Raw genomic sequence first — 57,671 nt, forward strand, 5'->3', positions numbered from 1 at the left:
GGGTTTTCTGGCCCGCCCCATTGCGACCTCTGACACCCAATCCACAACGGACCGCCCAAGCCCTTCGACCACATCGCCAAGACTCAAACCTTCTGTCCCAATCACGGATAAAATCTCACGTGCAGGCCGATTGGATTGCGTGATTGAGCCGTCTAACCCAACGCGCAGCAACGCCACGGGCAGCGCATCAAAGGCATCCCAATCGTTCACATTAGGCGTTTTTTCCGGTAAAAAGTAGACTTCTTGACCCTGAGGTGGCGTATCAAACACGGCCACACGGGCATAAATCCGCCCTTCAGCCCCTGCCAACATATGAATGTCGCCAGCGCGCAAGGGCAAATCTGTAATGATACGATCCAACTGACTATCTCGGTGCCCAATAAGACGCCGCAGCGCATCATTGGAAAACAACACCGAGCCGTTTTTTGACAAGGTCAGCATCGGCAAGGCAATGGAATCTATCGTGGATTTTATACTGCGATCAGCCATATCTTCGAGGCGCCACAAAAAACCACCATCACCGATCGAATGGACGGATAGGCGCATGTGGCCTTGGCCCATAACCACATCTTCACGGGCCGCTCCTTTGGCAAGCGCGCAGGCTTGCAAACGCGAAAATGTCGCATTTGGAGCCGCAAACATAGCCTCCAACGCCCCAAACTGCGTCTGCCCACCCCGCTTGCCGAAACGCTGTATGGCGGCAATGTTTTCATAGTCAATCACCCCATCACTATCGGTGGTAAATGACGGCGCGGCATCATGTTCAACAAACGCAGAGATTGAAGCGTGAATGCGATTTCGGGCATTGGTATGTCGCCAAGACACAAAGCGAACGATCAATGCAGACCACAGTAGAACCGCCCCGACAGCTAAAATCAAAAGGCCCAATTTTGATTGAGGAAAAAGCAAAGCAACAGTGCAAAGTACAGCGCCACCTGCCCCAATCTTTAACGCATTGGGCGACAGTTTTTGTGCCAGTTTGGTGAATTTCCCAGATGTCAGTACATTGCCTGTCATCAAGCCCCCTAGCGCATGTCACGCGTCACATTTGTTTGGCCTTACTCTGCAGCATTAAGGTTAATGACACTTTAAGACTCTTTCACAAACGATAGACGCGCAAAATTAATCGGTAAAGTTGTATTCACAACAAAATTAAACGCTTAGGTGGAATAATCAGGAATTTTTGGTGAAAACGGCAACATAAAATCCATCGCCTCCGTCCAGAGGAGTGATGAGGCGATCCATTTTCAACGAAAACTCAGGGTGACGTGTTAAAAACGCTGCAACCTGATCTGTATTTTCAACGGCGAACAGCGAGCATGTCGCATAAACCAACGATCCACCAGAGCGCACACGTGGGACGGATTCATCCAAAATATGTGCTTGAAGCTGCGTTAAATCTTGCAGGCGGGTGTCTTGTAGCAACCATTTTGCCTGAGGCGCACGCGCCCAAGACCCAGACCCTGAACAGGGCGCATCACAAAGGACCAAATCATAGTTGGCCTCAAGATCGTTCATCCGCGCCGTTTTAATCTGCACGCCTGCACGCGAGGCTCGCGGCGCGATATCTTGCATGCGCGCGGGATCAATATCATGGGCTGTGATAGACAAGTCCGCTTTTGCAGCCATTGCCAAAGATTTCCCCCCACCCCCAGCGCAGTAGTCTAAAACATGCATGCCATCTGCAAGAGGCAAGGCATCAATAATCGCCTGCGACCCTGCGTCTTGTAACTCGACCACACCGGTCAAATAGGCTTGCGACCGCGCAACAGCACGAGCGCCTTGGGTCACTTCAAGAGCACAGGGAGACAGGGGATGTGTAATTGCTTCGATCGCATCAACACCAAGCGCGTCTTGCGCCTGCGTCAGCGTGGCTTTGTTTGAATTCACACGTAGAAACACAGGCGCCCGGCGCTGTGTACAGGCCAAAACCGCATCCGTGTCATCGCCCAAGACCGCATCATACAACGGTAAAATCCAATCGGGACAATCCAGTTGCACCGCACGCGGAGCCTGTGCCAAATCGGGCAAATCAAGTTCCTCTGTGCTCAACGGCGCAGGGGCAAATCGATCTTCGTTAAAGACAGTCCCCAAGTCTGTATCGGTGCTGCGCAAAGCGCCAATCATCAACTGACGCCCTGTTGGGGCTGGGCCATCATCGCCATCCGCAATGCGACCACCTGCGCCCCCAAGCCACGCATAGGATCGCAAGCAACGCAACGCATCAAAAACGTGATCGCGAATGGCGGCACGATCTTTGGAACCAGCAAACCGATGACCACGCCCCCAAGAGGTCAAAACCCGCTCGGCGGCTTCACCTGCCATCACTTGGTCAAGAATTTCAATCGCAGCAGAAATGCGGGCAACAGGGGTCATAGTATGGGTCCGTTTGGTTGGGCTGCATAAATGAGAAACGGGGGCCGAAGCCCCCGCAGTCTTTGGTTTTATCCGACGCGGTAATTCGGGCTTTCCCGCGTGATCTGCACATCATGGACATGGCTTTCTTTCAACCCTGCCCCCGTAATTTTCACAAAGCTACAGTCTTTGCGCATCTCGGCAACTGTGGCACAGCCAGTATAGCCCATGGCCGCCCGCAATCCGCCAACAAGTTGGTGGATCACCGCGCCCGCGCCGCCTTTATAAGCGACTTGCCCCTCGATGCCTTCGGGCACGAGTTTGTCTGAAGCTGCGTCTTTTTGGAAATAGCGATCCGCAGAACCACGCGCCATGGCGCCAAGCGATCCCATGCCACGGTAGGCTTTGAACGAACGACCTTGGTACAAGATCACTTCGCCGGGCGACTCGTCTGTGCCCGCAATCATTGATCCGACCATGGCGCACGACGCCCCTGCCGCGATGGCTTTGGCAAAATCACCAGAGAATTTGATGCCGCCATCAGCGATGATCGGAATATCACCCGCCGCTTTGGCGCAGTCCATGATGGCGGTGAGTTGTGGAACACCAACGCCCGCAACCATACGTGTGGTGCAAATGGACCCAGGTCCGATCCCCACTTTGACCGCATCCGCCCCAACGCCGATCAGCGCTTTGGTGGCTTCAGCTGTGGCCACATTGCCCGCAACGATTTGAACGCTATCGCCAAAGGCTTTTTTCGCACGTTCAACAGCGTCCAAAACCCCTTGGGAATGGCCGTGAGCGGTGTCGATCACAAGCATATCAACGCCTGCATCGACCAAAGCCTCTGAGCGCTCAAAACCGCTATCGCCCACAGATGTCGCCGCCGCCACACGCAAACGACCAAGGTCGTCTTTGCAGGCAGATGGATTCAAAACGGTGGTTTCCGTGTCTTTGAGCGTCAAAAGCCCCGTCAATTTGCCTGCATCATCTGTGACAAGCAGCTTTTCAATGCGACGGGCTTTCATCAATGAAATGGCTTCGTCGCGGTCCGCAGGCTCATGCAAGATTGCAAGGTCTTTGGTGGTCATAACCTGTGACACGGGCATTTCTGGTGAGGTTGCAAAACGCATATCACGGTTGGTGACAATACCAACAACACGGCCAGACCCGTCGACAACAGGAAAGCCTGTAAAGCTGTAACGATCACAAAGCTCTTGCGCGTCAGCGATGGTTTGGTCTGCGGTCAGAGTGATTGGATTGTAGACAATCCCACTTTCAAACCGTTTGACACGACGCACTTCAGTGGCCTGTTCCAGAACGTTCAGGTTTTTATGAATAACGCCCATCCCGCCCATTTGCGCAATGGCTATTGCCATGCGGGCTTCGGTGACTGTGTCCATTGCGGACGACAAAAGCGGTATGTTCAGTTTGATCGATTTGGTCACATATGTCGCTGTGTTTGCTGTTGTCGGCATAACGCTGGACGCTGCCGGAACGAGCAAAACATCATCGAATGTGAGGGCCTCACGAATCTCCATCGGGTCTCTCCACGGGTGATACGGTTTGGCACGTTTATTTGTCATGGAATGGACGCAATGCAAAGTGCAAATTGCGGCTCACACCCTGAAAACCGCAATATTTAGCAAAGTACAACCTAGACGGTCGAGGCATTGGTCAGCTTAGACAACGTACCTTTGGTCCAAAGCTGCATGACTTTATAGGCGATGTAGACAACCGCAAGGGTCGCTAAAACCAGCTCAATCCCACCAATGATGCGAAACGGCATTGGCATGATCATAGCCACCATGAACATCAAGTTCGCAAAAGCGGCCATGGGAAAGGTGAAAGCGCCCCACATCGGGGAAAAGCCGCTTTGGGTCAAGTAACGCACGCTGGCGAGAAACATCAAAAGCCCCGTCAAACCAAGCCATCCAAAGGCGAACCCAATAGTGTCATAGCCCAAGAGCACTGACACGATGCCAAACAAAGACACAGGCGCCATATGAATGGCAAGCAAAGGCCGCAGCGGCGCGGGCACACCAGCGCGCATAAATTGCAGCGCTGAGATCAGCCAAATCGCGACAGCAATGGGCAAAGTGGTGGCATAAATCAAAGCGCTCAAGTCATGCCATCCCAACGGTACAGCGGCCACGGGCGCGATGATAAAACCAACGAAACTCAAATGCCACACCGGGGTGACACGACGTTGTTCAGACGGGCCCAAAATCAATGCGCGAATGATCACAAGCGCACCAACTGCATGGGCAAAAAGCCCCGCAATCAACACGATTTTCGCCCCAAGAGACCAATAGGGCACCAAAGTCGCAGCAAACAAAAACATCGAAGCTGTCGCGGCAGATAGCCCAGCACGACCCGGCAAAATTTTGGCATCGTCCAACAAGGCTGACGGCCTGCGGATCACTTTGGCTTTGTAAGCAATGGCGCAAAATATGTAGAGCAGGCTCACCGCGCCAAGGATCATCTCACCGATCCAATCAGGCGCGCCAAAATGCACCGCCGCTGCACGCCAAGCCAAACCGATGCCAAACAAACCTAAAATAGGTGGAAAAATCGCCAACGGCGTCGCACGCCACAAACCTTTAGGGGCTGCATTAAAGGGCTTTGGCGCAAGGCGTTGATTGGGGGGCGTGTTGGGCAATGTCATGGCGTGTCCTACATATTACAAAAAACGAATATCATTTTCCCCTACCCTATACTAGAGCCCGCCTATATCTGGGCCTGCGCTCGGGTGTCGCGGGGGCGCGTTTGGTGCATATCATATGCAGATCAAATACTATCAAAAATGCCGCCCAAACTGGGATCATCCAATTCAGGCGGCATTTGCATTTAAAAAGCGTGCACAGCGTTTTGAGCGCTCTAAGTGCGCATTGTCACGCCATCCGCGAACATATGCACTTTGGCAGGATCGGCGGTGAGGCTGATTTGGCTGCCACGCAACCCTTTGTGAATGCCAAGCAACTTGGCAATGATCGGGTCTTCGCCGCGCTCGCCTTTGAAATACACCAAGGTGACTTCGCCCAAGGCTTCGGTGAAATTCACTGTACCGTTAACGATACCAGTGCCTTTGACCGTGGTAAAATCTTCGGGGCGTACGCCAACGTTGACTTTGCGGCCTTTGTCAGAGGCTTGCGTCGCAATGGCAGAAACAGCCACGCCGCCGCCAACCAATTTTACAGTGGTCTGCGCGCCTGTTTCAGTGATTTCACCTGGGATCAGATTCATTGACGGAGAGCCGATGAACTGTGCCACGAATTCATTGTCAGGGCGTTCATATAGGTCCAGAGGAGAACCGACTTGCGCGATGCCTTTGTTGGCCAAAACCACGATGCGATCGGCCAAAGTCATTGCTTCAACTTGGTCGTGGGTCACGTAAACCATGGTAGAATTGGGCATGGATTCTTTGAGCTGGGCGATCTCGATCCGTGTGGCGACACGCAAGGCGGCATCCAAGTTGGAAAGCGGTTCATCAAACAGATAGACTTTCGGGTCACGCACAATCGCACGCCCAATGGCTACACGTTGACGTTGCCCGCCAGACAGGGCTTTTGGCAGACGATCAAGATAGTCATCAAGCTGCAAAATCTTGGCAGCATTGCCGACGGCTTCGTCGATTTCCGCTTTGGTTTTCTTGGCCAATTTCAATGCGAATGCCATGTTATCGCGCACGGTCATATGCGGGTACAAAGCGTAGGATTGAAACACCATCGCGATGCCACGCTGTGCGGGCGGCACGTCATTCATTTTGACGCCATCAATTTCAAACGTACCGCTTGAGATTTTCTCTAACCCAGCGATCATCCGCAACAAGGTGGATTTACCGCAACCAGATGGGCCAACAAACACGACCAATTCGCCGGTTTTGATATCGAGATTGATGTCCTTTAGAACCTCAACTTTGCCGCCATAGGTTTTTGCAACATCCGTCAGTTTGAGATCTGCCATAGTGGTCGCCTCCCGCTTAAGACACTTTGCGATGCAAAATGCAGGGCGTCCATGGCCCCAAATTCAATTTGCCGTCCACAGAAGAGACGGAGCTCAATGTTTGATCAATCGGCTGCCAATCGCCAACTGGCGCGTCGAGTGTGACAGTGTTGTCTGTCAGATTGAACGCGCAGTAAATTTCTTCTTGATCGTTGGTGCGTGTGAACACCAAACATCCATCCACAACCTGCATCGCGCTGCTCGCGCCTGTTTTCAAGGCGCTGTGAGCATGACGCAGCGCAATGGCTTTGCGGTAGTGATGGATGATCGAATTCGGATTTGTTTCGGACTTGGCCACAGTCAATGCAAGATGATCTGTGCTCACTGGCAACCAAGGTTTAGAGCCACTTGTAAACCCACCGTTTTGATTTGAATCGTCCCAAACCATTGGCGTACGGCAGCCATCGCGACCTTTGAATTCAGGCCAGAATTCAATGCCATAGGGATCTTGCAAATCCTCAAATGCCACGTCGGATTCTGGCAGACCAAGCTCTTCGCCTTGGTAAATACACGCAGAGCCTTTGAGACACATCATCAACGTTGTGAATAAACGCTGTGCTGTATCGTCAAGCTGCCACCGCGTTGTGTGACGCACGACATCGTGGTTGGAATAGGCCCAACAGGCCCAGCCGTCGCTGGCCACATCATCAACTTTGTCCATGACCTCTTTGATGTACTCAGCCGTCGGTTTGTCGCCTGACAACAGCTCAAAAGCATAACACATGTGCATCATATCATCGCCAGCAGTGTACTGGCCAAGGATTTCAAGCCCAAGCTGTTCATCGCCAACTTCGCCCACAGCCGCAGCATTATAGGGCTGCATCACAGCGCGCAATTTGCGCAAAAATGTCAAATTTTCAGGCCGTGATTTGTCGTAGATGTGCTGTTGCCAGTTGTAAGGATTGACAGCAGGCGCGGTTTTTGATGAACGCGCCTCGGCGGGCAAAGCAGGGTTGTCACGCAATTGGGCATCGTGGGTGTAGAAATTGATGGTGTCCAAACGGAACCCATCCACACCACGTTCAAGCCAAAAGCGCCCGACATCCAGCAAAGCGTCTTGCACCTGCGGCTCATGAAAGTTTAAATCAGGCTGTGATGTGAGGAAGTTGTGCAAGAAATATTGCATCCGGCCCGCATCCCACTGCCACGCAGAACCGCCAAAAATTGACAACCAATTGTTAGGTGGCGTGCCATCAGGTTTCGCATCCGACCACACATACCAATTCGACTTGTCATTGTCTTTTGACGCACGGCTCTCGGTAAACCAAGGATGCTGATCAGAGGTGTGCGACAACACCAAATCAATCATGACTTTAACGTTATATTTGTGCGCGGTCTCAATCACTGCATCGAAATCGCTGAGCGCGCCGAACATGGGATCGACATCACAATAGTCAGAGACATCGTACCCGAAGTCTTTCATTGGCGATGTGAAAAACGGTGAAATCCAAATGGCGTCCACGCCCAAAGATGCGATGTACGGCAAGCGTTTCACAATGCCCGCAAGATCGCCAATACCATCGCCAGAGCTGTCTTGGTAAGACCGTGGGTAGATTTGATAGATCACCGCACCACGCCACCAGTCAGCAGAGCGCGAGAAAGTTTCAGAAGTTTGAGCGTTCATATACGAGAGACTTTTCTTATTTAACGGAACCGGCAAGCAGGCCGCGTACCAGATATTTTTGCATTGCGAAGAAGACGAAGAGAGGCACCGAGATCGACACAAAGGCCGCGGTTGCCAGAATTTCCCAATTGCCGCCCTTTGAACCCAAAAGTTCAACGATTTGGCGGGTCATGACGGTGGTATCCCCAGAGCTGTCGATTAAGAACACAAGCGCCACCAAAAGGTCATTCCATGTCCACAGGAACTGGAAGATCGCGAAGGATGCCAAGGCAGGGAAAGACAACGGCAGAATGATTTTCACGAAAATCTGAAACTCTGTCGCGCCGTCCACACGGGCGTTTTCGATGATGTCTTTGGGCAGACCAACCATGTAGTTGCGCAATAGATAGATCGCCAACGGCAAACCAAACCCCGTGTGTGCCATCCAAACCCCAAGATACCCTTTGGCCGATACTGCATCACCCGGATCATAGCCCAAGAGACTGCCGAGCATATTCACGGATGCAAAACGGCGCAAATTCTCTGGCTCAGGGGTTCCAAGGATTGCGATAGTCATCTCGACCACCGCTCCATGAAAGCTGAGCAAAGGGATAAGCGCCAATTGCAAAGGCACAACCAAAAGACCGACAACAAACGCGACCAACAAAGCCCTGCCTGGGAAATCCATCCACGCCAAAGCGTAAGCCGCAAATGCCGCGATCAAGATCGGAATAATGGTGGCCGGAATAGACACAGTCATCGTGTTGAAAAACGCTTTGGCCATCGATGACGTGCCAGAGTTTTTACCCAACACCAACTTGTAGTTGTCGAGCGAAAAGCTTGGCGGGGTTTGTGCCGTCAAAAAGACGCGCTGCCCACGGCTGCCGGTGAATTCAGTATCGTTTTGAAAGCGGTAATCGCCATTGGCTTCAACCGTCAAAAGACCATCTTCGCCTAAATCGGCTGTTTCACCCGCTTTATAGGTGGAAATCTCTCTCGACGATGTCCCCCAAACGGACACCTCGCCTTGCGCTGCGCCATCTAGCGCAAACAGGTTGCCATCGATCACGTAAAGATCATTGATCAGCTGTTGCTGATCAGGTTTTTCTGTACGAATAACAACGTTTTGTTCTTGCGAAAACAAAGACTTCCACCAGCCAGTTTCAGCAATCTGATCCGCAGAACGAAACGACGAAACAAACAATCCAAGTGTTGGTAAAAGCCACAGTGCCACCAAGACAACGACTGAAATGTGGACTGCCCAAGTTAGGGAAGATTTTTGACCTGCAATATTATCCATGTGCCCTCTCCCTTACTTCATTTCTTTGCGCGCATTGCGCACGTTCCAAACCAAGATCGGCGAGACCAGCAACATGATAATCATCGCAGCCGACGATCCCACACCCCAATCAGACGCGCGGAACAGTTTGTCGTACATGTAGTTGGCAAGCACTTGAGTTTCCCACTGTCCATTGGTCATGGCGAACACGATGTCGAACACTTTCAACACGGTGATGGTGATCGTGGTCCAAACCACAACAACAGTGCCCATGATCTGTGGCATCTTGATTTTAAAGAAAATTTGAAACGGGTTGGCCCCATCAACGATAGCGGCCTCAATGGTTTCTTCGGGCACACCACGCAGCGCAGCGGACAAGATCACCATGGCAAAACCGGTTTGAATCCAGATCAAAACGGCCATCAAAAAGAAGTTGTTCCAAAATGGCATTGTCAGCCAAGTTTGCGGAGTGTCACCGCCCAAGAAAATATAGACAGCGTTCAAAATACCGATCTGATCCGCTCCTTCTGGGCGCGCATCGTAGACCAGTTTCCAAATCACGGAGGCACCGACAAACGAGATTGCCATGGGCATAAAAATCACGGATTTGGCAAAAGCGCCCCATCTGATCCGGTCAGTGAGTTGCGCCACCAAAAGCCCAAAGACTGTCGACATCGCCGGCACAACCAAAAGCCAGAGAAAATTGTTTGTCAAAGCTTCCCAGAACTTTTGCTCTGAAAACATTTGTTTGTAGTTGGCAAGCCCGACGAAAGCCCCGTCCAATTTACGATCTGTCAAGGACAGGCGCAGCGTTTCAAACACAGGGTACGCTAGGTACAGCGACAAAGCCGCAAGCGCTGGAAACAAAAACAACCAAGGGCGCACGATGTTAGCGCGATTGATATTGCGACCAGCATGTACACCACGCGCAGGAAAAAGCACCTTATCCAAGAATACATTCGAAAAGTAAAAATAGCCGACACAGCCACTTACCCCGATGATGATGGTCATAAGACCCTGAATGGCCGGATGCATCCTGTCCCTTTCCTACCGCGCTTAAGCGCTTTATTTATTAAACAATATCAACTGATTGATCTTGATAGCTTAACAACACTCTTAACATATCACAGACCAAAACGGCCCGTGATAAAACAGTACAAAAGCAAATGTACTTCAGTAACACACAACGAGCGCTCCAAGCCCAAAAAGCTTAAAGTGATCGATGAACACCACTGGGTGATTTTTAGTTTAGCGTGGATGCGCAAGAAAAAGAAAAATCACCGCAACATCGACAAAAGGGGCAGCCCCAGATCAAACAGGACTGCCCTCAATTTTTATACCTAAATTACTTCAAAGCATCCCATGAAGACTGGATTTCAGTTGCAACTTCGGTGACATCTTTGCCGCCTGCATAGTCAACCATCCCAGTCCAGAAAGACCCTGCACCAACGCCGCCAGGCATCAGATCAGATCCGTCGAAACGGAATGTTGTCGCATTCAAAAGAATGTCGTTCATCGCACGTGCTGTGTCTGTTGAGAACTTGGATGTGTCGACGCCTTTGTGTGGTGTCAAGAAACCGCCAGCTTCCATCCAAACTTCATGTGCCGCTGGGTCACGCAGGAATTCGACCAGAGATTGCGCACCTTTGGATGGGTTTGTGATTGTAACCACTGTGCCCGCACCCAAAACTGGTTTCCCAAGGTCTTTTCCTTCGTAAGCTGGGAAGTAGAAGAAATCAGCATCTTCGCCGACAACAGTACCCTCAGGGAAAAACGCAGGAATAAAGGACGCTTGTTTATGCATGTAGCACTGTGGAGGAGACGCGAACAAACCTTTGGGGCTGTCACGGAAATCGGTAGATGCAACAGCACCTGCCCCGCCAGCAACATAGTCGTCTTTCAACGCAAAGGCGCCGAATTCTTCAATTGCTGCGACAATACGTGGGTCGTCAAAAGAAATCTCGTTGCTCACCCAACCATCGTAAACGTCAGGGGATTGCGTGCGCAAAAGCATGTCTTCGACCCAGTCCGTCGCAGGCCAACCTGTGGCAGCACCCGATCCCAGACCGATACACCAAGGTGTGTCACCATCAGCAACGATTTGATCAGAAAGAGTTTTGAGCTCTTCCATAGACGTTGGAACTTCGTACCCAGCATCTTCAAAGTTTTCAGGTGAGTACCACACGAGTGATTTCAAATCGACGCGAAAGAACATACCAAATAGTTGATCAACACCGTCTTTGTCCGCGAAAGTTCCCAGATCAACCCATGATTGACCCGCCGCGTAATTTTCTTTGATCCAGTCCGCAGAACCATCTTGAAGTGGCGTCAAAAAACCGAGCGCAGCAAGATCAGCCGCAAGACCTGGTTGTGGGAAAATCGCAAGGTTTGGTGCAGAACCAGCTTCGGCATCGATACGGATTTGCTGCTCAAAGCTATCAGAACCTACGTACTTAACAGTTGCGCCGGTGCGCTCTTCGAAAATATCAAAAACAGATTCGATGACTTCAGATTCAGGGCTAAGCCATGCGCCAGCAACCGTGATTGTCTCGCCAGACAAGTCCTGCGCGGACGCAGCACCAGCAAAGAGCGCGGCCATTGCGGCGCCCGTCAAAAGTGTCTTTTTCATATAAAACCTCCCAGTTTCATTGCCCACTTTGGGGCGTAAAGTTACCGACTCGCTTGGCAAGTTGATAAACCTTCAAAGCGCTTTGGTGATGCAAACATTGGTCCAAAGCGCACATCAAGTCAATGAAAAACCCTTTGATAGATACGGAAAGGCGACCCTAAAGCGATTACGAAACAGCACACGTCCGACAAAATAATTTTATTTATCTGGCAAAATAAATTCATTTCACAATTTGCCTAACCCATCATTTACGGCTACTCTTGCGCTCCGCTGCACAGCGTTTTTAAGGATCGTGCCTATGAATCTCAAAGAGCTTTCAACCATTCTGAATCTCTCACAGACCACCGTCAGCCGCGCGCTGAACGGCTACCCTGAGGTATCTGAAGCCACCCGCGAACGTGTGGGGCGGGCCGCGAAAGAGCACAATTACACCCCAAACACACGTGCGCGCAGCCTCGCGACAGGACGCACGCATGTTGTGGGGCATGTCATCCCAAGGTCAACAAAACATGAGGTTGTGAACCCTGTGTTCACCGATTTCATTGCTGGTGCCTCCGAGATTTATTCCCGTGAAGGCTATGATATGCACTTGGCAATCGTGCCTGACACGCACGAAGAATCCGCCTATCGCAAGTTCGCCGCGACCGAAGCAGTCGACGGGGTCATTGTGCATGGTCCAGTTGAAAATGATCAACGTATTAAGCTGTTGCAAAGCATGAACATGCCTTTCGTCGTCCACGGCCGATCCAACGCAGACCTTGAACAAGATTACGCTTGGGTGGATGTGAACAATAAACGCGCCTTTGAACGCGCGACAAAGTTTTTGATCGACCTTGGCCACCAGCGTATCGGATTGCTCAACGGGATTGAAAGCATGGACTTTGCGATGCGCAGACGCGCTGGCTATCAAAGCGCCTTGGACGCCGCTGGCATAACTGCTAATCCTAATTTTTGTTATTCTGACGAAATGACCGAAGACTACGGCTATACTGCAACGATGGAAGTGCTTGCCCTGCCATCCGCGCCGACTGCGCTTTTGGTGTCGTCCATTATTGTCGGAATCGGTGTGCGGCGCGCCTGTAGTGAGATGGGGTTAACGCTCGGAAAAGAAGTGTCTTTGATCATTCACGACGATGAATTGTCGTATTTTCAAAATGGACGGACTGAGCCCGTTTACACGGCAACGCGGTCCTCTGTCCGGACAGCCGGCACCATTTGCGCCGAACTGCTGATCGAACAAATCAATCATCCAGAAAAACCGTTGCGCCATGTATTGCTTGAGGCTGAGTTGATCATCGGCCACACCACAGGCCCTGCCCCCAGATCCGCGAATTAAAGACCGCACAGGATCTTAATTTTAGGTTTAGGCGCTGTACGCGTGTCAGAAATTACTTGCGTCAAAGGCGACATTGTGAAATCCAAAGCGCTATGACAATCAAATAAACGCCCCGATAACGTTATAGATTGCAATTTGACACCTGCAGACCTCGACACTTGATCAAAAGTTTACGCATTTGCCAAACCTCAATCGTTAGCGCTATCACACTTAGCGCCCCACTCAAATTTGCTGCCTCACCATGGAGCCATAATATGACTTTAACCCGCAAAGACTTTCCAAAAGACTTCCTTTTTGGCGCAGCAACCGCAGCCTATCAAATCGAAGGCAGTCAATTTGGTGGCGCAGGTCCCACACATTGGGACACATTCGCAGCAACACCGGGCAACGTTGTTCGTGCGCAAGATGGTGCTATCGCTTGCGATCACTATCATCGCTACCCGCAGGATCTTGATCTGCTCAAAGACGGTAACTTTGACGCCTACCGTTTTTCAACCTCATGGGCGCGGGTTTTGCCCGAAGGGCGGGGTCAAGTGAACCAAGAGGGCCTAGATTTTTACGACCGCCTAACAGATGCGATCTTGGAACGAGGATTGAAGCCATTTCAAACTTTGTACCACTGGGAAATGCCTGCGGCTCTGTCCGATTTGGGCGGCTGGACCAACCCTGATGTGCACAACTGGTTTGGTGATTATGTTGAGATTATCGATGATAAAATCGGTGACAGAATGCAAGGCATCGCCACCATAAACGAGCCATGGTGCACCGCGTTCTTATCACATTTCCATGGCATCCATGCACCGGGCCTGCGCGACATTCGCGCCGCATCCCGCGCTATGCATTTTGTTCTCAAAGCCCACGGCGAAGCCATGAACCGCCTGCGCACCAAAGGGCGTCAAAACCTTGGAATTGCTCTGAATTTTGAATACGCAAATCCGGCTTCCAGCGCCCCCAAAGATATCGCTGCCGCCAAGACTGAAGACGCCATTTATAACCGTTGGTTTATCGAAGCGATGACCAAAGGCACCTACCCCGCCGAAGCGCTTGAGGGGTTGGAACCGCACCTGCCCAAAGGGTGGCAGGACGACATGAAAACCCATATCCATCAGCCGCTCGATTGGCTTGGGGTCAATTACTACACCCGCAAAACACATGCGCATGATCCGCAAGCACACGCTTGGCCGTACACAAAACCTGTGACGGGCCACCGCGCGACAACGCAAATGGGCTGGGAAATCTATCCAGAGGGCCTGCACCACTTTCTTACACGTCTGAAAGATGACTATGTTGGCGGCCTTCCTGTGTACGTCACTGAAAATGGTATGGCTTGGGAAGATAACGTCAAAGACGGCGCAGTTCACGACCCCGAGCGTATTCAATTCATTCAAGATCACCTAGCTGCGATGAAAAAGGCATCTGATGAAGGCGTCAATCTACAAGGCTTCTTTTACTGGTCCCTGTTTGACAATTACGAATGGGCCGAAGGATTTGACAAACGTTTTGGTGTGGTACATGTGGATTTTGAAACCTTAGAGCGCACGCCGAAAGCGTCCTATAACATGCTAAAAGAATCTCAAAAGCGAGTGTAACCAATGACCAAACACCCAGCAAATACACTGTCCCTTGTGGCAGATATCGGCGGCACCAACACACGTGTTGCTTTGGTGAACGGCACCACGCTTTTGCCTGAAACAATCCGTAAATACAGCAATGCGGGGCAACCTGGCTTAGAGCCTGTTTTACGCCGCTATATAGAAGAAGAAGGCGACGTGGATTGTATCGGCGCCTGTGTTGCTGTGGCTGGACCTGTGCGCGATGGTGTTGGCACCATGACCAATCTGGACTGGACCATCGACAAAGACACCCTGCGCCGTGCCACAAAAGCCGAAAACGTCGCAATTTTGAACGACCTGCAAGCCCAAGGACACGCTTTGGGATATGTGGCGGACGATGACATCACCTGCGTGACCGAAGCTCAGGCCGCTGTTGAGCCCTCTCCAAATGCGGTGCGTCTGGTGATTGGTGTCGGAACTGGATTTAATGCAGCGCCTGTTTTTGAAACTCACGCAGGCCGCTTTGTAGCCCCTTCAGAATGTGGTCACGCAAATTTGCCGATCCGCAACGAAGAAGAACTCGAACTGTGCCAATTTGTCGAAAACGCACACGGGTTTCCAGCTGTCGAAGATGTTCTGTCGGGGCGCGGACTTGAACGGGTCTATTTATTTTTAGGCACCAAAGCTGGTGATCCTCGCGAAAAGTCTGCCGCTGACATTATGACCTCTGTTGGGAGTGGCGATGATCCGCGTGCCGATGAAACGGTTCAAGTGTTCATCAAAATTCTTGGAACCGTCGCAGGCAATCTTTCTCTCATTCAATTGCCTTTTGGCGGTGTGTATTTAGTGGGCGGTGTAGCCCGCGCTATGACCCCTTACCTCGAACGATTTGGCTTTACACAAGCCTTTCGAGATAAAGGTCGTTTTGCCGGGTTTATGCAAAACTTTGCTGTTTCCGTGATCGAAGATGATTATGCCGCCCTCACAGGCTGCGCATCTCACCTACACAACCTATCCACCTAAATAACTGATAAAATTACGAATTACTAAATCCCGTCGCATTTGCGGCGGGATTTTTTTGTGTCTCCAATGATTTTTTGCGACACGTAACCTGGTCTTAACGGACTGCCCTTTAAACATGTTCAAACGATTGGCTCTGCAAGGAAATGTAAAAATGACTTTTGATCATCGAAACTACGGGGAAACAAAATGACTGTTCACGTTCAACTTCATGATCGACTTGATTATCAATCTGTGCCCCCCCTCCTCTCAGAATTGCAGGCCATAGATGATGGCGAAATCGTCATCGATGCAGGGCAAGTTCGCCACCTGGGGGCACTATCGCTCCAAGTTCTTTTGTCCGCCATTAAAACACGGCACGAAGCAGGAAAATCCACGCGTCTCGTAAATGCGTCTGATTACTGCATCGATTTGCTGAGCCTTTTTGGCTTTACACCTGAAAACCTAACACAACCGGAGTCCTGGACATGAGCCTTGAAGTCCTAGCTGTCGATGACAGCCGCACCATGCGCGATATGCTAAACCTCGCCCTATCCTCAGCTGGGTTCACAACCCATTTGGCCGAAGACGGTATACATGGTCTGGAAGTACTCGAAGGTATCGAGCCTGACGTTATCATCACCGATATCAATATGCCGCGCATGGATGGCTTTGGTTTCATGGATGCTGTGCGCTCGGAAGATAAATGGAGCCGCATTCCAATCTTGGTGCTCACCACCGAAAGTGCGGATGAACTCAAATCAAAAGCCCGCGCCGCTGGCGCAACCGGTTGGATCGTCAAGCCCTTTGACCCGACGAAACTAGTCAAAGCCCTTCAAATGGTTGCAGGATAAGAGGTTCCCCTATGTCCGATCCAATGGCAGAAATTCGCGCGTCATTCTTTATTGAATGTGAAGAACTCCTAGAAAGCCTTCAAGATGGTCTCAACTTGATGGACAATGGAGACTCGGACTCTGAAACGATTAATGTCGTCTTCAGGGCAGTTCACTCCATCAAGGGCGGTGCCGGTGCTTTTGGGTTGGATGATTTAGTCCACTTTGCGCACCGCTTTGAAACTGCGATGGACGAAGTGCGTGCAGGCCGCTTTGTGCCCGATACAGAAGCTATTCGTGTATTTTTCTCCTGTGCAGATTTGCTCGGTGACCTCATACGCGCTGCCCGTGACGGTCACGTCATTCCACCAGAAAAAACCAGCCCCATTCTTGATTTACTCGACAAACTCGTCGGATGCGAAGAGGAAGAAGATGAGGAAGAACTAGAGTTCACCCCCGCGGCGCTGTCTTTTGACCTCGGTGATACCGCTGGCCTTCCTGATATCCCAGGGTTGCCATCCCTTGAGGGTGTTCCAGACCTCGCAGAAACTGATTTAGATTCCGATCCAAAACTTGTTGCTGCAAAAGGCTTTGATATTACATTCAAACCAGAAACAGCTCTCTATACTTCTGGGAATGAACCTCTCTATCTCTTGCGCGCACTTCGAGATCTTGGAGACCTCGAAGTAGAATGCCTCACCAGTCAGATTCCGGCATTAGATGCCTTAGACCCCGATTTGGGGCACCTGTCATGGAAACTTCGGATAATTACCGAAGAACCTATTGAATCTGTTCGAGAAGTATTCGAATTCGTAGATGGTTTGTGCACACTGGACATTACACCTCTGGCAACACCGGTAGATTTCTCAGCGCCTGATGATGATGGTCCGTCAATAGCTGATCTGCCAAATGAATTTAATACACCGACTTCCCCATCTGAGGTCCCAGCACCCGATAACAGTGCCGTTTCCACAACAGAACCGGGTGAACCTAATAAAGAAATTACAAAAGAATCTCCCAAGCAAACTACAGCCAAAGAGACTCCAAAGCCTGCGTCAAACAAAGCATCGTCAGCACCAACACAACCTCGAGCCACCGTGCGCGTCGATCTGGAACGTATTGATAGACTTGTAAACTTAGTCGGCGAGTTGGTGATCAATCAAGCCATGCTCAGCCAATCAGTAACCGAAGCAGGTATAGCCCCAAATTCACCTGTTTCAACAGGCCTAGAAGAGTTTTTGCAGCTCACACGCGACATTCAAGAATCCGTCATGATGATCCGTGCACAACCCATCAAATCCCTTTTTCAGCGCATGGGGCGCATCGTGCGTGAGTCTTCGTCTTCAGTCGGTAAAGAAGTCCGCCTTCATACGGCAGGCGAAAATACAGAAGTTGATAAAACTGTCATCGAACGCCTAGCTGACCCGCTGACTCATATGATCAGAAATGCCGTTGACCACGGCTTGGAAACTCCTGAAAAGCGTGAAGCGGCTGGAAAACCTCGCGAAGGCCGCGTCACCATGACCGCACAGCATCGTTCAGGTCGAATTCTTATCGAAATTGCCGATGACGGCGCAGGTATCAATCGAGAACGTGTCCGAGAAAAAGCTATTGAAAAAGGGCTGATCACTGCAGAAATGCAGCTCAATGACGCAGACATTGACGGCTTGCTCTTCATGCCAGGCTTCTCAACCGCATCAGAAATATCAAACCTTTCAGGGCGCGGCGTCGGCATGGATGTGGTGAAAAGCTCAATTCAATCTCTCGGTGGTCGTATTACCATTACCTCGGTTGAAGGCGAAGGCACCACATTCTCCATCTCCCTTCCCTTAACTCTTGCAGTTCTCGACGGAATGGTTGTGCGCGTCGGAGGGGAAACATTGGTCGTGCCACTAAATGCAATTTTAGAAACTCTGACATTGACAGATGATGACCTAAAGGCCCTTGGACCCGAAACCCATGTTGTTCAAATTCGCGGAGGTTTTATCCCGTTGTTAGATCTAGGTGCCGAGCTCGGCTATCGCCCACCACAAGATAGTTATGTTGGTGGAATTGTTCTTCTGATTGGACAAGAAGATGGGAACCGCGCCGCCTTGGCTGTGGATGCGATTGAAGACCAGCGACAAGTCGTCATCAAAGGTCTTGAAGGCAGCTATGGTCGTGTGCCCGGCATCGCCGCAGCGACCATCCTCGGTGATGGTCAAATCGCTCTTATTCTCGATCCAACCGATCTCGTGAGTCAGGCCTCAGGAAAAACCAAAAAACGGAACTTACCAGTTCAACTTGCAGGATAAAACCATGACAGACACAGAAAAACAAACGGATACCTCATCCATAGAGTTGCTGTCCTTCCGTGTTGGCGGGCAGGACTATTCAGTCGACATAATGTCAGTTCGAGAAATACGAGGCGCAGCAAAGGCAACATCTCTACCGCACGCTCCCCCTTTTGTTAAAGGCGTCATCAACCTGCGTGGTACAGTGTTGCCCATACTTGATCTCTCAGCTCGACTTGGTCTGAAAACTGGCGATGACACAGAACGTAATGTGATTATTGTGGTTGACATAGGCGGGCGTACTGCTGGCCTTATGGTCGATGCCGTATCTGATATTCTAGCCATTCCCACAGAAGAAATGCAGGCACCGCCAGACCTTGCGGCAGATCACGCCCAAACATTCGTATCCTCGTTGACGATTGTGGATGGTCGGATGATCAGGATTCTAGATTTAGACGCCGTCATGCCCCCACAAGGTGAGGAGGCCGCCTGATCCCTATGTCACATCCAAAACAAAAACTCAAAATTGAGAGCAAGCTCTCGGAAGCTGCGTTCGAGCGCATTGCTGCACTTGCACAAAGTGAAGCTGGAATCGTTTTGTCTAAGTCAAAAGAATCTATGATAAAATCTCGACTGACAAGGCGATTACGTGCACTCAAAATTGAGAGCTTCGACATGTATTTAGACTTTCTCAAAAATGATTCAACAGAAAGTGAAATGGGCCATTTTATTTCGGCGTTGACCACCAATGTTTCACACTTCTTTCGTGAAGAACATCATTTTAAGGCACTCAAAAATGACATCCTCCCGCTGTTGAATAAAAAACTAAGCAACGGACAACGTGTGCGTATTTGGTCGGCAGGCTGCTCAAACGGACAAGAGCCATATTCAATAGCAATGACTTTGTTAGAATTCGATCCAGAGATATATCGCCATGATATCAAAATTCTTGCAACAGATATTGACCCAGAAGTTTTGGGGTGTGCAATGGATGGAAAGTACTCTGGAACTCTAACTTCGGGACTGGAAGAAAGCTACATCAAAAAGTACTTTAGCGTTCAAACAGAAGACAATGACGACATTTTATCGATCAATGCTGACGTCAAAAAGCTAGTTTCATTTAGGCAACTAAACCTCCACTCTAACTGGCCAATGCATGGTTCGTTTGATGTTATTTTTTGCCGAAACGTTGTGATATATTTTGATGATAAAACTCAAGATAAACTTTACAGGCGTTTTGCAGAAGCAATGACAAACGATAGTTGGCTTTTGCTTGGCCATTCTGAACGACTAGGCGAAAAAGTTGCAGACCTATTCCAAAGTGTCGGCGTTACCACATACAAACCCACAAAAATGCAGGTAAAAACACCTGATCAAAAACAATTGGAGAGTGAACAATGGCGCTGAGAGATCAACTTCGCGTTCTAGTTGTAGATGATATGTCGACTAGCCGCGGCCTCATTACAAATGCACTAGATTCATTTGGAATTAGAAATGTTGCAAGTGCGTCTGATGGGCCAACCGCACTACAAAAAATATCTGCGGCTCCCGTACACTTGGTAATCTCAGATTACAACATGCCAGGAATGGATGGTTTGCAACTTTTACATTCGCTTCGATCAAACGGCCCCACACGCGGTGTTGGGTTCTTGCTTATTACAGGTCGTGCAGATCGTGAGATCATCGACTTGGGAAAGAAGCTAGGTATGAATAACTTTCTAAAAAAACCCTTTGATGCACCTAGGTTAAGAGCATCCATTGAGGCAATTGTAGGAAAACTATAATGACTTTCCAAGTAGCACATACTTTGTTAGAGCAAAAAAGCTCGAATGCACTCACAATTTCAAACGAAATTTTGCATAAAAGAATTCAAGACGAAGTAATGGCTCTGGTCGTTTTAGCGGCAGAAGTTCAAATCGCATTGGGGCCAACAATCGCAGATGCGACCTCTCTCTCTCCTTCTGTTCAAAGAAGTCTACAGGCCATTGATCGCCTACATCAAACTTTAGATGATCTTCAAAGGGTTATGGGATATTTATCAAAAGTTGGCCCAAATGAAAGAGTTGCAATTGCACCCCTTAGCAAAACGATCAGACTCAGGCACTTAGTACATAAGCTTTTCGACAATATTGATGCTCCATTTGCACTATCTGAAGACGATTCAGGTGACATTTCTTGGTTCTAACCTGAAGTGGAAAGTGTGACTTAAGTGCTCCGACAAAATAAAACCACTCACCTCGAGACTGCAATTACACACACATGAATGAGCAAATGATGATAAGCAGACCTTTGCAACTTTAGTCGAAAAGGTCTGCAGTCATTCTTCAATTTCAGTTTCCTGGCATGGTAAATGTCCATACCCGCCACCACCTGGTGATTTTAACACAAACACGTCACCTGCATTCATATGCGCAACATCATTTCCCTTAAGCAATTCAATGGTACCATTTGATCGAACAATTGAGTTTTCACCCGCTTGGCCAGCCCCTCCACCTGCGGCGCCGTGGGGCTGAGTTTCGCGATGCGATGACAAAACGGTGGCCGTCATGGGCTGCAAGAACTGCAGCTTGCGAACAATGCCATTGCCACCGTTAAAAGCACCTGTACCACCAGACCCTTGGCGGATCGAAAACTCATCAACTCGCACGGGAAAACGTGTTTCCAAGACCTCCGGATCGGTCATTCGCGTATTCGTCATATGGCTGTGAACGGCGCTGGTGCCGTTGAACCCATTGCCCGCCCCTGTCCCGCCGCAAATGGTTTCATAGTTTTGAAACGTATCATTGCCGTAGACAAAGTTGTTCATCGTTCCTTGACTGCCAGCAATAACGCCCAAAGCACCATAGAGCGCATCACAAATGGCTTGGCTAACCTCGGTATTTCCAGAAATCACGGCAGCAGGCGCATTGGGGTTAATCATACAGCCTTTAGGGACAATGATGTTGAGCGGCTTTAAACATCCTTCGTTCATCGGAATGTTTGACCCAACCAAAGTGCGAAACACATACAACACAACAGCATGGCAAATAGACAAAGGTGCATTGTAATTAAACGGGTCTTGCGCGGAGGTCCCCGTAAAATCAATAGTGGCTTGGCGCGCGGATTTATCAACAATGATTGATACTTTGATCCTTGCGCCACTGTCGAGCGGATAGCTAAAGCAGCAATCATGCAGAACATCCAAAACGCCGCGTACACTTTCTTCGGCATTGTCTTGCACATGGGCCATATAGGCATGCACAACCTTCAAGCCAAACTGACGAGTGATTTTAGTGAGTTCGCTTACACCCGTCGCATTTGCCGCAATCTGCGCGGCAAGATCGGCCATGTTTTGATCTATATTGCGACAAGGGTATAAACCTGACGTCAGCAATTCACGCGCAGCTTTCTCTTGCAAATCGCCCTGTTTCACCAACAAGAAATTGTCGATCAACACGCCTTCTTCCTCAATATGGCGACTGTCAGGCGGCGCGGACCCCGGTGTTGTGCCACCAATATCAGCATGGTGCCCGCGCGAGGCCACAGTGTAGATAATATCGTGGCCAGTATCGTCAAATACCGGCGTGATAACCGTCACATCAGGCAAATGGGTGCCACCATTATAAGGGTTGTTCATCATAAACACATCGCCGGGAGCAATTTTGCCTGCATTTTGCTGCAAGATCGTGCGCACGCTGGTCGACATAGACCCCAAATGCACCGGAACATGCGGCGCATTGGCCACCAAATCGCCGCGGCTGTCAAAAATGGCGCAAGAGAAATCATAGCGTTCTTTGATGTTTACGGAATATGCCGTGTTGGCGAGGGTCGCGCCCATTTGCTCAGCAATGGACATGAACAGATTGTTAAACACCTCAAGCATGACAGGATCCACGGAGGTGCCGATCGCTTCTTGGCGCGTAAGCGGAACGATGCGGCGCAACACTAGATTGCCACCTTTTGCCGCTTCGGCCTGCCAACCATCTTCCAAAATATTGGTGCCTGTAGGTTCAGTCAAAATAGCAGGGCCAGTCACAGTTTGCCCAAAAGTTAGCGCGGCGCGATCCACCAAGGGCACAGTCACCCAAGCGCCACCGCTGAACATTTGCCCCGACAAAGGCGTTACATCGACGGGTGTTTCGGTGGGTATTGTCACAGTTTCACCTGTCGATCCAATGGCCTCGCAGGTCAAAAGGTCGATGATCAATGTTGCGTATTCTGGCACAAAACCAAAGCGTTGGCGATGAACCTTATCGAAACCAGCCTTCATATCTGCAGGTGTTCCAAATGGCACCTCTAGCGTTTGATGCGCACCGTCCGTTCGAATATGAGCAGTGGCCACGCATTGGATATTTTGGGGGTCAATGTCTTGTGCTACAATTTCAGCCGTGGCTTTTACCGCCAGCGTGTCTACCACATTTTGTGCCGTCGCATCGGTAATATCACCTGCGAATTGGTGTTCTTGGATGGTCCGCACATCGGCAAGTCCCATGCCAAAAGCCGACAATACGCCAGCAAACGGATGAATAAAGATGCTTTCCATGCCAAGTGCATCAGCAACAAGACACGCGTGCTGCCCGCCTGCCCCGCCAAAGCAATTCATCGTGTATTTCGTCACATCGTAGCCACGCTGAACACTGATCTTTTTAATCGCGTTGGCCATATTTTCGACAGCAATGCGCAAGAAACCTTCGGCAATCTCTTCGACAGTTTTATTGCCATCGATCTGTGCCGCCAAAGCCTTGAATTTTTCACGAACGACATCAGCATCCAGCGGTAGGTCTGCGTTTGGTCCGAACACCGACGGGAACTGTGAGGGTTGCAATTTTCCCAACAGGACGTTGCAATCTGTGACCGTCAAAGGGCCACCGCGACGATAGGCAGCCGGCCCCGGATTGGCGCCTGCGGACTCTGGTCCAACCTGCATTCGGCCATCTTTGTAAGACAAAATAGACCCGCCCCCTGCCGCAACAGTGTGGATCGACATCATCGGCGCACGCATTCTCACGCCTGCGACTTCGGTCTCAAACGACCGTTCAAATTCGCCAGCGTAGTGACACACATCCGTCGATGTGCCCCCCATGTCGAACCCGATTAAGCGATCAAAATCCAGCTCGGCAGCGGTACGGACCATGCCAACGACGCCCCCTGCGGGGCCAGACAAGATCGCATCTTTGCCTTGGAATAGGTGCGCATCCGTCAAGCCGCCGTTGGATTGCATGAACATAAGACTGTCACAGCCGCCATCAGATGCGTTTAATGCCGTCGCGACTTGTTCAACGTAGCGACGCAAAATGGGCGACAAATATGCATCCACCACAGCCGTATCACCGCGTGACACAAGTTTGATCAACGGGCTGACTTCGTGGCTGAGCGAGATTTGCGTAAAGCCAACATCGCGCGCCAATTGACCCAGACGCGCTTCATGATCAGTGAATTTATACCCATGCATCAAAGCAATTGCGACAGAACGATAGCCGTTGTCATAGGCGTTTTTCAAAGCAGTATGTGCTTGGGCTTCGTCCAAAGCGTGGATGATCTTGCCCTCAGCACTCATACGTTCTTCGACCTCGATAGCCTCATTGTAAAGCAATTCAGGAAGCTTGATCTCAAGGTCAAATAGGTCTGGCCTATTTTGATATCCGATACGCAAAAGGTCTTTTAAGCCTTTGGTAATCAATAATAGTGTCTTTTCGCCTTTGCGCTCAAGCAAGGCATTTGTGGCAACTGTTGTGCCCATTTTAACGGCAGAAATCATGCCTGCAGGCACAACGGCATTCCCTGAGATCCCCAGCAAAGATTTGATCCCATGCACGGCGGCATCCGCGTAGATTTCGGGGTTTTCGGACAACAGCTTGTGGGTTTGCAAGCGTCCATCAGGGCGGCGTGCAACGATGTCGGTAAAGGTGCCCCCACGGTCCACCCAAAACTGCCACTTATTTACGCTGTTCTTTTCCACAGGCAGTTCTCCGAATTCGCTGATTATCGCTTTATGTGTATAACGCTGATAAATTGTCAAATATGGGCACAGCCGGATTATCCACACCTGAGATAACATGAACTCCTCAACATATTACACATCGCAACCGATACTATTTTTCACGAAAACGGAAAAATCGTAGTGAAGTTGACGTAGGTGTGAAATGGAAGGTGATATTCGCACGCTCAAAGCAGGTGGCTAAGTATGACGATCAATGTACAAAACAATCCTGCAAAGGACACAGGCTTGGATAAATTGCGGGGTTATGTGCCTGTGCTTTTGGGGTTCGTCCTTTTTGTGCTGGGCGCATACGCGCTGTATCATCTGCTGAGCACGATTGATTTTGCCGACGTTCGGGCGCAGGCTCGGGCGATCTCATGGCCCCGTATTGCCATGTCTATTATCGCGACAATTTTGGGTTATATCGCCCTTGTCGGCTACGATTGGTCCGCCCTACGCCATTTGGGCAAAACACTCCCCATGCCAGTCATCATGGTCGGTGGTTTTTTAGGCTACAGTTTTGGAAATACTGTCGGGGTCAGCGCTGTATCTGGCGGTGCCGTACGCTATAGGATTTATTCCGCCTTTGGCCTGAACGCATTTGATGTGGCGGCCATTTCCACCTTTGTTTCGCTTGCTTTTGGTTTTGGCATAACATGCGTTGGATTGACCGCATTGGCCATTCACCCCACAGCTTTGGGGGATTTGATCCACTGGCCTGCCGAGACAGTGCGAAGTGTCGCAATCCTTGCCGTTACAGTGCCGAGTGCCGTTTTGATATGGTTGTCGGTGACAGGCAAAGTTGCGCAGTGGCGTCGCATATCCATATCGATCCCGAAACCGACAATCTTATTTGGTCAAATTGGTTTTACCATTATCGACACAGCTATGGCCGCCTTGGCGCTCTACGTGTTGATGCCCATTGGAACACCTGATTTTATTACGTTTTTCGCAATTTTCGCAGCGGCAACAATGGTCGGTGTTTTAAGCCATGTTCCCGGTGGGGTTGGCGTGTTTGAAAGCGTTTTGATTGCCGCACTGCCCGCAACCGTGCCATTGGAGCACGCCGTAGCGGCCTTACTTTTGTTCCGCGTGATTTACTATTTGCTGCCCTTTGCACTGGCGGTTGTTTTTGTGTCAGTCATCGAAGGGCGCCTTGCATCAGGCTTTGTCATAAAACGATTGGGCCCCGTTTCCCAACAAATGCGCCCCGCGTTCAAAGCCATTTCTTCTGTCGCACCAACCACTGCGGGGCTGACAGGGTTTGCCGTAGGACTTTACCTTTTGTTGGCGGCAGTCGTGCCCGCATCTCGGTCCGAAAACATTGATCCACAAGATTTGATGTCCATCATTCTACTCGAAGGCGGTGCCTATCTATATGCTGCCCTTGGGTTGCTGTTGATCGTTCTGGCCCAAGGCCTGTTTCGCCGCATTTCAGGGGCATTTTGGCTCACGCTTGCAGTGCTTGGCATCGGGGCCATTGTCGCTGTCATTTCAGGTGGCGATTGGGACGGGGCTATCCTGCTTTTACTCGCCGCCGCCGTGCTCTGGCCATTGCGCCACGAATTCTTTCGCGCCACCACATTAACCCAAGGTATCTTTACATTACGCTGGGTGACTTTGCTGGCAGCGCTCGTCATCAGTGTTAGCGGCTTCATTTTATTGCTGCACCATGCTGTGCCCTATTCGCATGAACTTTGGGGACAATTTTCCGGTGATGCCCGCGCACCGCGTGCCTTGCGCACAGGACTTGTCACCACAGCCCTTGCAGGTCTTATTTTAGTATATTTGCTCTTGCAGCCTACCCGCGCTCGCGGCGTGGTGGTGGATACTGAGGCGATGAAAACCGCGGAACGGATCGTTGCATTGGCCGGTCAACCCGAAGGCGGACTTGCTTTTACCGGCGACAAGGCGCTGTTCTTTTCCAAAGATATGGATGCGTTTATCATGTACGCAGTGCAAGGCCGATCATGGATCGCTTACGGCGACCCAATCGGGCCTCGTGCTGCCATTCCCGATTTGGCATGGGCCTTTTTTGATGCCGCATATCGCGCAAATTGTCGGCCTGTTTTTTATGAGGTCAGCACCACCTATTTGCCACTGTGGGTCGAAATTGGATTGAGCTTGCACAAGATGGGCGAAGAAGCCGTGGTAGATTTATCGACGTTCTCATTGGCTGGCGGCGATTTCAAAAAAATGCGCGCCGCCCACAACAAAGCAATGAAAAGCGGGTTGGAGTTGCAAATATTGCCCCCACCACACAGCGCCGCGTTGATCGAGACATTAAAAGGCATTTCTGACGCGTGGCTTGGTGAAAAAAGTACCGTAGAAAAAGGTTTTTCCGTTGGCCAGTTTTCAGCCGCGTATTTGGCGCATTTTCCGATTGCAATCGTCCAACGTGAGGATCGCATTTTGGCCTTTGCCAATGTTATGACAACCGACAACCACGGTGCCGTTGGCATTGATTTAATGCGATATTTGCCGCAAGATGCTGATGGCATGATGGAGTTTCTCTTTATCAAGTTGATGGAACATTACCGCGATTTGGGGGCATCGACCTTTAGTCTTGGCATGGCCCCGCTTGCTGGTTTGGAAGCGCGCCACGGGACATCGCTGTGGAACAGATTTGCCACGATTATTTATCGTCATGGCGGGGCGTTTTACAATTTTGAAGGTCTCAGAGGCTTCAAAAAGAAATTCCATCCGCAATGGCAGTCGCGGTATTTGGCGGTGCCTGGAGGCTTACATCCGGTGATCGCTTTGCGCGATGTTACTTTGCTTATTGCAGGTGGAACAAAAGGGCTTTTACGCAAATAAATATAGAAAAGGCAGCTATTTCAAACGACAGCCGCGTTTTCACAGTGGATATTGAACTTTATGATCGCAGATAAAATTACTGAAATAGATCAAACTCTAAGCGCTTTTTTTATGGATCTGCGTGATCCTTTTGCCATCAAGGTTTTCAGCTATATCACGGCCTTTGGGGATGCGACGGTGATCACGGCTTTGCTGATCAGTTTGATCGTAGCATTTGCAACGCTACAGCGTTGGAGCGCCGTTATCGCCATCACTGTTGCAGTACTGGGGAACGTGGCAACAGTGGTCGTACTTAAATCATTTTTTGCCCGCCCGCGCCCGGATTTTGCATATTTCATTGAGACAACCGGCAGTTTTCCAAGCGGGCATGCCGCCATTTCAGTTGCCTTTTATGGCACGCTGGCCTTGACGCTTTGGCGACAAAAAATGATCGGTCTTGTGGTGGCGATAATGGCGGCAGTCATCATGGGATGTGCAATCAGCCTAAGCCGACTTTACCTTGTCGAACATTACCTGAGCGACGTTGTGGCGGGGCTGTTGATTGGAGCAATGTGGGGTTGGATTGGCATCAAAGTTGGCGCAAGACAGCACCGCGACGTCACATCCCAAATGCTATCCTCAAATAGGCGGCGCGTGGCAATTTTGGCGGTGATCATCGCAGTTTTGTTCGCAGGGTACACAATAGCGACATACGCCCCGCCAAAAGCAGACAGCGACCTTGGTGCCAACTGATGTTCAGATGACATGAGGCGTCGCGGCAGTTGGCCCGCAACACATCAGCAGAATGGAGAAGGCCATCAAATTTCGCGCCTGAGTATTGCTTGGTAATGGTTTGCGTCCTAAAGATTGAACAGTACAACATTAAAATTTTCTTTCGACCACTGAGTATTCTGACGATCGTTTGGCGTATTAAGGCCATGAAAATAAAGGCCTTTACGGACCGCATCCGTACGTGTTGCTACTGCGATTTTCTTGATTCTGGACTCTCGTCTAAAAAAGGAAGCGCCAATGTTTATGCACTCAAAATCCGAAGGGTCCTATGTGCCTGCAACGCGCGTTGTTCGGGCTACCAAAACCTCGCCCCTCTGTGAAAACTTGAGCGCTCTGTTCAGAAAATTCCCAGCTGAAAGACATTACCAACCCCAAAATACGATCCTTTTACACGGGGATACCGCGGATGCAGTCTATCGAGTCATCTCAGGCACAGTCCGCTGTTGCACGATTGATGAAGACGGTGGCCGACAAATATTTTCGTTTCAGAAAAAAGGCGATTTCATTGGAATGTCTGACGTCGACGCATGGCATTTCACCGCCGAAGCTGTCGACCATGTTATCGTGCAATCTGTGCCACGCGCCTCACTTGAACAAGAATTGGCCATGAACTTTACTCTACGCATGGAAATGCGATATCTTATCAACAGGTTGCTGATCAAACGTGAACACCAGATTTTGTCTCTCATTTCGCACAAAGCACCGCAGCGGCTTTTGAACTTTCTTCGGGAATTTGCGACAACGCGGTCCAGTTCAGGGTTCACCGTGTTGCCAATGTGCCGCCGAGATATCGCAGATCATCTTGGCATGACGACAGAAACAACCAGCCGAGCCTTTGGTGTGTTGAAAAACAGCGGCGCTATTGAAATGACGACGCCAGATAAATACCGTTTGCTGGACTAAAGGCCTTTATGCGGACGCCATTCACAGACTGTGACCTAAGACGTTTCTTTGGGATTTTCGGCAACGGGTTTTCGTTTTTTCTTTAAGGCTTCAAAGCCGATAATCACATCCAAAAGCTCGGCCGTAATCTCGCTTTGACGAACGGCACGCATTTCCGATTTTAACCCATCCAAACGGTCGTCCACCGATTGCTCTGCTTGGCTCATCAACGCCAATCGCGCCGCGTTTTCGGTCACAAGTGCCTCAGCCGCCGCGCGATACATGCTTGCAAACAGGTGGTTGCGGATGAGGGCCTGAAAAAGCGCGGGCATAGAGAAAGAAGGCACGCTACGCGAGGCCCAAGGCTTGACCTGAAGTTCATGCACCAGATCGCGGTCGAGCGGCAAAAGGGCCTGCACCTCTGGTCGTTGGCCACCGTCCTTGTCCCGCATAAAATAGGCCAATGAAACGGCCATGTCGTCTGTTTTATGGTCGCGTCGCAGATCATCAAGGTGTCGGGTCAACAGGTTGGCCAACCGACCAATCCCGTCCACGGAAGCGGGCGGAAAGAGTGTCGTCTCGGGAGCAAAGCCACAATCTCGCAAAGCGTCCGCCATCTGCGCGCCGACACACACAACGATGGTTTGCCCCAAAGCATCGCCAACCTGTTCTGCGACATGGCTGGCAAGTGTTTCGTTGTAACTGCCGCACAAACCGTGATCCGACCCAAACACGATCAGGACTTTGATCTTAGCCGTCAACGGCGAGGTCTCGAGCGGACTAGTCTGGCTGAGAAAGGCATGCAACCCCATCAGAACAGTGTCGTGATAAGCCTCAATTGCGCGGGCTGCATGTTCGTATGGTGCCGAATTGATGACGGAAAGCGTCTTCATCGTATGCACGATGCTTCGGATACTTTGCATGCTGGCCGTGCGCCGCGACAGGACCTCAAGACTCTGTGCCATTTTCGCCTCCTGTATTTGCACGTGCGGCGCGTCCAAGGGCTATCATCTGGCTTTTATCTTTTTCAGTCAGAGGGGCATTTTCTTTGATGCGCCTTGACAAGTCGTGCAATTCACGCACGGCAGCTTGTCTAATTTCGCCCATCACCCCCTCGGTTTGTGTTTCACTCAAGCCGTCAAACTGACCCTCCATCGCAGCAACGAGAACCGCAAGCTGCTGCACCGCAGGCATCGGGTCCCGCTCGGCCTGCCGCAGAGCTGCACGCACCGCCGCACCACGCGTCAAACGGGCGCGTGTCGCATCATCCAGACGAGTTCCAAAGCGGGCAAAATCTTCCAACTCTTCGAATTGCGACAAGGTCACGCGAAGGTTGCCGGCCACAGATCGGAATGCTTTGGTTTGTGCTTTACCACCCACACGGCTGACCGAGACCCCCAAATCGACCGCAGGGAATTGGTTTTTGCGCACGAGCCGAGGCGATAGGTATATCTGCCCGTCAGTGATCGAAATCAGGTTCGTGGGAATATAGGCTGACAAGTTTTCGGCCTGTGTTTCGACCACGGGAAGCACAGTGATCGACCCACCGCCGGTGAACTGACCCGCCCGTTCCAGCAAACGCGCGTGGATGTAGAAAATATCGCCTGGAAAGGCCTCGCGCCCAGGGGGGCGGCGCAAAAGAAGCGACAATTCTCGGTAAGACCGTGCATGATGGGTCAAATCATCTAAAATGACCAAAACGTCGCGCGCCTGATCTGCAAAGTATTCCGCCATCGTGAGCGCGGCATAGGGTGCCACATAGGCCAGCCCTGCCGCGTCCTCATCCCCCGCAGTCAGAACAATCGTGCGCTTGGACATTCCGCCATCGTTGATCGCGCCAATTACTTTGGCCACAGCATCCCCGCGTTGGCCAATAGCGCAGTAAATGCAGATCACATCGGTGTTTTTTTGGTTCAGGATCGTATCGACCGCGAGGGATGTCTTTCCAGTCTGCCTGTCTCCGATAATCAATTGGCGTTGACCCAGCCCAATCGGTACGGCCGCATCGATGACCTTAATCCCCGTTTCAAGAGGCCGCGAAATAGCGCTGCGGTCCAAGATTTGCGGCGCTTCAGATTCCACTGGGTGAACAATTTGCGCGTGGATTGGCCCTTTGTCGTCACAGGGCGCGCCAAGAGCATTCACAACGCGGCCCAACAGAGCCTCACCAACCTTTGTGCTGACAACTTTGTGGGTCCGCATGACACTTTCACCGATGGTGATACGGTCAGATGATCCCAGCAGAACCACACCAAGCCGCCCCGGCTCAAGGTCCAAAACGATGCCCTGCACGCCGCTGGAAAATTGCAGCAACTCATCTGATAATGCCTGTTCCAAACCAGCAACAATGGCGATCCCATCGCCGACCTCTGCCACAGATCCTATCTCGCTAAGGTGTGGCGTGGGCGACGGCGCGTTTAAAAGAAAATCAAGAACTGTCTGGGGGTCTTGCCCGGTTCGAGTGACGTCATTGCTCATGAGATTTCACTTTCAAATCACCACCCGACGCCAGTTGTTCATCGATCAAGGCAGAAAGCCCGTCGATGTAGGATTCAACAGTCCACGCGAGCTGCGCCCCACCGACCCGTAAAACAAGACCCGGTGCTTGGGTTTCATCCGTTTCAAACCGCACAACACTCTGTGGAAAGGCCTTTTGCAGTTCTGTGGTTAGTTCGTCTTTCACAGCAGCTGGCAGCGCACTTTGCGATATTATGACAGCCTGCGCCGCCTGCCCCGCCGCACGTTTCAAATCGGGCACCATTGGAGTGATTTGTTGGATCAAATGATGCGCCACACGTGTTTCTAACGTCTCATCCGCGAGATCATTGAGCGCTTTGCGGGTCAGCGACAAAAGCGCCTCTGCCCCCGCGCGGTGCATCTTGGCCGTATATTTATGCGTCTCATCATCCAGATGCGCCTTCCACGTTGCATTTTCCTGCTGCAACCGCTTTTGCGTCTCAGCCAGCAAAACGTCGCGCTGCTCTTCGGCCGATCTACGGATCGTTTCCGTCATCTCAGATTGAGCGACATTCAAGGCCTGCACCTTGTCAAGATAGCTCTGTTTTTCTGCCTGCGCCTGTTCCTTGGCGTGAACTGCCTCTTGCATCCGGTCTGAAATCTCGACTTCACGCGCATCGATACCATCCAAAATAGGCCGGTACAAAAACCGCCTTAAGAGCCACATAAGCAATAGGAAGTTGGCGATCTGTGCCGCGACAGTGATCCAATCAATCGACATAAGTCAGCTACCTGCCACCTGCGCCGCTTCTAACGCAGCCGTCCAGAATGGATTTGCAAAGATCAAGATCATGGCGACGACAAAGCAATAGATTGCTGTGGATTCAATCATCGCCAGACTCACGAACAAAGTCCTGGAAATGTTCGAAGACGCATCGGGTTGTTGCGCAATGGCGCTCAACGCCGTTGCTGCGGCGCGCCCTTCGCCTAGGGCCGGACCGATCGCGCCAAACGAGACGGTAAGCCCCGCGGTAAAGATCGAAATTGCAGCGATTATACCAAGGTCAGTCATGGGTTTTCCTTTTCTGTAGTGTTTGGCGTAGCAGTGGCGCTGGAAATGTAGACAGTCGCCAAAATTGCAAAGATGTAAGCTTGGATAAGCCCCGTCAGCAGGCCGAGAACGTCCATAACGACGGGAAAGAAAAACGGCGCAACACCAAGCAGGATTGCCGCGATAACGGCACCACTCATGATGTTCCCGTAAAGGCGAATGGCCAAAGATATCCCGCGTGAAAATTCAGAGATGATGTTGAACGGTAGCATAATGAACGAAGGTTCTAAGTAGGTTTTCAAATATCCGCCCAGACCCCGGCGGGTGATACCGAACAGCGGCACAGCGATCAGAACTGACAGAGCCAGCGCTGTGGTTGTCGATAATGAGGCTGTCGGGGGCTCAAATCCAGGTATGACCAGCAGCAGGTTCGAGACCGCAACAAACAAGAACAGTGTTCCAGCAAAATACAAAAGATGTCGATCGCGGCGACCTGCCACGTCTTCGATCTGGCTTTGGATGCCTTGCACAATCACTTCCAACATGGTCCGCCAACGGTTTGGCGGCACATCTGGACGCAGATTTCGGGTGATCAAAATGGCTGCGCCTGTCAGAAAAGCCATGACCACCCATGTATATAAAATCGTTGCATTTATAGGGATTCCCCATGCCTCGAACATGATGCTTTGATCTGGCGAAAGGTTCATTGCGCCCCCTCAGCCGAGGTGCCGAAACTTGCAATGGTCGTCGTTATGAAACGAACAATTAAGAAAGCAGCTGCGTACCCCAAAAGTGACCAAGGGCCACCCTGCCCCACGACACCCCAACCAATGCCTAAAAGAGCAAAAATCCTGAAGGCGGCGCTGAGCCCCAATACGGCGACGGGTTTGGCAGACCTCAAGGCCAGTCTCATGCCAACCCCAAGCCCTGCAAAGAAAAGTGCACTCATCACAGTGCCTATTGCCAAGCCCAAGACCACCGCGTTCCAATCAAAAGACATCATTTGTCGCTTCCTTCCTTGTTCATCCATGCCGCTGCAATAAATCCGCCAACGACCACGCCCGCGAGGATCAAAGCAAGCGTCCACGAAAACTTTTGCGGCGTGATGCGGTCGAGCCAGAGACCCAAAAACGCCCCGCCAACGGTTGGCACCACAATGGACCACCCGATCATCCCAAACGTCCCGATTCCACGCAAAGGGCTTGGGCCAGGGCTGTCACGGTTTGATTTCATGCGGCCAGCCTGACGCGCGATATCATTGGCTGGTTTGTCAATTTTTTCTGTCATAACAATGGCCTTTGCAATTCAGCGAACCTGCGAACCATGTCAGCCTCAAGGCGCGACAGCGCTGAGCGCGCTTGCCTTTCGTCTTCATCCATCTGGATAAAACTGTCCTTGACGGTGTCTTGTAAAGTTCCAAGATCATTACCGCGCACACCACGAAGGGCGACCACGACAACCTCGTTACCCTTTTTGACCAAAAGTCCCTCATCGAGGCCGAAAATCTCTTCTGATCCGTCGGTTAATTGCAGCGTCAAAACAGAAGGCACAATCGCGGTGACGAAATCAACATGGTTGGGCAAGATACCAAAAGCACCATTCGGGGCCACGGCACCGAGACGGTCGGCCCTTCCTTCGAACAGTGTCTTCGTCGGCAACCGCAAAGTCACGTTCATGTCGGCAGCCATGCTCATGATGACGCTTCCAAATCCTGAAGGCTGCCGATCATGTAATAGGCGCTTTCCGGCAGATCGAATTCGGTTTGGTTCAGGATTGTCTCGCACCCGTCCAGAGTTTGCGCGATAGGCACCATTTTACCTTTGGTTCCGCTAAAGGCTTCAGTGGTCACAAAGGGTTGCGTCAAAAACCGTTCCAAACGTCGCGCCCGAGAGACTGTCGCGCGATCTGCCGAGGACAGCTCTTCCAACCCTAGCATCGCGATGATATCGCGTAATTCTTCGTATTCTGCCAAGGTGCGGCGCACTGCGCGGGCGATGTCGTAATGCCGTTGTCCAACCACTGAAGGCGTTAGCATCACCGATGCAGATGCCAGCGGATCAACCGCCGGATAAAGCCCTTCGCTGGCCCGTTTGCGCGACAAAACAACCGACGCCGACAGATGCGAAAAGATATGCGCAGCTGCAGGGTCAGTGAAATCATCCGCAGGCACGTAAACCGCTTGGATCGAGGTGATCGCACCACGTTTGGTCGAAGTGATACGTTCCTCTAAGCCGGCCAATTCCGTGGCCAGTGTTGGCTGATAGCCAACCCGTGACGGCATCCGTCCCATGAGCCCCGACACTTCAGAGCCCGCCTGTACGAACCGAAATATATTATCGATCAAAAGCAGGACATCCTGTCCTTTGTCATCGCGGAAATATTCAGCCATGGTCAGAGCGGTCTGCCCCACCAGAAACCGCACGCCTGGGGCTTCGTTCATCTGACCGAACAGCATGACAGTCTTGTCGCGCACCCCCGCATCCCCCATTTCGCGGTATAGCTCCTCGGCTTCGCGCGACCGTTCGCCGATCCCGCAAAACAGGCTCACCCCGTTATGATGCTGCACGGTGTTGTTGATGAGTTCTGTGATCAGCACCGTCTTGCCAACGCCCGCGCCGCCAAACAGCCCCGTCTTGCCCCCACGTTCAATGGGTGACAACAGATCAATCGCTTTGATACCAGTTTCAAGGATTTCGGAATGCAGCACGCGGTCGCTTAATTTGGGCGGGCTTTGATGGATCGCACGACGCTCAGCCGTCTTAGGTGCAGGACGGTTATCAATCGGGTCACCAAACACGTTGAGCATCCGGCCAAGCACGGCCTCGCCAACTGGCACCATGATCGGCCCGCCTGTTGCACGCACAACCATGCCAAGGCCAAGACCCCGCACGGGGGCCATCGCCATCGCGCGGACCAACCCGTTCCCGATCAACGATGAAACTTCTAGTGCGACGTCGCCAGCGTATAGCAGATCGTGGATGTGCGGGACCGTCCCCTCGAATTTCACATCAACGACCCCACCGCGAATGGCCGCAATGCGGCCTTGGACCACGGTTTCAGATTTGTGGGTGGCTTCGGTGTTCATGGTTTTTCGCGCCTCTGGCTTGCAACACGGGTACCCGCAGTGCCCTCAAGAATAGCCAGCGCATCAGCAAGGCGGCCTATACCAGCAAACCCGCCCAATTCGGCGAAACCACAGGCAGCGCTAACTTTAGGCCCCATCGACCCTTTGGGCATAGCAAGTGCCCGCCCCTGATCGGGTGTTAGATGAGAAATAGGCATCGCGGCACTTGAGCCAAAATCCTGATAAACAGCATCAACATCCGTCAACAGCAACAAAGCATCCGCACCTATATCTGCAGCCAGCAGGGCACTGGCGGCATCTTTGTCGATCACAGCCTCTACCCCGATCATGCTGCCATCAGCGCGCCGGACAACGGGAATGCCGCCGCCCCCCGCACAGATTACGATCACGCCCTGATCCAGTAACAATCGCAGAACACGCATATCGGGAATTTCAATGGGCGCAGGTGATGGCACAACACGCCGCCAATGATCGCCATCTTGTGCGATGCTCCACCCAGCAGATTTGGCACGCGTTTCGGCCTCAGCCTTTGTATAGACAGGACCAACAAACTTGGTCGGGGTGTGAAAGGCGGGATCGTTGGGATCGACGATGACCTGAGTCAACAACGTGGCAACAGCGTGATCATGACCTAGGGTATTTTCCAGCTCCTGTTCGATCAGATAGCCGATCATCCCTTCGGTTTCGGCCCCCAAAACGTCCAGCGGATAGGCTTCGTCCGGTTTATAAGCCGCACCTTGCAGGGCCAAAAGCCCCACTTGAGGGCCATTCCCGTGCGTGATGATCAACTGATGGCCAGCCCGCACGATTTGAGCCAGCGCCTGTGCCGCTGTCCGGACATTGGCCCGCTGCATTTCGGCTGTCAGGGGCTGGCCGCGCTGCAACAGCGCATTGCCGCCCACGGCTGCGACGACCAACATCTCAAGCCCCCAAGGTGGCGACAAGAACCGCCTTGATCGTGTGCATCCGGTTTTCAGCCTGATCAAAAACGATCGAAGCCGCGCTTTCAAACACCTCTTCGGTGACTTCCATCGCATCAAGGCCGAATTCTGCTTTGATCTCGGCCCCTACGGTCGTCTCGGCGTTATGGAATGCAGGCAGGCAATGCATGAAACACGCTCGCGGATTACCCGTTTTAGCCATCACATCGGCAGTCACTTGATAAGGCATGAGCAGCTTGATCCGCTCAGCCCATTTTTCCTTGGCTTCTCCCATCGACACCCAAACATCCGTGTAGATGAAATCGACACCTTTCACGGCAGCGTCCACGTCTTGGGTGATGGTAATGCGCGCACCGGTTTCTTTGGCAATCGATTTTGCCTCGTCACGGATCGCTTGAACCGGCCAAAGGCTTTCGGGCGCACAAAGCCGAACATCCATCCCCATCTTGGCCCCGCCGATCAGCAGGCTGTCACCCATATTATTGCCCGCATCCCCCAAGAATGCATAAGATACTTGGTGTAACGGCTTATCGACATGCTCTTGCATGGTCAGGAAATCGGCCAAAATCTGGGTGGGATGAAATTCGTTTGTGAGGCCGTTATAAACCGGAACACCTGCAAACGCGGCCAGTTCTTCGACGATCTTTTGCCCAAAGCCACGGTATTCAATCGCATCGTAAATGCGCCCCAAGACACGCGCGGTATCTTTAACGGATTCCTTGTGCCCGATGTGTGATCCGGTAGGGCCGAGATACGTAACACGCGCCCCTTGATCATAGGCCGCCACCTCAAACCCCACACGGGTCCGTGTGCTGTCTTTTTCGAAAATCAGCGCGATATCTTTGCCTTGCAGGGTTGGCACCTCGGTGCCGGTGTATTTTGCCGTCTTCAAATCTGCGGCAAGTTTCAACAAAAATGCAATTTCACGGGGTGAAAAATCCCGCAGGGTCAAAAAGTGACGGTTTTTCAGATTATAAGCCATTTGGGGCCACCTTTCAGATTAAACAGGATCGCGCATTGTAGGACAGCTCATACAGTGCCCGCCGCCACGGCCACGCCCCAACTCGGCACCCGGGATCGCGAGAACTTCGATGCCCGCAGCTTTAAGGGCTGCGTTGGTGTCATCGTTACGGTCGTAACCAATGACCACGCCCGGCCGCAGAGCCAAAACGTTGTTGCCATCGTTCCACTGCTCACGCGAACGCTCTTCCTCAGAGTTGCCGCCCGTCGGCACAACTTGCAGGGTTTTATAGCCCAGAACCTCGGCTACAATATCAAAGATCGGGCGTGGATCATGACGAAATTCCAGCGGTGCGCGGCCTTCGCCGGGGCGAATATCGTAACAGACCAATTCATCCGCGACCTCTTTAAAGGTCGTCACCACATCACCGCCGCACAGCGTAAACACCGTGTCCAGATGCATCGCGGCACGCGACTTGGGAATACGGAAAGCAAGGACCCGCTCAGCCGCCCCTGACATAAACAAAGCTGCAGCCAGCTGACCGACCCCTTGTGGGGAAGACCGTTCCCCCATGCCAACCAGCACGGTGCCGTTGCCTACGGGCATAATGTCACCGCCCTCTACTGTGGCAAGCCCATGATCCAAGGTGGGATCGCCCCAGTGGATCGTTGTCTTGCCCGCAAATTTGGGGTGAAACTTGTAAATCGCGGTGTTCAATAACGTCTCAGGCCGCCTTGCGGTCCAATGCATTGGATTGACCGACACGCCGCCATAAATCCACGCGGAATTGTCGCGGGTGAACAGAGCGTTTGGCAAAGGCGGTAAAATGAACCCGTGGCGGCCAAGATAGCTGCCAAAAAGTCCGGTTGGCTCAAAGCCCAGATCGTCTGTGGCAAGCCCACCCAACAAATAATCAGCAAGTTGCACGCCGGACAATTCATCCATCCAACTGCGCAATTCGGACATCATACCAACGCCAACCTGATCCGGCGTAATCCGGTGATCCAACACCCATTCCCGACCTTTAGGGATGTCCAGCGTCTCTGCCAACAAATCATTGACGTCCAGAACGTCTACCCCCTCAGCGCGCATCGTCGCGGAAAAGATGTCATGATCCTTTTGCGCCTGTTTAACCCAAAACACATCATCAAACAGCAAATCTTGGCAGTTTTCAGGTGTCAGGCGGCGATGCGCAAGACCGGGCCTGCAAACAATCACCTGCCGCAGTTTGCCAGTTTCGGAATGCACGCCCAGCTTGTTTTCATGTTTCATTGCAATTTGTCCTTTGTAGGTACGAGCGTCACAGAGCGCTGATGGCACCGGTCCACATCAGATAGGCCGCGACACTAGCGGCTCCGACGAGAGCAATTGCGATCAGAGTTTCGATGGAAGAAAAGGATTTTTCGCCATGCGATTTACGCGCCCAGACATAGATCGGGATACCGACCGCATAGAGGATGGCACACATCAGCAGATACGTGGGGCCTGCCGCATAAACGAGCCATGCCCCATAAACTGTCGCGAGTGCCCCAATGGCCATATCTCGGCCTCGCCCTTTTTGCTGATCATAGCTTTCGCCAGTCATTGCAAGCTTGAGCGCATAAGCCCCCGAGAACACGTAGGGTACGAGAATGGCGGTGGACGCGATGTAAAATAGCGCGAGATAAGTCGAATTCGCATAAAGCGTCACGATCAAGACGATCTGCACGCAGATATTGGTAATCCACAGGGCTCCAGATGGGGACCCGTTTTCATTTTCGTTGGCAAAGATCGCAGGCAGGATGCCTTCCTTGGCCGCACGGAATGGAATTTCAGCAGCCAGTAAAGTCCAGCTTAAAAACGCACCGGCAACCGAAATCACAAGACCGATCCGAACCAACACCGACCCCCAAGGACCGACAACAGACTCAAGCACATATGCCATGGAAGCGGCCGCAGGCAGCGCTGCGAGTTCGGGTTGAGACATGACGCCAAGCGACAGCAAAGACACAAGCAGATAAAGCATAAGAACTGTGACGAACCCAAGGATGGTCGCTTTGCCGATGTCGCTACGCTTACGTGCGCGACCAGACCCGACACTGGCCCCCTCGATCCCGATAAAGACCCATAATGTCACAAGCATTGTGCTTTGAACTTGGGTCGTAATGCTTCCAAGTGTCAGGGCTTCTTTACCCCAGAAATCCAACTGGAATGTCGGCAAATTGAAGCCCACGACAACAAGAACGATGAAAAGAAAAATGGGGGCCAGCTTGGCAATCGTTGTGATCAGATTGATGATCGCCGCCTGTCGTATTCCCATCAAAACCAACGCATGAACAAGCCAAACGCAGATCGACGCGCCAGCGATTGCTTGCCACGTGTTGCCCTCTTCGCCGAACGGGGCGTAAAAATAGCTGAGAGCGCCAAAGATCAAAACGGCGTAAGATACGTTGCCGATCCAAGCGCTCAACCAGTATCCCCAAGCGCTATTGAAACCCACGAAATTGCCAAACCCTGCGCGTGCGTAAGAATAAGGTCCCGCGTCAAGGTTAGGTTTGCGGGTCGACAAATTCATGTACACAAATGCAAGAGCCAACATCCCGATACCGGTAATGAGCCACCCAATTGTGATGGCCCCTGCAGATGCCCCGCGTGCCATGTTCTGTGGCAAACTAAATACCCCGCCACCAATCATGGATCCGACCACCAAGGCTGTCAGGGGCAGCAAGCCTAATTTGCCCGATTTCGTCTGGGTCGATGAGGTGTCTGTTGCACTCAATTCGGTCGGCATCGGCTTTCTCCTTTGCATCCAAGCGTTCGGCACGCGCACCTGCAGATTTATTCAGGACCTCTCGTGCATTTCGTTGGTCTATCCCGTTGTCTCATGCTTGCATTTCAAGCTGGGTTAAGACCAAGATTTAAGCCATCAATGACAGAACTGTTCCGCGCGGCATTGACCTGCATCAATAAGCAGACAGAATGTTCAATTTGGAACCGACGCAGCGGACTATAATGAGGACTATTTGCGCTGCAGCTGTTGATATCAGTTCGCAAAAATTTCCACCCCAGCCAGCCCACTCATTGATGCACATCAATCTCCTGTCACAAAGGTTGTGGTAACTTGTCTTCAAATTTCATGGTTTGAGAAAGGTCCAGCCAATGGCAAAGGTCACATCCCTTCGTGAGGAAAATCCTTCACAAGAAAAGGGGGCCACACCGCCGCCCCGCACTGCCTTTCAAACGCCCAATGCCTCTCAAGCGTACAAGGCATCCAAAGACCCAAGCCCGCTGTCGCCCCCCCATATCACGATGGAGCAAGCGCTAGACAAAGGGCTAAAGGCTGCTTTGGCCAAGTTTACGGCGGGACTTTCACCGATTGCTTTGACCTCAGCCTATTCAGATTGGGCCATGCATCTGGCATCTGCGCCGGGCAAACGTTTGGAATTGCTGGAAAAGGCCGGAAAGAAAACATGGCGGTTGGCAAATCATGCGACCCATTGTGTTGGCACCCCCAACACCCCTGACACCTGCATCACGCCATTGCCTCAGGATCGACGGTTCAAAGATGAAAGCTGGCAAAAGTGGCCCTATAATCTGATGTATCAAAGTTTTCTGCTCAACCAACAATGGTGGCACAACGCGACCACTGACGTGGACGGGGTGACGCAACAACACGAGAACGTGGTCGAATTCGCCACACGCCAGATGCTCGACGTGTTTTCACCATCAAATTACGCCCTGACGAATCCCGAAGTGCTGACACAGACTGCGCAACAAGGTGGGATGAACCTCTTTCGAGGTTGGCAGAACTTCATTGAAGATCTTTCGCGCACCAACACTGGAAAACGCCCCGTTGGTACGGAAGATTTTGAGGTTGGTCGCAACATGGCAACCACACCGGGCAAGGTCGTTTACCGCAACGATCTGATGGAACTGATCCAATACGCGCCGACCACAGACAAGGTGCATCCCGAACCCATTTTGATCGTCCCTGCATGGATTATGAAATACTATATTCTTGATTTGAGCGAGCAAAATTCTCTGGTGCGTTATTTGACAGCGCAGGGGTTCACCGTCTTCATGATTTCATGGAAGAACCCAGATGCAGATGACCGAAATTTGGGGATGGATGATTACGTTTCCTCAGGCGTCATGGATGCGCTTGATGCTGTCGACACGATTTGTGGCGGGCATAAAATACATGCCGTGGGCTATTGCTTGGGCGGCACATTGATGTCGATTGCGGCCGCCGCGATGGCGCGTGACGGCGACGCGCGACTGAAAAGTCTGACACTGCTCGCGACCCAAATCGACTTCACAGAAGCTGGCGAACTGATGCTGTTCATCGATGAAAGCCAGTTGACGTTTCTCGAAGACCTGATGTGGGAACAAGGTTATCTGGACACCACACAGATGGCTGGCGCTTTTGAGCTTTTGCGCTCGAATGACCTGATCTGGTCGCGGATCGTGCACGATTATTTAATGGGGGAACGCACCCCAATGAATGATCTGATGGCTTGGAATGCCGATGCCACCCGCATGCCGTATCGGATGCATTCTGAGTACCTGCGACAATTGTTTTTGAAAAATGACCTAGCTGAAGGGCGATACCACGTCGGCAGCAATCCCATCGCAATATCTGACATCCGCGTGCCGGTGTTTCTTGTTGGCACAGAACGCGACCATGTTGCGCCGTGGGAATCTGTCTACAAGTTCAATCTGTTATCTGACACGGATGTCACATTTGTTCTGACCAGTGGCGGGCACAATGCAGGCATCGTGTCCGAGCCGGGACATCCGCGTCGGCACTACCGCGTGCGAGAAAAGGCCAAAGATGATCCCTATATCGATCCAGATCGTTGGATGCACGAAACATCCCCTGTTGATGGGTCTTGGTGGTCGATTTTGTCAACTTGGGTCGCTGAAAAATCCCATGAAAAGACGGCCCCTCCAGCGCTTGGATCTAAGGAAAATGGCTACGCGCCACTTTGTGATGCACCCGGCACGTATGTATTTCAGGAGTAATCCCAGATGCTAGACAGCTTTCTAAAAGGAAAACGTGGGCTTGTTGTCGGTATTGCGAATGAGCATTCCATCGCGGCAGGATGCGCCATGGCCCTTCATGCGGCGGGGGCGAACCTTGCTGTGACCTATGCCAATGAACGCTCAAAGCCCTTTGTCGCCCCCGTCGTGGCCAAGCTGGACGCGCCTATATTCTTGCCTTTGGACGTTCAGGTTGACGGACAGCTTGAAGCGGTTTTTGAAGCGATTGATCGCGAGTGGGGGCAAATCGACTTCATTGTGCACTCAATCGCCTATTGTCCCAAAGATGATCTGCATGGCCCCGTGAGCGAATGTTCAAAGGAAGGCTTTGCTCAGGCGATGGATATCTCGGTTCATTCGCTCATCCGGATGACACGGCTGGCCATTCCGCTTATGAAAAATGGCGGAAGCATTCTGACCATGAGCTATTATGGCGCAGAAAAAGTTATCGATCATTACAACATCATGGGTCCGGTGAAATCAGCGTTGGAGGGCACGGTGCGCTACCTTGCCGCCGAACTTGGGCCAAAAAAAATCCGCGTCAATGCGATCTCGCCGGGGCCCTTACAAACGCGTGCAGGTTCTGGCATCGATCATTTTGACGATCTGATTGATACAGCGCGCAAGAGAGCCCCAGAACAAAGTCTGGTGACAATCGAAGACGTTGGCCACATGGCTGTAGGGCTTGTCAGCGACCTGTCATGTAAGGTGACTGGCAACATCGCGTTTGTAGACAGCGGTTACCACGTGCGGGCATAAAAGATAATCAAGACTAAAGCAGATCAGGGTCCAACAAAGACTTAAATCTCAGCAGAAAAAAGGCAGTCATATATGCAATATATCGAGAACAGGACCTTTGACGAGATCAAGGTTGGCGACAGTGCAGAATTGACACGTACGTTAAAACAGGGCGACATCGAACTGTTTGCCGTCATGTCTGGCGACGTGAATCCGGCACATGTGGACGCCGATTTCGCGCAATCGGATATGTTTCACAAAGTCATCGCCCATGGCATGTGGGGCGGTGCGCTGATTTCAGCCGTGTTGGGAACCGAGCTGCCCGGCCCCGGCACAATCTATCTCAATCAAAACCTGAGCTTCAAACAAGCCGTCGGTCTGGGCGATACAGTCACCGTACGTATCACTGTCGCTGAAAAAAGTGCAAAGCATCATCATGTGACACTCGATTGCCTGTGTACCAACCAAAGCGGCGAAACCGTAATCGAGGGGCAGGCATTGGTCGTGGCACCGACCCAAAAAGTACGCAGGCCACGGGTCATGTTGCCAGAAGTCCACCTTCACGAACGCGGTGCGCGGTTCGCGCGGTTGATCAAAGCGACAGCAGATCTGGCGCCAATCCGTACCGCCGTGGTGCACCCCTGTGACGCCCTTTCGATTGAGGGGGCATTGGAAGCCGGCAAACAAGGTATAATCATCCCCATTCTCGTGGGCCCAAAAACCAAGATCGAAGCCGCCGCGTCTGAAGCTCAGCTGGACCTAAGTGGCATCGAGATCGTTGATGTCCCGCACAGTCACGCCGCCGCCGAACGGGCTGTTGCCATGGGCCGCGAAGGCAAGGTCGGCATGTTGATGAAGGGCAAAATTCACACCGATGAATTGTTGGCGCCAGTGGTGGACAAAGAATTAGGCCTGCGCACGGAGCGACGCATGAGCCATGTCTTTGCGCTTGATGTCCCGACCTACCCCAAACCGCTGCTGATCAGCGATGCGGCGATCAACATCTTTCCCGATCTGCAAACCAAACGCGATATCGTTCAGAATGCAATTGATCTTGCACTGGCGCTGGGGATCACCCTGCCAAAGGTGGCGTTGCTTTCGGCTGTCGAAACCGTCACGCCCACTATTCCGTCTACGGTCGATGCCTCTGCACTTTGCAAGATGGCCGAACGTGGACAAATTATCGGCGGATTGCTGGACGGGCCATTGGCCTTTGACAATGCGGTGTCCAAAGCTGCGGCCGAGACGAAAGACATTCACTCAGAGGTCGCGGGCGACGCTGACATACTTATAGCTCCCGATCTGGAATCGGGAAATATGATTGCCAAGCAGTTGATCTATTTGGCCGGAGCCGATGCCGCCGGCGTCGTTTTGGGCGCGCGAATTCCCATCGTTCTAACCAGCCGTGCAGATGGTGTGATGTCGCGATTGGCATCCGCCGCAATGGCACAATTATTCGCACATGCTCAATCAGGCGGCACCGCGATATGAGCGGGACAATTTTGACACTGAACGCGGGATCATCCAGCCTTAAGTTTGCTGTGTTCAGCACCGATGAGACGGTGACAACACCCCAGCTCAGCGGCAAGATTGCAGGCATAGGCACCGCACCCGTCTTTGGTGCCCAAGACGCAAAAGGCGCCACGCTTGCCAAAGGTCCGCTTGAGCATTTGGACGCGGCATTCGACCATGAACACCTGATTAAACTGTTGCTTCCGTGGCTTGCCCAACACCAAGGCCACGAACCACTTGTGGCCGTCGGTCACCGCGTCGTGCATGGAGGCAAGCATTTTGAGCGCCCGGTCCAAGTGACCGACGCCGTTTTGGCCACGTTGGAAACACTCATTCCCCTTGCGCCATTACATCAGCCTCATAACCTTGCTGCGATCCGCGCCGTCGCAAAGTGGGAACCAGACCTGCAACAGATCGCCTGTTTCGACACCAGCTTTCACCAAAGTCAGGGACGATTGGCCAAATTATTCGCTCTTCCCCGTGCTTTGAGTGATGAGGGGATCATCCGCTACGGGTTTCACGGCCTGTCTTACGACTATATCGCCAGCCAGTTGCCAGATCATCTGGGGGATCAGGCTGACGGTCGTGTGGTCGTAGCACATCTTGGCAATGGGGCAAGCATGTGTGCCATAAAAGATCGTGAAAGCGTTGCGACAAGTATGGGATTTACGGCATTGGACGGGCTGATGATGGGGCGCAGATGCGGCACGCTGGACCCCGGCGTCATACTTTACCTGATGCAGGCCAAAGGAATGACTGCGGATGCCGTCACAAACATGCTTTACAATCAATCTGGGCTTTTGGGGGTCTCGGGCATTAGCAATGATATGCACGTGCTGCAAAACAGCAGCGACCCGCATGCGTTTGAAGCCATTGATTTATACTGCTACCGCGCGGCCAGTAGCCTTGCGGGGTTAATTCCATCTATTGGTGGACTTGACGCGATCATTTTTACGGCTGGGATCGGTGAAAATTCTGGCTTTGTACGCAAGCTCATTTGCGAACAAATGGCATGGTTGGGTGTCGCCATCGACGAGACCGCGAATGACAACAACGCAACCCTCATCAGCACAGAGCAATCGAAAATCAAGGTACTTGTCATCCCAACGAACGAAGAGCTTGTGGTGGCCAAAGCCTGTCACGCTTTATTGTCCTAAACAGTCGATATGAGTGAAATCTTGTTGCTGCGCTAAAATGCGCGCCACGGTCACGGCAAATTACAGCCTGCCCGTTGTGGCGATTGATGTGCATCAATCCCAACATCCCCTTTGAGGGGTATGATTAGGTGAACTCTCACTGAAAGGATTGAAAATGACCAAAAATGACAAAGCTAAAGATGCTATGGCTCCTATGGCCAATCTGATCGATGCCATGCAAGAATCCAGCACGAAGATGTTGTCTGGGTTCGGGCCCGAATGGTTTGGGACCATGAATAGTGTTGGCACCGAAATGCTGGCGTTCATGTCCGAACGCGTCAAACAGGATATCCAAACCCAACAAGACCTGTTGCAAGCAAAAGGCATTGCCGAAATTCAGAAACTTCAGGCAGACTTTTTCAAGAAAGCGATGGAAGATTATAGCGCTGAAATGACCAAACTGATGGAAATAGGCAAATCGCACGAAAAACACGCCACGCCAGTTTGACAAAGCCTCAGACCCATCGTGGCTGATCCGGTATGGCGGCTTACACGTGCCTCCTGCGGGTCAACCATACGCCCCTTTAATCCTCTGACCGTAAAGAGCGAAAGCACATGAAAAACAGTACCCTACTTATCATTGTGGGCCTTGAGTCTTCCCTGACCGAACTTGGCAAAAAACTTGAAGCGGTGCGCACGTTGCCCGCTCATGCCACAATTCTTATCGTTGGTGAGACGCCCGTTTTCCCATATTATGCAATGGGCGTTCCGCCATATGGAACAACTGCAGTTCCCCGAGAATGGGAAATCTCAGTCGCCGAAAGCAACGCGGCTTTTAAGAAAAAATCAGATGAAATTGAGGCGCTTCTCGAGCATCACGATGTGTCAGGTGAGGTCTGCATTTTGGCCAGCGAACCCGCGCTGGTGTCTGATGCTATCGCGCGCCACGCAATGCTATGCGACATGGCAATTGTGGCCGATGATTTGCGCAAACCCGAGACGTTGTTCAGGCAGGTCGTCTATGGCGTTTTATTCCAGTCTCCCGTCGGTATCATGTTGAACGATCATAATCTTGAGACCTTCTGCGCCCCTAAAAAAGTGCTTGTTGCGTGGAATTCGGATTTGTATTCCGCACGCGCGGTCCATCAAGCCCTCCCTCTTCTTCGCCAAGCGGAAGAGGTGATTATCGCCTCTGTTGATCCGATCACAACCGAATACCGTGATGGAGAAGACCCAGGTGTAGATATCGCAAAATGGCTGAGCCACCATGGATGCAACGTCGACGTCCAACAGTATCCCAGCGGCGGTCAAACAATTGGTGACAGCATTCTCAAACGCACGCAGGAACTTGGTGCAGATTTAATCGTCATGGGGTCATACGGTCATTCGCGCGCGCGTGAAGCGTTTTTTGGTGGCACGACCCGCACCATAATCGAACAGACGGACCAAGCCGTTTTCTTGGCACATTAATACGCGATGCCACCAGTCATTTGGTGGCATCACGCAATGCTTGTTTCGTACGCTGAAATGCCTCTGCATCCCCAAACTCTGCAAAATCATGGTAGTGCGCATGACGTCCTTCCATGCGTTTTGCATGTTTAATTGGACACCAGTGCTTTTCTGTACGGGCGGCTATTTCGACAGCATAGGCCAGCAGGCCATTGCCGTATGAACAATATATACAGTTCAGCTTTTCCAGCCCGTTCAGATATGAAAGATGCTTGCGATCAAACGTGATGTAGTCGCCACGCTTCACTTTCTCCACGCGGTAAACTGGAAAACAAATGATCTGAAAAATCGTTATGAAGATGTCCAGCAAAACGAACGGAATGATCATCGCATAGATCACTGGCGCAGTCAGAACAACCAAAGGGCGTGCCGCGGCAAGATAGGACGTCAACTTCTGTTTCATCGCCTGATGACGTTGGCGAACACTGCGATCAAACACCACGCGGCCTTGTTCTAAACGATAACTCAACTCACCCCGTTGCCGGTCAAATGTTTCCTCTAGCTCATCTTCCAATGCGCGCAGACGCGCGATGATGATTGCAACTTTGTCTGACACTTCTCTATCTCCAATTTCGGATAATATTGCGCAAACTTGGGGCCATTTCAGCGACATCTACATCAGGATTTATACGCCCAAGTTCTGACGTGCGGACCGCGAGATCAATACCAGCGCCATGCCTGTACTGATAAAGTCGAATCCAACCAAAAGACCAAGGATCACGGCCGATGCTTGCGGTAAAGCTACAAAGATATAGCCCCCCAAAGCGATGCTAATGACTGCCGATGCAAGACCCCAAACCCATCCCGAAGCGGGCCGCGCCCAAAACGCGAATGCCATCTGTGCAGCACCTGTCAACACAAGGACCACAGCGATCAAAACGGTCAGCGCAACCAATCCATGGAATGGAAAGACCAGCATCAAAAGACCTGCCGCCAGTGAAATAAGTCCAGAAATCAGCTGCCAGACGAACAGACCTGTGCCCCGCAACGACAACGCCCCCACCACAGCGACGCCGCCGCTGACGACCAAAAGCCAGCCGATAAAAATCTCGACAACCAACGAGCTGAACAAAGGCATGAAGACTGCCGCCGTGCCGAGGACAATCATAACGACACCTCCCCACAAGAAACCTTTGCGCAATTTGGTCAGAATGGTCGCGGATTGAATGTCTGTAAAAGGGTCAATTTCAGATGTCATTGGATATATCCTTTTGTATTTGGCGCAAGCAGGCCTGCCTTGAGCGCGCGATGGTTATTCAGCAGCCGTGGCGTTAATCTGCATCGCAATAAAGGCTGGTTCACCCATCCGTTGCAAAAGTGACAGTTGCAATTCGAGCCAAGACATATGGCCCTCTTCATCCAAAGCAGTACGTTCAAACAGACCACGTGTGCCGATATCCTGAGCATCGTCTGCCTCGCGCGCAGCTGTCGAATAAAACGTAATCGCTTCTTTTTCATCGACAAGATCAGCTTCAAACATCTCTTGCAGCGATTGCGAAGATGTCGGGGTTTTGGCTGCAGTCATAACGGGGACACCCCCCAGAAAAATCATCCGCCGCGCGTATTCTTCGGCATGTCCCAACTCTTCAAGCATCTCTGCGCGCATCTTAGTGGCCAGCTTATCCAAGCCCCAGTTTTCGGTCGTCAAGATGTGAAGCAAATATTGATTTGCTGCGGCAAGTTCCATCGATACAGCAGTCTGCAGGTTTTCAAGAGTTTTACGATTGTCAGTCATGGTTTTTCCTAATCAATTAACAGTTTGGAGGATGAACAGGTGGACATTCACGTCTCAGGCTTCACTCCAAGCATGGACATGGACGTCTTTGCCGGAATGGCCTTTCAAGATTTTCACTGCGACGTCTTCTTTCGCGGCATCAACTGTGCGCACCCACAAAAGGATGCCGCCGTTGTGGATCTGATTGGCGTAATAGTCTTTGTGGTGTTGCCCCACGCGGCGGGCCAGCAACGTCCCCACGACAGCGGCAGGGCCACCACCAATCGCAATTGCCGCGATGGACGCCGCTAAAGTGCTGACAGGCGTCAGCATTGCTGCCATTGCAATGGCTGATCCTAAAAAGAAAAACCCTCCACCGATGGCGCCCTCCAACTCTCCAATTGCTTCCTCCGATACAAAGGCAGCCCGCGGCGCATCAGGATTGTCTTCCAGATCATTGGCCTGCCAATAGGCGGACCCCAGCTTTTCTTTCATCGCCTTTTTGTCACCAAGTAGGCTGATATCAAGGCGGCTGAACCCAGACATTCGCAAATCATAGATCGCCGCCTGAAGCGTCTCAAAACTGTCAAAGACGCCAACAGCTTCGGGAACATTTATGTACGTGGTGTGATGTGGGGTTGGATCATTGGTCATTGTGAACCTCGGATTATTTGTGAATTAATGTACAGCGCAACACGCCAAAAGGGATTGATGCACATCAATCGCTTGGTATTTCAGTTTCAATCTGAGCCAGACGCCGCTTGAGCTGTGCGTTCTCATCCGCAAGGATCAACACAACCGCAACACCCGCCAAGTTGAGGCGCAAATCTGCCTGTAAACGCCGCACACGGCGCAGGGTTGTGACGCACGTGCTCTCAAACCGCCATGCTGACCTATTCTGACCTACGGGTTCAAGAATGCCTTCTTCCACCAATTCAATGACCCAATCTGCGGATGCATTGCTGACGTGGCACAATTCGGTCAGTGACAGCACAGACACGACTTCACCGGTCGGAACCAAAGCTCTATTCGTTGCCATGATCTAAACTCCCTGTCCTGCGCGTGGATCATAATCCATTTCACGCGCCATTTCTGCATAAAGCTCTCTCGCTTTTTCTGACTCTGTGGGTGGGATGACGATTTTCAGAACCGCAAACAAGTTACCCGGGATTTTGCCTGGTATCCCCCTGCCCTTCAAACGCAGTTTTTTGCCAGTTTGAGCATGCTTGGGCACAGTCAATTCAACCTTACCACTGGGTGTCATAACCGCGACACGACCACCAAGCGCCGCTTCCCAAGGGGTGATGGGTAATTCCATAAACACATCTCGGCCCTCGACCCGAAAACCGGGCGGGTCCTTGATCGCAACTTCAAGGTAAAGATCACCCGCTTTGCCGCCGCCCAAGGCAGGCGAACCTTGCCCCGCGAGCCGGATGTGCTGGCCCTCGGCCACACCTTTTGGGATCGACACACGGATCGCGCGCTCACGCAGCACAATATGGCCATTCTTATCCAACTCAGGCTTGCGCAGAGTGAAATCGCGCGAGCCTCCATTGTAGGCCTCGGTCAGATCAATAACGATTTTGGCGTGATGATCCTGTGCAGGTGCGTGGGCTTGACGACCCGCATGCATACGACCATCGAAACCACCCCGTTTTGAAAACAGCTCTTCAAAGAAATCGCCGAACTGTTCAGGGTCCGCTTGGGTATAGCCACCGCCAGAAAACTCGAAACCATCATCCCAATCAGGAGGAGGTCGAAAGTCTTGGCCCTCTTTCCAATTCTCGCCAAGCTGATCGTATGCTGCGCGTTTTTCAGGGTCTTGTAAGACCTCATAAGCCTCGCCAAGCTCTTTGAATTTCAGCTCAGCTTCGGCCTCATCGGGGCCCCTGTTCACATCGGGGTGAAACTTGCGGGCCAGCTTGCGATAAGCACGTTTGATCTCGTCTTGCGACGCCTTACGCTCAACGCCCAGAACCTTGTAATAGTCTTTATAGTCCATGTCTGTGTGCCCCCTGATATACCACGCCTTGCCGGATCAATGCCTCAATCCACATCTATTTCGAGACTGTCGATATACTGCCGAACAGATGTTTCAAGAGCGCTCACATGGTGGCCATGGGCCTCTTCATTGGCGATCTCGGTTTGCACCTTTTGCGACAAAACATCGAACCGTTCGCGCAGCTCTGCCGACGTCACCTGATGGTCTGCTGACAAAAGTCCCTTAAGCTTTAGGCGGGTCTCGACGTGCTTAATCTTCTGGTCGAGCACTTCCATGCGGGATTTCAGTTCTGGTGCCGTCATCATCGTATCCTAACATTGCAACGCGTTTGACGTTACAAATGACAGCGATCCGCTGTTTGCGCATTGATGCAGCGCAATATGTGCGCATCAAATGTTTCCTCGCTTGATACTTCTCTAGGGGCAGATACCTAATCAACGGTAAGAGTTTGAAAAGACAAAGATCGCCAGTCTAGGTTACGTGATCACACCACAAGGAGCTAACAGCCTACACCTGTCCGGTCTGGTATCTTGTAAAACGTGTTATTGGATTTTCGGTGCAATCACACATAACAACGAATCTCGCGTGTCATGCTCTGCAAGCTGCTGTTTGGCGACGCAAACCAAAACAGAAAGTGTTGATCTCTTCTGATCAGGAAATGCTGTCCCCCAAGCCCAACGCGAGCCAAGCTTCACGTGTCGCGGACAACACCCTAAATTAGGCCTCCATAATCCATATCTGGCAAAGGCCGAAACCTTTGCCAGATCCAGAATGTGATAGGCGCTTTTGCGTTAGGCGTCTACGGCAACTTCAGCCTCGGCTGGCGTCGCTGACACGCCGATTTTTTGTGCCATTGGCGTCAGATTACCCAGCGAAAACAGATGAGCATAGCACAGTTCCAACTCGTCAGAGCGGACCATCTCCACCAGTGTTTCGGCAGGTAACGCCTTGAGTTTTTCACGGTTGATCGTAAAAAATCCCGACAGTGACGCAGTTTGCCCGTCAGCAAGGTTGAACTGGGCCTGTGCCCCTTCCAGAAGATCATGCTCTTGCAGACGTTTGCAAAATACAGCCGTCCGCTCAAATAGCGCTTGGTATTCGCTGACGAATGTCAATTTGCTTTTGAGAAAGGTGGTTCGCTCGCCATCGGTATCGAAGAGGCGCTCCCCCTTGCCGTCGGTGTTGAAGCCGTCAAAGCCTTCATCAATGCACAAGACGAAATCTTTTTCGTCTTCGGACCGTGAGAACACGAAAGGATAGCGACGCAAGAACGCGGGAATGTAACCGCCAGTCCAGTTCCCATCAGCACCGACATTGCTGTTTTCCCCATCTCTGACCCCAAGGATCACTGAAGGGACCACATCGTTTCCGTCGCCAGCAAAGACGATAGCATAGTCCTGCGCAGTGGCACGAAACTCGGCGGCCAGAAGCGGCACAGAATTGACGCTGCTGGAGAATTTGTAGTCTTCGCCCATTTTCACGGACCAATCACGGTGGCTCTCAGAAGAGACAGGAACCGCACGTTCATAGATCATCAATTGCTTGGTCATTTTCATCCTTGGTTTTATTTACGACAGGACGACAAGGTCCATGTTTTTAAAAGGTTAGCTGATCAAAGTTTGAAAAGCGACGAGAAATTATGCGGCATCCAAAGAAGAGAACGCCGCAATAAGATACGGGGTGTATCAGAACGTGACTGCGGTCACTCGGGCATAGAGTGTCGCGGAATCTTGGTTGGAAACAGCATTGACAAGAGGGATGCCGACACCCAGTTCCAGCGTGACCTTGTCACTTAGGGGATAGGTCATACCAACGCCAGCCGACATCAAAAAGACCTCTTCGGGGAAGGTCGAATAGACCGCTCCCATGTCGACGAACCCGTAAACGTCTATCCCGTTTGCCAAGCCATCGATGTTAACGTCGACAGACTTGTGCGCTTCAAATTGTCCGAAATACCCTGTGTCGCCCGATGCTGCGTCGCTCGGAAAACCGCGTACCGTCGAAGGGCCGCCAACCTGAAACAGCATATCACCCGGCAGAAGCTTCTCATGGGTGAGTTGCCACGCGCCGTTTGCAGTCAGCGCGACGCCGTTGTCAAACAGGTACGTACCGTTGAATGATCCCGTGAACAGCGTGACGTTTCGTGTCGAAGGCTCAAGAGCATCTTCAGAGACCGCGTAGGTTACATGTGGGCTAATCGAAAACGCCATGTTTTGGTTCGAATATGAGACGTCAATTCCCAGTGAATACTTTGTGGTCGTTGAATCGACCAGTGATGTCCCGTTCGACGTTGACTCAGACACACCATAAGACGCCCCAGCGACACCGAACACGGCCCATTTAGACGAAATGAAATGCGGATAGGTCAGCGTCCCACTGAAGGATTGCGAATTGCCTTCGATGTTGAGTGGTTCTGTTGGGCCATCGATCACCTCGATACGTGACCCACTATAGGTCGCGCTCAACCGTGTACCATTTCGCAAGATTGGCGCATCGTAGGACAACGTGCCGGAAAAGCTACCTTCTGCAATGGTACCAAATACGAGGAGGTTATCGTCAGGTGTCAAAAGACTGTAGCTGTGGAAAAAGGTGCCCAGCTGATACTGACCCGTCGATTCAACGCCTTGATTGTCTAGAAAGAACGACAACTGGTTCGTTTTCGGTTCGGTCAAGGCCAACACAAGGTCTGTTGTTCCGAAATTCGCCCCTGGCTGTAGCGACATGCGCAGCTGCGCATTGTAAATCTGGTTAAAGCTGGTGATATCCGTAGCGGCAGAAGGCACGTCAACGGTGTCTTCGCCTCGGGTCAAGCGAACCCGTTCAAGAACAAAAGAGTCGGGCACTTTCTTGTTGCCGCCTATTGCGACTGACGCCAGCTTGCCTTCGACCAACTGAACCTTAAGGATACCACGATCAAGGGTTTGCGGCGGCAAGACAGCGCTGGCCGTGATTACACCCTTTGCGGTGTAGAGGTCGTTCACGTCCTGCACGAGAGTTTGGATCTGTGAAAAATCGATCTGTTTGCCAACGTAATTGGCAAGGATTACATCCAGATCAGCTTGGGTGAGAAAATCGGATTTGGTGAATTCGACACCAACAAGCCGCACGCTCGGTCCACCGGGTTGAACGATTGAGCCACGCGTGGCCTCTGGGCTGATCACCACCGGCCCTGTTTGCTTCGGGGGCGTGGCCAGCTCTTGCACCCGCTGTGCGTTTAGTTGCTCGACTGTTGTGGCCGGGTTGATGGTCTGCTGTGCCTGCGCTGTCTCGGCCAACAGCATCAACGCCCCTACCATGCCCGCAGCACCTAGATGGTTCAGGAAAGCTTTGCGCTGTCCGTCCGTCTTTTGTTGTGCCCTCAATACCTCACTCCTCGTCATTGCTTAATTAATCCTGTTTAATTTGACGGCAGCACCCTGTTCACTGCTCGACCCCACATAATAAGCAACGCCATTGACGAGGATAAAATCATCTTCATCGTAAACGCGGCTGCCTCTCGGTGTGACCGAACTCAGTTCCCAGAACGGCGTGCCCGGCCCGTTGCCCATATCCACACCGTTGCGCATCACACGGATCGTGTCACGAACCAAACCCGCACCGGGGAAGTCCAGAAATTTGAGCTCGTTGGTTGAATCAGGCGAGACTGTGTATTGCACAACATAGGCGTCAGAGATGCTGTAGTAGCCTTCCATATCAAGTGCGAAAGCATATTCAGGTTCAAAGTACTGCACGTTGGCCGTGTAGTGCGGCCGTGGCGTGCGGTTGTCGAACAGCAGTGTTTGCAACGGTGACGTCAACAGGAGCGACCCGGGAACGTACGCGTTGTCGATACTCACGTTCTCTGCCGTGGTGTCGAACGTCGTATCGACAAAGAACAGATCATCGATATCGATCCCCGCAGGCGCATCAACAGTAACCGTCGCCGACGTGCCAACTGTGCCACGTCCACCCGTCAAAGTCATTTGCAGCGGGTTTGGACCCGAGGGCACTTGCGTGATCCCCGCCGTAATCGTCCCGCCGCGCAACACGATCTTTTCTGAAACTTCCAAATCAGGCAAGGTCAGGTCGCCCGTGGCATCGAATGACATAGTCTTGGCACGGCCCACATCGATCCCGATGTCGCCGTTATAAGTCACGACACCACCGGCAACACTGCCCGCAGTCAGGTCGATATGGTTCGCAGCCTCAAGCAAGTCTCCAAAGATGTCCTTGCTCGAATTCAGGATCGCGTCGATGCCAGCGATAATCGTGGCAAAGCTGATCCCATTTGCGTTCAGACGAACCGTGCCAGCGGCATCAATCGAGCCACCGGTGATGGACCCGTCTGTCGAGGTGACAGTCACGTCACCTTGATCCGTGGGCAAAGCGCCAGTTGTTGTGATCTGTGTAAAGGTCACATCGTTCAGCGCCTGCATTGTCTGCGTGCCAGTGCTGGTCGCGGAGCCGACAGCAAGCGCGCCGTTGGTTGTCACCAGATCCACTGTGCCAGGTCCTGTTTTCCCTGCATCAAGCAGGTCAATGGTCAAGTCACCGATCGAGGCAATTTTGACATTGGCACCCGCCGTCGCTGACTGGCCAATGAACGAACTGCGCGCGTCAATACCGATGCTGCCCGTGCCTGCGTTCAACTTCGCTGCAGTGATCGCAAGTGGTGTGATCGCTGCAATGTCTCCCGTGGTGGCGTTCAGGTCGATCCGCGCGGTTTTGATAATAAGCGGGTTTGCCACATCCGTGGTTGTCTCAGTCACGCTTGAACCATCATAAGGCCAATCGAGCGATGTCGCGTTGGGCGTGGTCTGATCGCCAATGCCCTCGCCCGAAACAATCTGGACCAATGCGGTGGCATCTGTTGTCTCGATATCAAAGACGCGCAGCGGATCGGTGCCCGCAAGAACATGACCAGCCGCATTAATGGTGACATCGCCCAGTGTCGAGATACCCGTCACAATTGCATCGCCCGTGGTTGTGGTGATGGCGACTGTGCCCGTTGGCGCAACCATCGTCGCCCCATTGAACATTTGCAGCGCGCCAGCCGATGCAACGATGCTGCCCGCTGTGGTTGAAACGGCGCTGTTGCCCGTGATCGACAATTGACCGCCCGCGATCAGCTGGATTGGTCCGCCTGATGTCACAGCCCCGTTGATGACAGCCGCGTTTTCGGACTGCAACAAGATCCCGTTCGGCGCAATGGCCGAGGTGATCACAAAGCTGTCGCTCTTCGGCCCAAAGAGATAGATCGCACCCGTTGGCGCCGCCGCAGTGATGCCACCGCCAAAGTTAACGCCGACGTTCAAGGTCCGACCTGCTGCGCCAATATTGCCAGCCGCCGTGGTCAAAACCACATCCGTGCCAAGAATGTTGATCAGTTGATCATCATTAGCATTGGCGATCCCTGTATCAGCGAGAACGCTCACGTTGCCCGGCGAATAGATCGTGTCGATGGTTGCCGTACCTGTAACGTCGAGAGCAATATCGCCCTGCGCCCGTGCCGTAATTGTCGCGCCCGCCAGTGGCGAGAGCTTCATTGGGCCAAATGCAGGACCATACGGATCAAGCGGATTAACGCCCGTTCCGATACCACCTTGTGAGGCTTCAAGAATAAGATTGCCAGTCGCCACAACACCAGATCCGACATTGGCAATTGGGCCAACAACCTGAATACGTGTGTCACCGAGAACGCTAACGTTGCCGAGAAGACCATTACCGCGCGACGCGAGATAGGCCGTACCGTGGTCGAGGGCACCGGGCGTTCCAGTCACATCGACTTCGAGTGCCGTGACTGCGTCGAAATTCAGCGGACGTTTGCTGAGCACTTGGATCGTCATGTCAGACGCTGCGACAAGCTCGTTTGCTGCCGCATGAAGCGCCGCACGTTGCGCCACCGACATCGCACTTTCATCAAGGCCCAGAGGCACTATGACTTGCGTGTTCAAAATGCCCGCATTTACGGCTGCGGCGTAGGCGTCAATCTGCGCCTGTGTTGGATTTGCAGGTAGCGCACTAATCGCGTCGACGATGATCTGCAAATCCGCACGCTCGGCTGTCACCAGCGCAATTTTCTGCGCATCCGTAAGCGCGCTTGGGTCAAGATCAGCTGGGATCAGAACGCCAACGGTGGCTGTGCCCGCGCCGATGGTTTCACCAATGCCAACACCTGCGTTCAGCGTCACTGTGCGACCCGAAACGTTTGGCGCCTTAAGCACAGGGTTGGTGCCTGTCACCGTTTTAAGAGCCCCAGGAGACAGTGCG

At 51.9% G+C, this 57,671-nt stretch carries 52 protein-coding genes and 1 pseudogene (2 of these 53 cut by a window edge); 20 read left to right on the forward strand and 33 right to left on the reverse strand.

The window, feature by feature from the left end; all coding sequences use genetic code 11:
• From BM025_RS10285 to BM025_RS10330, 9 genes are all read right to left on the reverse strand, one after another.
• On the reverse strand, positions 1-1,017 hold the start of the coding sequence (locus BM025_RS10285) for an ATP-binding protein (protein WP_085849511.1). 1,287 nt of this gene lie to the left of the window's left edge; the window shows 1,017 of its 2,304 coding nt (coding positions 1-1,017); it begins with the start codon at positions 1,015-1,017; the stop codon falls past the left edge of the window.
• A 156-nt stretch (positions 1,018-1,173) separates the two neighbouring features.
• Complete coding sequence (locus BM025_RS10290; protein WP_085849512.1) at positions 1,174-2,376, reverse strand: RsmB/NOP family class I SAM-dependent RNA methyltransferase; 1,203 nt, start codon at positions 2,374-2,376, stop codon at positions 1,174-1,176.
• A gap of 68 nt (positions 2,377-2,444) precedes the next feature.
• Positions 2,445-3,896 (reverse strand): IMP dehydrogenase, encoded by a 1,452-nt coding sequence (gene guaB / locus BM025_RS10295; RefSeq protein ID WP_085849513.1) that lies wholly within the window; start codon positions 3,894-3,896, stop codon positions 2,445-2,447.
• Positions 3,897-4,012: 116 nt separating this feature from the next.
• Entirely contained in the window at positions 4,013-5,023 is a 1,011-nt protein-coding gene (locus BM025_RS10300; RefSeq protein WP_244515598.1) for a TDT family transporter, read from the reverse strand.
• A 212-nt stretch (positions 5,024-5,235) separates the two neighbouring features.
• Positions 5,236-6,321 carry an ABC transporter ATP-binding protein gene (locus BM025_RS10305; protein WP_085849514.1) on the reverse strand — a complete coding sequence of 362 codons (1,086 nt, stop codon included), beginning with the start codon at positions 6,319-6,321 and terminating at the stop codon, positions 5,236-5,238.
• A gap of 16 nt (positions 6,322-6,337) precedes the next feature.
• The gene (locus tag BM025_RS10310; protein ID WP_085849515.1) at positions 6,338-7,984 is read right to left on the reverse strand and encodes an alpha-amylase family glycosyl hydrolase; all 1,647 of its coding nucleotides are present in this window, start codon (positions 7,982-7,984) and stop codon (positions 6,338-6,340) included.
• 16 nt (positions 7,985-8,000) lie between these two features.
• Entirely contained in the window at positions 8,001-9,263 is a 1,263-nt protein-coding gene (locus tag BM025_RS10315; protein WP_085849516.1) for a carbohydrate ABC transporter permease, read from the reverse strand.
• 12 nt (positions 9,264-9,275) lie between these two features.
• Positions 9,276-10,277: a carbohydrate ABC transporter permease gene (locus BM025_RS10320; RefSeq protein ID WP_085849517.1), complete on the reverse strand. Its 1,002-nt coding sequence runs from the start codon at positions 10,275-10,277 to the stop codon at positions 9,276-9,278.
• 310 nt (positions 10,278-10,587) lie between these two features.
• Complete coding sequence (locus tag BM025_RS10330; protein WP_085849519.1) at positions 10,588-11,871, reverse strand: ABC transporter substrate-binding protein; 1,284 nt, start codon at positions 11,869-11,871, stop codon at positions 10,588-10,590.
• 298 nt (positions 11,872-12,169) lie between these two features.
• Here BM025_RS10330 and BM025_RS10335 point away from each other — a divergent pair, with 298 nt between their 5' ends.
• The 10 genes from BM025_RS10335 to BM025_RS10380 all read left to right on the forward strand — a co-directional run bounded on the left by BM025_RS10335 (position 12,170) and on the right by BM025_RS10380 (position 21,050).
• Positions 12,170-13,207: a LacI family DNA-binding transcriptional regulator gene (locus BM025_RS10335; RefSeq protein ID WP_085849520.1), complete on the forward strand. Its 1,038-nt coding sequence runs from the start codon at positions 12,170-12,172 to the stop codon at positions 13,205-13,207.
• Positions 13,208-13,461: 254 nt separating this feature from the next.
• Complete coding sequence (locus BM025_RS10340; RefSeq protein ID WP_085849521.1) at positions 13,462-14,796, forward strand: GH1 family beta-glucosidase; 1,335 nt, start codon at positions 13,462-13,464, stop codon at positions 14,794-14,796.
• 3 nt (positions 14,797-14,799) lie between these two features.
• The gene (locus tag BM025_RS10345; protein WP_085849522.1) at positions 14,800-15,783 is read left to right on the forward strand and encodes a glucokinase; all 984 of its coding nucleotides are present in this window, start codon (positions 14,800-14,802) and stop codon (positions 15,781-15,783) included.
• 186 nt (positions 15,784-15,969) lie between these two features.
• A complete protein-coding gene (locus BM025_RS10350) occupies positions 15,970-16,251 on the forward strand; it encodes an STAS domain-containing protein (RefSeq protein ID WP_085849523.1) in 282 nt (93 codons plus the stop codon).
• On the forward strand, positions 16,248-16,613 hold the full coding sequence (locus BM025_RS10355; protein ID WP_085849524.1) for a response regulator: 366 nt from the start codon (positions 16,248-16,250) through the stop codon (positions 16,611-16,613). The genes BM025_RS10350 and BM025_RS10355 overlap by 4 nt, the downstream gene beginning before the upstream one ends.
• A gap of 11 nt (positions 16,614-16,624) precedes the next feature.
• Entirely contained in the window at positions 16,625-18,886 is a 2,262-nt protein-coding gene (locus tag BM025_RS10360; protein WP_085849525.1) for a chemotaxis protein CheA, read from the forward strand.
• Between the two features lie 4 nt (positions 18,887-18,890).
• Positions 18,891-19,358: a chemotaxis protein CheW gene (locus BM025_RS10365; RefSeq protein WP_085849526.1), complete on the forward strand. Its 468-nt coding sequence runs from the start codon at positions 18,891-18,893 to the stop codon at positions 19,356-19,358.
• Positions 19,359-19,363: 5 nt separating this feature from the next.
• The gene (locus tag BM025_RS10370) at positions 19,364-20,272 is read left to right on the forward strand and encodes a CheR family methyltransferase (protein ID WP_085849527.1); all 909 of its coding nucleotides are present in this window, start codon (positions 19,364-19,366) and stop codon (positions 20,270-20,272) included.
• The gene (locus BM025_RS10375) at positions 20,263-20,649 is read left to right on the forward strand and encodes a response regulator (RefSeq protein ID WP_085849528.1); all 387 of its coding nucleotides are present in this window, start codon (positions 20,263-20,265) and stop codon (positions 20,647-20,649) included. Before BM025_RS10370 ends, BM025_RS10375 begins: the two co-directional genes overlap by 10 nt.
• Positions 20,649-21,050: a hypothetical protein gene (locus tag BM025_RS10380; protein WP_085849529.1), complete on the forward strand. Its 402-nt coding sequence runs from the start codon at positions 20,649-20,651 to the stop codon at positions 21,048-21,050. Before BM025_RS10375 ends, BM025_RS10380 begins: the two co-directional genes overlap by 1 nt.
• A gap of 132 nt (positions 21,051-21,182) precedes the next feature.
• On the opposite strand, the gene BM025_RS10385 is transcribed toward BM025_RS10380, so the two are convergent.
• Entirely contained in the window at positions 21,183-24,803 is a 3,621-nt protein-coding gene (locus BM025_RS10385) for a hydantoinase B/oxoprolinase family protein (protein ID WP_244515600.1), read from the reverse strand.
• Between the two features lie 225 nt (positions 24,804-25,028).
• Here BM025_RS10385 and mprF point away from each other — a divergent pair, with 225 nt between their 5' ends.
• The 3 genes from mprF to BM025_RS10400 all read left to right on the forward strand — a co-directional run bounded on the left by mprF (position 25,029) and on the right by BM025_RS10400 (position 29,315).
• Positions 25,029-27,641, forward strand: a complete 2,613-nt coding sequence (gene mprF, locus BM025_RS10390) for a bifunctional lysylphosphatidylglycerol flippase/synthetase MprF (RefSeq protein WP_085849531.1) — start codon at positions 25,029-25,031, stop codon at positions 27,639-27,641.
• 60 nt (positions 27,642-27,701) lie between these two features.
• A complete protein-coding gene (locus tag BM025_RS10395; protein WP_085849532.1) occupies positions 27,702-28,373 on the forward strand; it encodes a phosphatase PAP2 family protein in 672 nt (223 codons plus the stop codon).
• 276 nt (positions 28,374-28,649) lie between these two features.
• Positions 28,650-29,315, forward strand: a complete 666-nt coding sequence (locus BM025_RS10400) for a Crp/Fnr family transcriptional regulator (RefSeq protein WP_085849533.1) — start codon at positions 28,650-28,652, stop codon at positions 29,313-29,315.
• Positions 29,316-29,350: 35 nt separating this feature from the next.
• On the opposite strand, the gene BM025_RS10405 is transcribed toward BM025_RS10400, so the two are convergent.
• Genes BM025_RS10405 through arcD form a run of 13 tightly spaced genes read right to left on the reverse strand, consistent with a single transcriptional unit; the run spans position 29,351 to position 40,559 of the window.
• Positions 29,351-30,259, reverse strand: coding sequence for a F0F1 ATP synthase subunit gamma (locus tag BM025_RS10405; protein ID WP_085849534.1), 909 nt, complete (start codon positions 30,257-30,259; stop codon positions 29,351-29,353).
• The gene (locus BM025_RS10410; protein WP_085849535.1) at positions 30,243-31,772 is read right to left on the reverse strand and encodes a F0F1 ATP synthase subunit alpha; all 1,530 of its coding nucleotides are present in this window, start codon (positions 31,770-31,772) and stop codon (positions 30,243-30,245) included. Before BM025_RS10410 ends, BM025_RS10405 begins: the two co-directional genes overlap by 17 nt.
• Positions 31,762-32,532 (reverse strand): F0F1 ATP synthase subunit delta, encoded by a 771-nt coding sequence (locus BM025_RS10415; RefSeq protein ID WP_085849536.1) that lies wholly within the window; start codon positions 32,530-32,532, stop codon positions 31,762-31,764. Before BM025_RS10415 ends, BM025_RS10410 begins: the two co-directional genes overlap by 11 nt.
• A gap of 3 nt (positions 32,533-32,535) precedes the next feature.
• Positions 32,536-32,823 (reverse strand): F0F1 ATP synthase subunit C, encoded by a 288-nt coding sequence (locus tag BM025_RS10420; protein ID WP_085849537.1) that lies wholly within the window; start codon positions 32,821-32,823, stop codon positions 32,536-32,538.
• Positions 32,820-33,509 carry a F0F1 ATP synthase subunit A gene (locus BM025_RS10425; protein WP_085849538.1) on the reverse strand — a complete coding sequence of 230 codons (690 nt, stop codon included), beginning with the start codon at positions 33,507-33,509 and terminating at the stop codon, positions 32,820-32,822. Before BM025_RS10425 ends, BM025_RS10420 begins: the two co-directional genes overlap by 4 nt.
• Entirely contained in the window at positions 33,506-33,805 is a 300-nt protein-coding gene (locus tag BM025_RS10430; protein ID WP_211753574.1) for an N-ATPase subunit AtpR, read from the reverse strand. Before BM025_RS10430 ends, BM025_RS10425 begins: the two co-directional genes overlap by 4 nt.
• Positions 33,802-34,089 carry an AtpZ/AtpI family protein gene (locus BM025_RS10435; RefSeq protein WP_085849539.1) on the reverse strand — a complete coding sequence of 96 codons (288 nt, stop codon included), beginning with the start codon at positions 34,087-34,089 and terminating at the stop codon, positions 33,802-33,804. Before BM025_RS10435 ends, BM025_RS10430 begins: the two co-directional genes overlap by 4 nt.
• Entirely contained in the window at positions 34,086-34,496 is a 411-nt protein-coding gene (locus BM025_RS10440; RefSeq protein ID WP_085849540.1) for an ATPase, read from the reverse strand. The genes BM025_RS10435 and BM025_RS10440 overlap by 4 nt, the downstream gene beginning before the upstream one ends.
• Positions 34,493-35,887 (reverse strand): F0F1 ATP synthase subunit beta, encoded by a 1,395-nt coding sequence (gene atpD, locus BM025_RS10445; RefSeq protein ID WP_085849541.1) that lies wholly within the window; start codon positions 35,885-35,887, stop codon positions 34,493-34,495. Before atpD ends, BM025_RS10440 begins: the two co-directional genes overlap by 4 nt.
• Complete coding sequence (arcC, locus tag BM025_RS10450; RefSeq protein WP_425287522.1) at positions 35,884-36,831, reverse strand: carbamate kinase; 948 nt, start codon at positions 36,829-36,831, stop codon at positions 35,884-35,886. The genes atpD and arcC overlap by 4 nt, the downstream gene beginning before the upstream one ends.
• Positions 36,809-37,810 (reverse strand): ornithine carbamoyltransferase, encoded by a 1,002-nt coding sequence (gene argF, locus BM025_RS10455; RefSeq protein ID WP_085849543.1) that lies wholly within the window; start codon positions 37,808-37,810, stop codon positions 36,809-36,811. Before argF ends, arcC begins: the two co-directional genes overlap by 23 nt.
• 18 nt (positions 37,811-37,828) lie before the next feature.
• Positions 37,829-39,061: an arginine deiminase gene (locus tag BM025_RS10460; protein WP_085849544.1), complete on the reverse strand. Its 1,233-nt coding sequence runs from the start codon at positions 39,059-39,061 to the stop codon at positions 37,829-37,831.
• Positions 39,062-39,089: 28 nt separating this feature from the next.
• Complete coding sequence (arcD, locus tag BM025_RS10465; protein ID WP_085849545.1) at positions 39,090-40,559, reverse strand: arginine-ornithine antiporter; 1,470 nt, start codon at positions 40,557-40,559, stop codon at positions 39,090-39,092.
• Between the two features lie 518 nt (positions 40,560-41,077).
• Here arcD and BM025_RS10470 point away from each other — a divergent pair.
• From BM025_RS10470 to BM025_RS10495, 6 genes are all read left to right on the forward strand, one after another.
• On the forward strand, positions 41,078-42,793 hold the full coding sequence (locus tag BM025_RS10470) for a PHA/PHB synthase family protein (RefSeq protein WP_211753575.1): 1,716 nt from the start codon (positions 41,078-41,080) through the stop codon (positions 42,791-42,793).
• A 6-nt stretch (positions 42,794-42,799) separates the two neighbouring features.
• Entirely contained in the window at positions 42,800-43,570 is a 771-nt protein-coding gene (gene fabI, locus BM025_RS10475; protein WP_085849547.1) for an enoyl-ACP reductase FabI, read from the forward strand.
• 72 nt (positions 43,571-43,642) lie between these two features.
• Positions 43,643-45,040, forward strand: coding sequence for a bifunctional enoyl-CoA hydratase/phosphate acetyltransferase (locus BM025_RS10480; RefSeq protein WP_085849548.1), 1,398 nt, complete (start codon positions 43,643-43,645; stop codon positions 45,038-45,040).
• Positions 45,037-46,218, forward strand: a complete 1,182-nt coding sequence (locus BM025_RS10485; protein WP_085849549.1) for an acetate/propionate family kinase — start codon at positions 45,037-45,039, stop codon at positions 46,216-46,218. The genes BM025_RS10480 and BM025_RS10485 overlap by 4 nt, the downstream gene beginning before the upstream one ends.
• Before the next feature lie 154 nt (positions 46,219-46,372).
• Entirely contained in the window at positions 46,373-46,705 is a 333-nt protein-coding gene (locus tag BM025_RS10490) for a phasin family protein (protein ID WP_085849550.1), read from the forward strand.
• Between the two features lie 107 nt (positions 46,706-46,812).
• Positions 46,813-47,667: a universal stress protein gene (locus BM025_RS10495; protein ID WP_085849551.1), complete on the forward strand. Its 855-nt coding sequence runs from the start codon at positions 46,813-46,815 to the stop codon at positions 47,665-47,667.
• Positions 47,668-47,683: 16 nt separating this feature from the next.
• On the opposite strand, the gene BM025_RS10500 is transcribed toward BM025_RS10495, so the two are convergent.
• The 7 genes from BM025_RS10500 to BM025_RS10530 all read right to left on the reverse strand — a co-directional run bounded on the left by BM025_RS10500 (position 47,684) and on the right by BM025_RS10530 (position 51,724).
• Positions 47,684-48,262 (reverse strand): hypothetical protein, encoded by a 579-nt coding sequence (locus tag BM025_RS10500; protein ID WP_085849552.1) that lies wholly within the window; start codon positions 48,260-48,262, stop codon positions 47,684-47,686.
• Between the two features lie 69 nt (positions 48,263-48,331).
• Complete coding sequence (locus BM025_RS10505) at positions 48,332-48,904, reverse strand: HdeD family acid-resistance protein (protein WP_085849553.1); 573 nt, start codon at positions 48,902-48,904, stop codon at positions 48,332-48,334.
• A 54-nt stretch (positions 48,905-48,958) separates the two neighbouring features.
• Positions 48,959-49,441 carry a bacterioferritin gene (locus tag BM025_RS10510; RefSeq protein ID WP_085849554.1) on the reverse strand — a complete coding sequence of 161 codons (483 nt, stop codon included), beginning with the start codon at positions 49,439-49,441 and terminating at the stop codon, positions 48,959-48,961.
• A gap of 54 nt (positions 49,442-49,495) precedes the next feature.
• Positions 49,496-50,074, reverse strand: coding sequence for a hypothetical protein (locus BM025_RS10515; protein ID WP_085849555.1), 579 nt, complete (start codon positions 50,072-50,074; stop codon positions 49,496-49,498).
• 64 nt (positions 50,075-50,138) lie between these two features.
• A complete protein-coding gene (locus tag BM025_RS10520; protein ID WP_085849556.1) occupies positions 50,139-50,459 on the reverse strand; it encodes a chaperone modulator CbpM in 321 nt (106 codons plus the stop codon).
• 3 nt (positions 50,460-50,462) lie between these two features.
• A complete protein-coding gene (locus BM025_RS10525; RefSeq protein ID WP_085849557.1) occupies positions 50,463-51,422 on the reverse strand; it encodes a DnaJ C-terminal domain-containing protein in 960 nt (319 codons plus the stop codon).
• A gap of 44 nt (positions 51,423-51,466) precedes the next feature.
• Positions 51,467-51,724: a hypothetical protein gene (locus BM025_RS10530; RefSeq protein WP_085849558.1), complete on the reverse strand. Its 258-nt coding sequence runs from the start codon at positions 51,722-51,724 to the stop codon at positions 51,467-51,469.
• Positions 51,725-51,957: 233 nt separating this feature from the next.
• Between BM025_RS10530 and BM025_RS19500 the strand changes: the two are divergent.
• A pseudogene (locus BM025_RS19500) lies at positions 51,958-52,077 on the forward strand (IS3 family transposase); the annotation flags it as partial.
• Between the two features lie 136 nt (positions 52,078-52,213).
• On the opposite strand, the gene BM025_RS10535 reads toward BM025_RS19500, so the two are convergent.
• From BM025_RS10535 to BM025_RS10545, 3 genes are all read right to left on the reverse strand, one after another.
• On the reverse strand, positions 52,214-52,972 hold the full coding sequence (locus BM025_RS10535) for a SapC family protein (protein WP_085849631.1): 759 nt from the start codon (positions 52,970-52,972) through the stop codon (positions 52,214-52,216).
• A gap of 135 nt (positions 52,973-53,107) precedes the next feature.
• Entirely contained in the window at positions 53,108-54,802 is a 1,695-nt protein-coding gene (locus tag BM025_RS10540; RefSeq protein WP_085849559.1) for a ShlB/FhaC/HecB family hemolysin secretion/activation protein, read from the reverse strand.
• A gap of 3 nt (positions 54,803-54,805) precedes the next feature.
• On the reverse strand, positions 54,806-57,671 hold the 3' end of the coding sequence (locus BM025_RS10545) for a leukotoxin LktA family filamentous adhesin (RefSeq protein WP_085849560.1). It continues 17,693 nt past the right edge of the window; only the last 2,866 of its 20,559 coding nucleotides appear in the window; its start codon lies off the right edge, out of view; it ends in the stop codon at positions 54,806-54,808.

The sequence above is a fragment of the Pacificibacter marinus genome (assembly GCF_900109555.1).
GTDB classification, from domain to species: Bacteria; Pseudomonadota; Alphaproteobacteria; order Rhodobacterales; family Rhodobacteraceae; genus Celeribacter; species Celeribacter marinus_C.

Excerpts from the sequence above, each read along its gene's own strand:
- BM025_RS10335 (WP_085849520.1), top strand. The coding sequence starts at position 12,170 with ATGAATCTCAAAGAGCTTTCAACCATTCTGAATCTCTCACAGACCACC.
- guaB (WP_085849513.1), bottom strand. The coding sequence starts at position 3,896 with ATGGAGATTCGTGAGGCCCTCACATTCGATGATGTTTTGCTCGTTCCG.
- BM025_RS10530 (WP_085849558.1), bottom strand. The coding sequence starts at position 51,724 with ATGACGGCACCAGAACTGAAATCCCGCATGGAAGTGCTCGACCAGAAG.
- BM025_RS10400 (WP_085849533.1), top strand. The coding sequence starts at position 28,650 with ATGTTTATGCACTCAAAATCCGAAGGGTCCTATGTGCCTGCAACGCGC.
- BM025_RS10370 (WP_085849527.1), top strand. The coding sequence starts at position 19,364 with ATGTCACATCCAAAACAAAAACTCAAAATTGAGAGCAAGCTCTCGGAA.
- BM025_RS10440 (WP_085849540.1), bottom strand. The coding sequence starts at position 34,496 with ATGAGCATGGCTGCCGACATGAACGTGACTTTGCGGTTGCCGACGAAG.
- BM025_RS10340 (WP_085849521.1), top strand. The coding sequence starts at position 13,462 with ATGACTTTAACCCGCAAAGACTTTCCAAAAGACTTCCTTTTTGGCGCA.
- BM025_RS10430 (WP_211753574.1), bottom strand. The coding sequence starts at position 33,805 with ATGATGTCTTTTGATTGGAACGCGGTGGTCTTGGGCTTGGCAATAGGC.
- arcD (WP_085849545.1), bottom strand. The coding sequence starts at position 40,559 with ATGCCGACCGAATTGAGTGCAACAGACACCTCATCGACCCAGACGAAA.
- BM025_RS10485 (WP_085849549.1), top strand. The coding sequence starts at position 45,037 with ATGAGCGGGACAATTTTGACACTGAACGCGGGATCATCCAGCCTTAAG.
- BM025_RS10425 (WP_085849538.1), bottom strand. The coding sequence starts at position 33,509 with ATGAACCTTTCGCCAGATCAAAGCATCATGTTCGAGGCATGGGGAATC.
- argF (WP_085849543.1), bottom strand. The coding sequence starts at position 37,810 with ATGGCTTATAATCTGAAAAACCGTCACTTTTTGACCCTGCGGGATTTT.
- BM025_RS10310 (WP_085849515.1), bottom strand. The coding sequence starts at position 7,984 with ATGAACGCTCAAACTTCTGAAACTTTCTCGCGCTCTGCTGACTGGTGG.
- BM025_RS10435 (WP_085849539.1), bottom strand. The coding sequence starts at position 34,089 with ATGACAGAAAAAATTGACAAACCAGCCAATGATATCGCGCGTCAGGCT.
- BM025_RS10350 (WP_085849523.1), top strand. The coding sequence starts at position 15,970 with ATGACTGTTCACGTTCAACTTCATGATCGACTTGATTATCAATCTGTG.
- BM025_RS10405 (WP_085849534.1), bottom strand. The coding sequence starts at position 30,259 with ATGGCACAGAGTCTTGAGGTCCTGTCGCGGCGCACGGCCAGCATGCAA.
- BM025_RS10360 (WP_085849525.1), top strand. The coding sequence starts at position 16,625 with ATGTCCGATCCAATGGCAGAAATTCGCGCGTCATTCTTTATTGAATGT.
- BM025_RS10535 (WP_085849631.1), bottom strand. The coding sequence starts at position 52,972 with ATGACCAAGCAATTGATGATCTATGAACGTGCGGTTCCTGTCTCTTCT.
- BM025_RS10515 (WP_085849555.1), bottom strand. The coding sequence starts at position 50,074 with ATGACCAATGATCCAACCCCACATCACACCACGTACATAAATGTTCCC.
- atpD (WP_085849541.1), bottom strand. The coding sequence starts at position 35,887 with ATGAACACCGAAGCCACCCACAAATCTGAAACCGTGGTCCAAGGCCGC.
- BM025_RS10540 (WP_085849559.1), bottom strand. The coding sequence starts at position 54,802 with ATGACGAGGAGTGAGGTATTGAGGGCACAACAAAAGACGGACGGACAG.
- BM025_RS10330 (WP_085849519.1), bottom strand. The coding sequence starts at position 11,871 with ATGAAAAAGACACTTTTGACGGGCGCCGCAATGGCCGCGCTCTTTGCT.
- BM025_RS10290 (WP_085849512.1), bottom strand. The coding sequence starts at position 2,376 with ATGACCCCTGTTGCCCGCATTTCTGCTGCGATTGAAATTCTTGACCAA.
- BM025_RS10395 (WP_085849532.1), top strand. The coding sequence starts at position 27,702 with ATGATCGCAGATAAAATTACTGAAATAGATCAAACTCTAAGCGCTTTT.
- BM025_RS10505 (WP_085849553.1), bottom strand. The coding sequence starts at position 48,904 with ATGACATCTGAAATTGACCCTTTTACAGACATTCAATCCGCGACCATT.
- BM025_RS10420 (WP_085849537.1), bottom strand. The coding sequence starts at position 32,823 with ATGACTGACCTTGGTATAATCGCTGCAATTTCGATCTTTACCGCGGGG.
- BM025_RS10300 (WP_244515598.1), bottom strand. The coding sequence starts at position 5,023 with ATGACATTGCCCAACACGCCCCCCAATCAACGCCTTGCGCCAAAGCCC.
- BM025_RS10355 (WP_085849524.1), top strand. The coding sequence starts at position 16,248 with ATGAGCCTTGAAGTCCTAGCTGTCGATGACAGCCGCACCATGCGCGAT.
- BM025_RS10415 (WP_085849536.1), bottom strand. The coding sequence starts at position 32,532 with ATGTCGATTGATTGGATCACTGTCGCGGCACAGATCGCCAACTTCCTA.
- BM025_RS10305 (WP_085849514.1), bottom strand. The coding sequence starts at position 6,321 with ATGGCAGATCTCAAACTGACGGATGTTGCAAAAACCTATGGCGGCAAA.
- BM025_RS10525 (WP_085849557.1), bottom strand. The coding sequence starts at position 51,422 with ATGGACTATAAAGACTATTACAAGGTTCTGGGCGTTGAGCGTAAGGCG.
- BM025_RS10480 (WP_085849548.1), top strand. The coding sequence starts at position 43,643 with ATGCAATATATCGAGAACAGGACCTTTGACGAGATCAAGGTTGGCGAC.
- BM025_RS10320 (WP_085849517.1), bottom strand. The coding sequence starts at position 10,277 with ATGCATCCGGCCATTCAGGGTCTTATGACCATCATCATCGGGGTAAGT.
- BM025_RS10490 (WP_085849550.1), top strand. The coding sequence starts at position 46,373 with ATGACCAAAAATGACAAAGCTAAAGATGCTATGGCTCCTATGGCCAAT.
- BM025_RS10380 (WP_085849529.1), top strand. The coding sequence starts at position 20,649 with ATGACTTTCCAAGTAGCACATACTTTGTTAGAGCAAAAAAGCTCGAAT.
- fabI (WP_085849547.1), top strand. The coding sequence starts at position 42,800 with ATGCTAGACAGCTTTCTAAAAGGAAAACGTGGGCTTGTTGTCGGTATT.
- BM025_RS10410 (WP_085849535.1), bottom strand. The coding sequence starts at position 31,772 with ATGAGCAATGACGTCACTCGAACCGGGCAAGACCCCCAGACAGTTCTT.
- mprF (WP_085849531.1), top strand. The coding sequence starts at position 25,029 with ATGACGATCAATGTACAAAACAATCCTGCAAAGGACACAGGCTTGGAT.
- BM025_RS10470 (WP_211753575.1), top strand. The coding sequence starts at position 41,078 with ATGGAGCAAGCGCTAGACAAAGGGCTAAAGGCTGCTTTGGCCAAGTTT.
- BM025_RS10365 (WP_085849526.1), top strand. The coding sequence starts at position 18,891 with ATGACAGACACAGAAAAACAAACGGATACCTCATCCATAGAGTTGCTG.
- BM025_RS10510 (WP_085849554.1), bottom strand. The coding sequence starts at position 49,441 with ATGACTGACAATCGTAAAACTCTTGAAAACCTGCAGACTGCTGTATCG.
- BM025_RS10460 (WP_085849544.1), bottom strand. The coding sequence starts at position 39,061 with ATGAAACATGAAAACAAGCTGGGCGTGCATTCCGAAACTGGCAAACTG.
- BM025_RS10520 (WP_085849556.1), bottom strand. The coding sequence starts at position 50,459 with ATGGCAACGAATAGAGCTTTGGTTCCGACCGGTGAAGTCGTGTCTGTG.
- BM025_RS10345 (WP_085849522.1), top strand. The coding sequence starts at position 14,800 with ATGACCAAACACCCAGCAAATACACTGTCCCTTGTGGCAGATATCGGC.
- BM025_RS10315 (WP_085849516.1), bottom strand. The coding sequence starts at position 9,263 with ATGGATAATATTGCAGGTCAAAAATCTTCCCTAACTTGGGCAGTCCAC.
- BM025_RS10375 (WP_085849528.1), top strand. The coding sequence starts at position 20,263 with ATGGCGCTGAGAGATCAACTTCGCGTTCTAGTTGTAGATGATATGTCG.
- BM025_RS10495 (WP_085849551.1), top strand. The coding sequence starts at position 46,813 with ATGAAAAACAGTACCCTACTTATCATTGTGGGCCTTGAGTCTTCCCTG.